The sequence below is a fragment of the Flavobacterium urumqiense genome, from assembly GCF_900108015.1.
GTDB lineage: Bacteria > Bacteroidota > Bacteroidia > Flavobacteriales > Flavobacteriaceae > Flavobacterium > Flavobacterium urumqiense.
In genome coordinates, this window is the sequence record NZ_FNVP01000001.1 from 346029 (window position 1) to 403699 (window position 57671).

Genomic DNA, 57671 nt, shown 5'->3' on the forward strand with positions numbered 1-57671 from the left:
CACCATCTGATAAGCAAGAAATAAATAGTATGGAAACTAATGGTAATAAAATAAATTTCATAATTTTAATTTAATTTGTAAGGTTGCAAATATATAAAATACACGTTACATAAATTGTATTTTCAATGGCTATATGACTAGTGTTAATTTTCGAAAACCTGCACATTATCCACTTGAAAAGCGCCATCCAAAGCCAGATTTTTTCCGGAACCTGTATATTTGAAAGCAATATTGATTTTACCTTTATATGAAGATAAATCTATTGCGCCACTTCCTATAAATTGATACCAGGGCGTGGCTTGTTTAGGTAATTTCGCCAAAACCGGAATCCAAGTCGCAGTCGCTACATTCAATCCGTCAAAATTTGTGGAAACATAAACTTCTAAAGAATTCAAAGGGGAATCAACATCCAAGTGATGCTGGGCAGCTCTAAAAGTCAAGACTTCATTAGTATGCTTGTCCATGTCTATTTTTGGAGAAATCAACCAAGCCACATTCGAAACTACCTTTGCGCCTGAAATATTAAATTCGGCATACCCGTTTCCGGAATACACTGTTCCCTTCCAGAAAAGCGCTCCCTTTTGGACAATATTTGCCCAACCCGGAATACTCAAATTTGATTTATTAATCACCGTTTCAAAATCTTCTGAGAAAAATGGAGCTGTTCTTGTTCCAGTTATCACAACATCTTTCTCCGACCGTGGTAATAATTGATAATCCGTCCCATATTTTGTTAAAATTCCTCTTACTTTTCCACTTCCATTTGGAACTAAACTACTCGAAAAATCAGCAAAACTACTGGTTCTAAAATACAGTTGATTCCCTAATTTATCCATCAAACCCCAGTTGGTTGCGCCACCCACATTATTCGTTTCCTCAAAATAATGACGACCAATAGCATCAGCCGTAAACTGGACATCAGATAATTCAACCAAAGTATTCAAATTAGAATCACTCAATAGTTCTTGCATGGAAATTGTCTTTATCAGAAGCTCCTCCTTTACATTTGTACAAGAAGCATTCAACACATTTTTATAGTCATTTTGGGAAAGTCGCCCCACTCCACCTTCATTATAAGAATTGACAAAAATACTTCCTATTCGCATGCCTCCAAACGAAATATCAGTGTATTGATCTTTTAGTTTTATATACACTTTATTGCCCAGTCTATAATCAATATACAAATTACTGGCATCCACAGGAACACTAAAACCTATTGCTGGTGTTGTGGCTGTTGCCAAAGTTTGAAAGGAAATAGACTTGAAAAAATTACCCGATTCATCGCTGGAAACAACGTAAGCTTCTATGATATCGTCATACTGATATTGGGTTACAATTGCATTAGCATTTTCCCTCACTTCCGCAACGGTTCGGTTTACAGTTAAATCCGATTGGGTACAAGTTAGTCTAGGAACATCAACTGCATCGTTTACACAACTTGTAAAAAGGATGACGATTGTAATAGAAAAAAATAGGAAATTGAAAATTGGTTTCATAAATGACTATTTATTGTTAAAAATGATTTTTCTGAAATCTATTATTCACATGAGCTTACATTTCTTCTATAATTCACACATCCCAGTCGTTTTTTTGAACCATATAAGAAGTATAACTCGGTACAAATTTTAGAATATATTAATTGTTTGCGTCCATAACGTAATCCGTTTGTGTTTATAAATTGATAGACAAATTGATGAAATAGGTTCTTCCGTAGCCGTAAAAATATTTGTTGCCAAAAGAGGGTGTTCCACTGGAAGCATCCTGATTGCGTTGCCTGAAATTGGCATTTCTGGCTTGCTCGTAACCACCCGTTTTGTAAGCCGCATTGAGCACATTATTGATGCTCGCAAAAAGCCCAACATTCTTCCCATATATTCTCCATGATTTCCCACCCGTGAGATTTAACAAAGTCGTAGGATCAAATTTTTCCTGTTGCAAAAGTTCTCTGGCTCTTTCTTCGGTCGCTTCAGGAAAATTGAAACCACTTGCTGGGTTGGTGTAAAAATGATTCGTTCTTGCAATTGGAGAAACATCAATATAACTGTTTGCTAAATAATTTATATTAGCTCCAATCCACCAATATTTTGGGTCACGATATTCAATTCCTAAAGCATATGCCTGCTGTGGCATTCCTGCTTGTTTGTAATTTTTCAATAGCGCTGTTCCAAAATTAAAAACTGGATTCGTATTTTCTATTGAAGCTTCGGCATCATTTGTTACGGTTACATTTGGGTTGCTATCATAGCTGAATTTACCAAAAGCCACCGAAAAAGTGGTTTTTAAAGTTGGATTCATCTGATATTCCAAACTTAACTCCGCGCCTAAATTCTTCTTGTTCAAATGCGTCAGTGTTTGACTCACAAATGCGCTGGTGTTGTTATACCCAGCACCGTCATCAAAAATTCCTTCGGCATAAAAGAAAGAAGTTTGAGTTGCATTTTTTATCAGTGTGTAATAAGCAGTAATGCGTGCTTTGAAAGTGGGAGAATGAAAAATATAACTAGCATCTAAACTGCTAATGTTTTCACTTTCCAGTCCGTTTATGATTGAGTTATTCAATCTTGAATTAGGAAAAGTATTTCTGATTGTTGGGGCTTTTGTCAGATGCGCTCCATTAAAAACCAATAATTTTTTCCCTGATATTTTAAAGGTAATTCCTCCTTTGAATCCAAAATTTTCAAACAGCACTTTTTCACTTTTACCCAGAGAATTGGTTCCGTAAATTCCATTTTTATACAAGCCCTCTCTTTGATAAATAGTGCTGGAGAAATTTTGTGTCAGGTAAAATTCTACCTTGTTATACGAAAATTTAAATTGCGTAAAGGCATCTACTATATTGGCCGCATAATTGTAGTTATAACCATATTTATCCCCTACAACCACTTGCCTATTTGGATTATTTAAATCAGACTGGGATTGATTTCCAGTATAAAACCCATCGATATCGTCAAAATACAAACCTCCTAATAAATCCAAAACTTTTTGGTAATTGTGTGATTTCAAATTTCTAAAAGATGCTCCTGCATTCAGGAAAATAGTCTCATTCAATTGTGTGTTAAATATCGAAGTCGCAACAATAGTTTTATCATCAGTTCGGTCTTCGTACAAAACATATTTGCTTCTGGCGGGTTCGTATCCTGAAATTATTCCATTTGTATCTACAATCGGGTTTTGATTGGCTCGGTACATCGCATTCCAATCGATTTGTTGATTCGCTAAAAACAACACTTTACTTTTCTCCGCATTCTCAAAATCAGGTGTAAATCCACCTGAAAACTCACCATTATCTTTTGCATATAACGAACTGTAATAACTCGGCATTTTTCTATAGTATGTTGGATCCGGACTATTGGCATTTTGATAATCGAGGTTAGAATTTCCTATTTTCCCAAATTGATACATTAAACTGGAATTCAAATTGGTGTGATCATTTATTTTAAAATAATGGTTTAGCATCACAATCGGTTCTTCGATAGTTTTCATTCTCGCATTTCTCTTTTTGCCGTCTTGGAGACCCCAATAAGAATTGTATTTTTCGCTTGTTAATTGAGAAACTTCATGCGTATTTGGAGCGTTTTTCCCTCTTGAATTTGGTGTGTAAAAAGCAGTTATATTTAGGGAATGGAAATCGTTTATTTTTTTTTCGACACTTAAAAAAAGAGAATTCGCATCGTAATTTGTTCCTTCAAAATAGCCCTCGGTCGCCAGTCGCTTTCCTGCGGAAATAGCAAATGCCCAACCTTTATCATTCATTCCCGAAGCATAAGTTCCCATCATGCGCCAACTGTAATTGGTATTCGTTCCGGAAAATGAAATACGGGAACCTGGCCTGTAAATGGAAGCGCGTGTATTGATTTCCTGGGTACCTAAAATCCCTCCAAAAGTATAATCAGATGGTGAAGTTCCCACGGAAAATTCCTGATTTCGGGTAACATCGTTGAGCCCGCCCCAATCGCCCCACTGCGGTCTTCCATCATATAATTTATTCATCACAACACCATTAATCATCATCGTAGAATGTTCGCTGTCTAGTCCCCGAATCCGGAATCGGGCTTGTCCCCAATTGAAGGCCGCAGCCTGTTGAAAAGCATCTTTAGAAGATTGCAAAAGCCCTGATGTATTTTCGGAACCGCTATTGTCATCACTAAAATCACTTTCAGTAAGCGCAATCAAACTCCCTTGTTGTTCTATAGATTGGTCTTCCTCTAAAGCTATTGTTCCCAGGTCCAACATTTGCCCTTCAAGTATATCTATCGGATACAAAGCATCTTTAAAACCTTGGCTATGAATGAGGATTAAAAAATTGCCAGCAGGTACTGTTTCAAATTTGAAAATACCTGCCGTATTGGTGAGTTCCATCAAATTGGTGTTTTGAATAGTAACAACAACTAAAGCTAACGGGTTTTGGGTTTTAATATCGATAATCTTACCTAAAATTCCCTTTTCCTGCTGTGCAAAAGCAAATTTAAACTGTATTATCAAGAAAAGCGTGAGGTAAAATTTATTCATAAATAGTCGCTGGTTATATAAATACGTTTGAAAGTAATTGTTTAAATAAAATAGTTTTTGGATTCAATTAAAACCATTGCAATGGTTTTCCAAATAGGTAAAATAGTTTGGAAATTAAAGGGAAATGTTTTTTGGAAAAGTGTGGTATTTAAAATCCTAAACAAAATTAAAAAACTGCATTTTTGGATTTCTGCCAATAAAAATAAGAAAAAAATTGTAAAACAATTCGTTTTAGTAAAATAATTCTCATAAAAAAATCCGAATCGGTTTACAAACGATTCGGATTTTTTAAAATAAATTCTAAAAAATAAATTTAATTTATTGAATGGCTTTGATTCTGGAAACCATAAATGCAATCAGAATTCCAAAAACACCGATAAAAGCAAATGAAAATCGCAGACCAAATAATTCGGCAATATATCCAATTACTGGCGGCCCCATCAAAAAGCCAAGAAAACTTACGCTTGAAACTATTGTTAATGCTTCACCGGGAGGAACTGTTGGGTTTTTTCCCGCAATACTGTAAATAGTAGGAACAATAGTGGAAACTCCCAATCCAACAAACATAAATGCAATTGTGGACGGAATTAAATACGGGAAAAATACGGCCGTAAAAAGACCTGCTGAAATTATAACTCCGCTGATTTGCATTACTAATTTTCTTCCAAATTTATGAATCAAACCATCTCCAAAAAATCTTCCTCCCGCCATCATAATCATGAACGATGTATATCCTAAAATCACTAATGGTCCAGGCGCTTTGATAACATCTTTAAAATAAACGCCACTCCAATCGAACATCACGCCTTCACTTGCCATACAACAAAAACCAATTATGCCCAACCAAATTAAAGCACTGTCTGGTTTTGTAAATAATTTTTTCTTTTCGCTTTTAATTTTTTCCTTGGCTTTTATCAAAAATTTATAATTGAAAACTAACAATAAAAGAACAATTCCGCCAACAATCGTAAAATGAATCAGGGGAGTAAGTTTTAATGCCAGCATCCCTAAACCTACTAAAGCGCCTATGAAACCCGCTAAACTCCACATGCCGTGAAACGAAGACATTATTGTTTTTTTAAAAAGTTCTTCGGTGTAAACACCTTGTGTATTTACGGCAATATTAGACAAGTTACCGAAAATTCCAAATAATAATAATCCAAAGGAAAGTTGCCAAGAAGCGGTAGCCAATCCTAAATTTGCTAAACTAAAAACATAAAATATCAGGGAAAATACAAGGATGCGATGACTCCCAAAACGGGTCACTAATTTTCCAGAAAAAGGCATAATAATCAGTTGTCCCATAGGAATTGCAAACAGAATAGTTCCTAATTCTGCTGATCCTAAATGCAATTCGGTTTTAATATCGGGAATTCTGCTGGCCCAAGTGGCAAAACACAATCCCATACCAAAATAAAACATGGATACAGCCCAACGAATTCTTTTCAAATAAGAAAGTTTCGCGTTTTTATACGTTTTCTTGTATTTTGCTTTGGTTTTAAACCGAGATATAAAATTTAAATCAATCAAGTGACGTCCGTTTTGAAATTAATTTTTCAAAATTACAAAAAGTAACCGTTCCTCGTGTCTAAACAAAATAATTGTCCATAATTACATCGTTATTGTTTATAAAAATTACAAATTCTGGTTAAAAAAGTAATCATCGTAAATTCGACAATTGAACAAGTATTAAAAAAAATTAGCGAATTCGCGGTTAATTTTATAAGTTAATCACTTTCTTCTGGGCGTTACTATGAATTGCGGCTTCAATAATTTGCATGACATGAACGCCATCCTGAGCTGTTACAGGTTCTGGCTGATCATTAAAAATGGAATTATAAACCTCATCAAAAAAATAGTAGTAGTTCCCCTTAAGTGTTGTTACATTTTCCAGTAACATATTAGTCTGAAACTCGGTATGGAGAAGCCCTTCTTTACTCTTAGGTTCTGTTCCCCAATCCTCTAAATTAGGTTTTCTTCCCAATTTCAAATCGTCTTCCTGCACATCGCCACGCGGTTTCAGGAAAGATCCTTTTTTGCCGTGAATCACATAAGCAGGATTGGCTTCTCTAACAAAAAACCCCGCTTTCAACCGGACGCGAAAATCAGGATAATATAATAAAATATCAATGTAATCATCTACTAAAGAATGTTCTCTAGTGATTCGGATATCTGCAAAAACAGCTTGTGGCAAACCAAACAAACACAGTGCCTGATCAATTAAATGAGGACCTAAATCCTTCAGAATTCCAGCTCCGGAATTAGCGGTTTCTTTATGTTGTTTCGGACTTAAAAGTGGATTATATCTGTCAAAATGAAATTCGGCTTCCACGATTTCGCCAAGCACTTTGTCCGAAATAATTTTTTGAACGGTTTTAAAATCACTATCCCATCTCCTGTTTTGGAAAACGGCCAATTTCACTCCCCTTTCTTTTGCCAATGCTGCTAATTCCATCGCTTCGGCAACGGTTGTGGTAAATGCTTTTTCTACAATGGCATGTTTTCCGGCAAGCAATACTTTTTTGGCATATTCATAATGCGTTTCTACCGGTGTATTTACGATTACCAAATCGACATCGTCTTCGAGAAGAGCCTCAATTGCAAAATAACTTTTAACCGATGGGTAATCCTCTCGTATCAGTTTTTTACTTCTTTCCCAGGAACCTATCAGTTCAAATCCGGGGTGAAATGATATAAATGGAGCATGGAATACTTTTCCGGACATTCCATAGGAAAGCAAAGCCGTTCTTATTTTTTGCATGGTATCATTTTTCAAATTAGTGGCGTTTATTTTTAAAACATATAAGTCATATAAGAAATCTTAGAAAAAACTTATATGACTTATATGTTTTAAAAATCAGAGTCTTACTTTTTAGCTCTTTCATATTGTTTTGGCCACGACACATCGGCATGAAGTGCTGAAGCAAATGTCAACCCTAAATTCGGATTTCTTAACGATTCTCTGGCAAACAAGACCAAGTCTGCCTTACCTGAGGCAATAATTTCTTCTGCTTGAGTGGCTTCGGTTATCAAGCCCACGGCGCCAGTTCTAATTACAACTTCCCTTTTAATTTGTTCAGCAAAAGGTACTTGGTAATTTGGAGCCAATTGAATTTGTTGAAACGACACCGCTCCACCCGAAGAAACATCTATTAAATCCACACCTTTTTCCTTTAGTATTTTCGAAAGCTGTACTGATTCTTCAATATTCCATCCGCCTTCAGCCCAGTCAGTTGCTGATATTCTGATAAATAAAGGCAACTCTTTTTTCCATTCGGATTTTACGGCTTCCACCACTTCCAGAGTCAATCGGATTCGATTTTCGAAACTTCCTCCGTATTCATCGGTTCTAAAATTGGACAAAGGCGAAAGAAACTGATGTAATAAATAACCGTGTGCAGCATGAATTTCAATTACTTGAAAACCTGCTTGGACCGCTCTTTTCGTAGCAGATGCAAAGTCAGAAACGACTTTTTGAATTCCGGATTTATCAAGCGCTATTGGTACTTCTTCGTTTTCGTGGTATCCTACAGCAGTTGGAGCCACGGTTTCCCATCCCCCAAGAGCTACATCTATTTTTCTACCGCCTTCCCATGGAGATGCAGAACTGGCTTTTCTTCCGGCATGCGCCAATTGTATTCCGGGAACTGCATTTTGACTGAGAATAAATTGATTTATAATTTTCATCTTGTCCATCTGCTCGTCTTTCCAAAGTCCTAAATCTCCCGGAGAAATTCGGCCTTCGGGAGAAACTGAAGTGGCTTCCTGAATAATCAATCCCGCTCCACCGCTGGCACGACTGCCTAAATGTACGAGATGCCAATCATTGGCAAAACCATCTGTTGCTGAATATTGGCACATTGGAGAAATAACAATTCTATTTTTAAACGTAATACTTTTTATTTGAAGAGGAGAAAATAATTTTGAAGACATAAAGTTGATTTTAAAGTGAAGATAACGAGAAATATCGTTTCAAAAAAGTAAAGTTAAGGGACATTGATGAAAGTAAAAATTGAAATTCTATTAATTAACAAACTTTTAAACGGTATGGAACAATTATTGTAAATTAAATAAATAGAAAACCTTACTTTTGTAAGTTGTAAAAGAACTAAAATTAAAAAATGGACATATTTATAAAGCTTTCTCAATTTTTATTGAGCTTATCATTACTTATTATACTTCACGAATTAGGACACTTTATTCCTGCTAAATTATTCAAAACCAGAGTCGAAAAATTTTACTTGTTTTTTGATGTTAAATATTCCCTTCTTAAAAAGAAAATTGGCGAAACCGAATACGGTATTGGTTGGTTGCCTTTAGGCGGTTACGTAAAAATATCCGGAATGATCGACGAAAGCATGGATAAAGAACAAATGGCTTTACCTCCGCAACCATGGGAATTTCGTTCCAAACCAGCATGGCAACGTTTGATTATTATGCTTGGCGGTGTTACTGTGAATTTCATTTTGGCATTTATTATTTATATAGGAATGGCATTTGCTTATGGCGATACTTATATTGCTAATTCAGACTTGAAAGACGGCCTTTTGATCGAGAATAAAGCGATGCAAAATGCAGGTTTCAAGACGGGAGATAAAATCTTGGCAGTTGATGGTGAAAAAATAGCCAAATTCGACAATGATATTAATGCAAAAATTGTAATGGGCAAACAGGTCCTTGTTGAAAGAAACGGAATCCAACAAGAAATCAAAATACCGAATGATTTTGTAAATCAATTGTCAAAAGTTGAAAAAGCACCAATCGTAGGAATTAGAATACCCTTTGTTATTGGAGCTGTTGAATCCGAATCTAAAAATATAACATTACAGCCAAAGGATATTTTTCTTTCCCTAAACGGTGAAAAAACAAAATATCTTGATGAGGCAAAAGTTGTTTTAGAAAAAAACAAAAATAAAACTATTCCTGCTACCATTATAAGAAATCAAAAGGAAGAACGTATTAACGTTGTCGTTTCCAGAGAAGGTACGCTAGGAGTGCAATTAGGTGGATTAGGAATGGCTTCACTAGAAAAATTAGGTTACTACAAAGTGAGCAAACAAGAATTTAGTTTATTGGAGTCTATTCCATTTGGAATTACAAAAGGTAAAAACCAATTGGTAGGATACGGAAAACAATTAAAAATGATTTTTAGTCCAAGTACTGGCGCTTACAAACAAGTAGGTGGTTTTAAAGCCATATTTGATATTTTTCCTAGTAACTGGAGTTGGGAAACCTTTTGGTCAATTACGGCAATCTTATCAATAATGCTTGGAGTAATGAACTTATTGCCGATTCCTGCACTTGATGGGGGTCATGTAATGTTTTTATTATATGAAATCGTCAGCGGCAAAAAACCAAGTGACAAATTCCTAGAGAATGCGCAAATGGTTGGTTTCGTATTACTTATAACACTGTTACTATTTGCTAACGGAAATGACATTTACAAGGCAATTGTAGGGAAGTAAAAAAAAATAAAAAAAGTTTACAATTTGCTTGCAGAAATCAAATTTACCCCTATCTTTGCACCGCTTTACAAGTGAAACATTCATCATAATAAAGCAGCAAAAAACGTTCATTCCTTATCAGAATAAAAATATACAGTTTCCTTCTTAGCTCAGTTGGTTAGAGCATCTGACTGTTAATCAGAGGGTCCTTGGTTCGAGCCCAAGAGAGGGAGCTTTTTAAAAAGACTTTACAGCAATGTAAGGTCTTTTTTGTTTTAAAGCGTTAGTGAAATCGGGACTTCACGGCGATTCAGTAGAGAATAGAGATTTTTTGACTTCTGCCAACTTGCCAACTTATTTTGCAAAAAAAGGCAACATATTAGGAAACACCTCTTTTTCTAAAAGGCAACACTTTTTTTATCGTAACCATTTGCATGTCTGACTTAAACTAAAAGTTATGACATCAGAAAATTTCAAAATTCTATTTATTCAAGGAAAGAATAGAACAAACAAGAAGAATCAATCTCCATTGTATTGCAGATTAACCTTAAATGGGAACAGGAAACAGCTCAGTACAGGTATTCATATTGAAACTGAGCATTGGGCTCTAAAAACCAAGTAATTCTAAAATCCCATAAATCTGCAATTCTATACAACTCTGAACTTGACAAAATAAAATCTAAGGTCATTAGCATCTACATGATTTTAAGATTACAGGAAAATCCTTATTCTGTTGAAGACATTCATGACAAATACTTAGGCAAAGAACTAAAAAAAAGTGAATTTGTTCTTTCCTACTACAAACAGTATCTCTCCAAAATTAAAAAACTGGTAGGTTTAGAAATCAAAGACAACACCTATAACAAATTCGTTTATGTAGGCAACCATTTAGAAGCATTCCTAAAATGTAAATACAAGAAAGCAGATTACCCACTACAAGATTTAAGTTTACAGTTTTTAAATGATTTTGACTACTATTTAAAGACTGAGAAGAAGCAAGAACAAATTACAATTAACAAAACCATTCAAAGGCTTAGAACACCTATAAAACAAGCAATTTCGGAGGGTTATTTAGACAGAGATTCATTCATACTTCATAAGTCAAAAACAGTCCGTAAAACCGTTATATTCCTTACTACAGAAGAACTCAAAACCCTTGAAGAAGCTGTATTGCAACAAAAAAGATTAAGCACAATTCAAGACTTATTTATTTTTTGCTGTTACACAGATTTAGCATACAATGAAATGACAAATCTTGAAAAACAGAATATTCAATTAGGTTTCGATGGAATTAATTGGATACAGATGAAACGTGAGAAAACACAACGTCAAATCTCCATTCCAATCCTTCCAAAAGCACAAGAAATCATTGATAAGTATTCAAATAATGATAATCTCGTGTTCCCATCTATAAGCAATCAGAAATTTAACTCGTATCTCAAGGAGATTGCTAACATAACAGGGATTGAGAAAAGGTTGACACACCATATCGCCAGAAAAACATTTGCTTCTACAGTTTTGCTGTTCAACGATGTTCCAATGGAAATCGTATCAGAACTATTAGGTAATAAAAATATGGTGATTACACAAGAAAGTTACGGGAAGGTGGTGCAAAAGAAAGTTAGTGAAGAAATGAAGAAATTAAAATTAAGAATTGATGCAAATCTATAGATGTAAATATCACTAAAAGTGGATATTATGTAGATTAACTAATAAACGTTGATTTGTTAAATATGTCAAACTTTTTAAAACTATTTGTCTAAAAATGAGGAAAGCCGTAAAGAAGTGATTTTTAAATACAATTACTTTGTGTTAATTATATGAAATTTAAAATATATCTTTAAACGGATATTGTTGGCTAAGAAAATTAGTCCTTACTGTTACCATTAATATTAGATTTTTAACCTTAAAGTTGTTTAAAATTATGAAAAACACAATTCTGACTGTTTTTTTACTACTTACCTTCTTCAGTTACGCTCAAAGTATTTCAAAGGCTGTGATTGGTATGGCAGGTAAAACCCAAACAAATGGAGGTATTTCTGTTTCTTGGACAGCAGGGGAGCCTATAGTTGGGTTAATGAGTGCTGGCGGGAATCAATTAGGGAATGGGTATTATCCTTCGTTGGATGTTAAAGCCTTATCAAAACAAGATTTCACAATGGAAGTAGCCATTAGGGTTTATCCAAATCCGACCTCTAACTATTTGTATGCAGAACAAAAAGACCAGCACCAATTAGCAATAAATTTAGTAGATATTAACGGAAGGGTCTTGTTAGAAAACAAAATCAACTCTGGAGGACAGATTGATATTACTAATTTTTCAAAAGGAATCTACATCATACAAGTCCAAGATTTGCAAACCAAAAAGAAAAATACGTACAAAATCATTAAAAAATAGCCTTAAAATAAAACTGTCTAGATTATGAAAAAACTTTTACTCCTTTTATTATTAATTCAAAGTACAATATTAATAGCACAAGCTCCACAGGGATTTAATTATCAAGCCACAGTAAGAAATGGTTCAGGTGGATTAATTACAAACCAAAACGTTAATTTCAAATTTAACGTGATGCAAAACACACCAACAAGTGTTCCTGTCTTTTCAGAAACTCATTTTGCACCCACCGATGATTTAGGCGCTGTCAATTTAGTTATAGGGAAAGGCACAGCAACTACAGGAACATTTCCTAACATTGATTGGGGGAATGGGAATTACTATTTAGGGATTGAACTTAATACAGGAAGTGGTTATGTAGCTATGGGAACAACACAGTTACTGAGCGTTCCTTATGCATTATATGCTAAAAGTTCTGGGACAAATGCAACCGTAGGAGCAATTAGCGCTATTTCTACAGTCAATGGAGCATCAATTACATCTGGAGAATTAAACTTATCTCCTGCAGATGCAACTAACGGAGGGATAATCACTACAGGTATACAAACCATAGCTGGTGCTAAAACATTTAGTTCGGATTTGAATGTTAATGGTGCTACAGTTGGTAAAGGAACTGGAAACAATATCTACAACACGGCTATTGGTACAAATTCTCTTGCGTCTAATACAACTGGACAATGGAATACTGCAAATGGCTATACTGCTCTTAAAGCGAATACCACAGGAAGTAGTAATACTGCTATAGGGCTTCAGGCACTCTTGAAAAATACCATTGGAAATGATAACAATGCAATTGGGGACAATGCTCTTTATAACAATACTACTGGAAATGATAATATTGCTATTGGAGTTTCCTCGCTTCAATCCAACACTACGGGAGATACCAATATTGCTATTGGAACCACTTCGCTTACTAAAAACACCACTGGATTTCAAAACATTGCAAATGGAGGATTTTCACTCAATAACAATACCACAGGATCAAACAATATTGCAAACGGAGTTAGTTCCCTTTCTAAAAATACCACGGGAAGTAACAACACGGCTATTGGTGCGCAAGCGCTTAGCGCTAACATCTTGGGAAATGGCAACACAGCTATTGGTTATTGGGCTAATACCATAGGGGATTTAACCAATGCAACCGCAATAGGGAATGGTGCGAAAGTTTCCACAAGTAACACCATACAATTAGGAGACACAAATGTAACTTCGGTGAGTACCAGCGGTAATTATACTGGTAAGGCATTTGTTAAAACTGGAGGTACTGCCTCACAATATTTAATGGCTGATGGGAGTGTGTCTGATACAGGTGCAGTCAGCCAAAACAAGGGAAAACCATCTATAATGATTAGTGGAAAGATTACCGATGCACAAGCAGCTGCTCAAATAGCAGCAGAATTTGGTCCTCATACTGAAAATATATTCATCAATAACACAACAGGATTAACTTATATTGATTTGAGTATGATTGTGAAATTAATAGAATTAAGAATATCAAACAATATGAATCTGACAAGGATAAATCTAAAATATCTCTCTGAAACTTATGGGACTTGTCTAGTTGGAACAAATCCTTTGCTTTCCACTATTGACTTACCTGCTTTAACTTCTATCGGTAGCGGTTCAGAGTTTATCTTTAGTAATAATGCCTTACCAAGTTCATTTATAAATACCTTTTTAAATAGATTGTTAAACGTAACACCAACTTCCGGAAAATACATAATTCTAAACCAACAAAATCCTCCTGCGCCACCCACAGGTCAAGGTATAATAGACTTAGCAACCTTGAAGAGTGCTGGAAATTCTGTTTACACAGATTAATTTTTTTAAATTACTTCATTGCAACTTGATAAATTTATTTTAGATATATAACCAAAAGAAATGTAATAGATATAATCTTAAGTTGATCTAAAGCCGTGAATAATTTTAATGTAAATTTTAAATAAACACATTTAGATAAACAAACTTTACTTAATAAATTTCTGATAAAGTAGTATTTACTAAATATGCTCTGCTCAGAAGACTGCCTTAATTTAAAGATGGGACAATTCAAAAATTATATATGTTTAACGAGAGAAGTAAGAATGCAATTCTTAAAAGATAGTATTGCAGAACTTTATCCATTTATAGATGATGATATTGAATTTTACAATGACAAGTTGGATTTTAACATCCTTTCATACAATTCAAAAATCAAATGGAATTATCCCTTAACGGAAAAATACAGAGACAATTGGGATTGGAATTCCATAGAGCAGAACGACTCAATAAGCAAAAATTTTAATTTGGCTTTACTTTCCCTGATAAGGTTACTTGTCCATTATCAAAATGTGACTGTTTTAGAAATTTAGATTTTTGAGAAAACTTAGATGACAACTGCGAAAAATTTGAAAAACCTGTAGCAATTGTTCCTCGGGTAATAATCAAGAATTTATATGTTTACAGGCTTATATACTATTTAATAAATGAAAAAACTATAAATGATGAAGCTCTATTAATGTTATATTTTCTTACTAGAGAATTAGATTTTATAGACAAAGAAGAGGACTAAAAAATTAAAAAGCTCTTTAATATTTACCTCTAAGGTACCCATCTAAAATCTCGAGGCGCCCATTTTAAATTCCGAATTGTTATGCCAATTGTTTAACTCAAAATCAATTGGAAACATCAACCAAGAAAAAATCACAATTTTGTTTGTAATCAGTCCGACTAAAATCAATGAAAAGGGATTATGCTCTCTTAGATAATTCACTTCAGTAAATCAATTCTGTTTTTAGAAATATGAAGAAACGCTAAATATCCATATTACCTCGCTTATTCTAATTTAATAGAGATGGGAATCTTGTGCATTCAGGAGAATCCATTTTTTATCACTGTTCAGTTTAAAGGTGCCAATATGTTCCTTATTCCATTCATCAGGTCCTATTAAAGAAAGAAAATTTACGCCTGTGGCATCTCTGTACAAATGATAAATTTCACCAATGACGGGTTCAAATGAAAATTTAGCGCTGTACACTAATTCATTCCATTCGTATTCTTGCATCAACTTTTGATATTGCAGCTTCAGTTCGTTAAACTTATTTCCAAGCTCTTTATTCACATTGTCAATCCCTCTACTTTTCCAAGAAACCACATCATCAACCCTAATTACCGGGGCTCCAACATTTGTAGCGTAAGGCAATACATTCGCATTAAAACCTTTTTCAACTGAATATACGACATTATCTGGTTTTTTATTTTTCATCAAATTTTAATTTATTTTTTTCAATTAATTCCGAAGAATCAATCAGTAACATTTCATCTATAATTTTTAAAATGAGTTTAAAATGGTTGTTTGTACAATACTTTTTTATTTCTACCAAAATTCTCTTGAAAGCAAAAATGGATTTACAAATTTCAAAACGTACATTTTAAAAGCTATTTTGTTTAATAATATTGATGCAAAGTTAAACAAATAATTCAAATCGGCAGTAAAAATAAAGCTTAGAAGGGCAATATTAATTTTGTTTCAACTTCTTATTCCAAAATTAATAAAATATTTATTTTCAATGTGTCGTAAAAAATAATTTTATATTCAGATTTAGAAGACTATAAAAAGCTATTTGAATTCTGACAGCAAAAACAGGACTTCAATAATTATGTTTTGTTAATTCTAAGCAAAAATATACACCTTTTTAAATTTTTAAATCCTCTTTTACTATCTTTAAAAGATTTATTTTTTTTTAAAATGCCCAAAAATAAAACTCATGAAAAAAATCAAATTAGTTTCACTTACAATTATATCATTCCTTTCTTTCAGTTGCGATGCGCAAGTCAAATCCAATGACATTCCCCTTAAAGACGAAGTAAAAAACTATACGCTCGAAACCGTAGCTTCAGATATTGCTATTCCGTGGGGAATGACTTGGTTGCCAGACGGCAGCATGTTAGTTACTGAAAAAAGCGGTATTTTATATCAAGTCAAAAACGGTACAAAAAAGGAAATCAAAAATGTTCCTAAAGTATATTCTCGTGGACAAGGCGGATTGTTAGACATCGTACTGCATCCTGATTATGCTAAAAATGGCTGGATTTATATGACGTATGCTTCCGATGAAGGGGAAGGAACTGGCGGTCACACAAAACTCATTCGAGCAAAATTATTGGACGGAAGTCTGACACAAATTGAATCGCTTTACAAAGCCACTCCGAATACCACAAAAGGACAGCATTTTGGTTCCCGAATTATATTTGATAATGATGGCTATTTATATTTCTCTATTGGAGAGCGCGGCGAACATTTTGTAAATCCGCAAGATATTAAACGCGACGGTGGAAAAATATATCGATTAAATGATGACGGAAGCATTCCTAAAGACAATCCATTTGTAGGCCAGACTGGAGCAAAAGAAGCAATTTACACTTATGGGAATCGCAATCCTCAGGGAATGGCAAAAAACCCTGTAACAGGCGCAATTTGGGCACATGAACACGGTCCTCAAGGTGGAGATGAAATCAACATAATAAAAAAAGGAGTAAATTATGGATGGCCTGTGGTCACTTATGGTATTGATTACGATGGAACAACTATCAGTAAAGAAAATGAAAAACCAGGCATTGAAAAACCTATTTATTATTGGTTGCCTTCTATCGCCCCAAGCGGAATGACTTTTGTTACCAGTGATAAATATCCGGACTGGAAAGGACATTTGTTGGTAGGCTCTTTGAAATTTCAATATCTTGAATTGCTAAAGTTGAAAGGCAATGAAGTTATCGGCAGACAAAAAATCGCAACCGATATTGGTCGTGTACGTAATGTGGCACAAGGTCCAGATGGCTATATTTATATGGGCGTAGAAGGAAAAGGAATTATTAAAATCATACCTAATTAGACTATGTTTACAACGAAATTATTTTTAGGATTTGGACTATTTGTATTGGGAAGCTTCTCAATTGCAAACCCATTTTCTCCAGACAACTATATTGACTTGAATACTGAAATCGCAGTCGTTTCAAAATTTCAGTCACCCGGAAAAGAAATTTATGCTGATTTTTGTATGCAATGCCATGGCGCAAATGGAAAAGGAGATGGTAAGAACTTCCCACCTCTTGCCGGTTCTGATTGGTTAAAAACTAAGAGAAATCAAAGTATCGCTGCCGTAAAATTTGGACAAAGTGGCGAAATTGTTGTCAATAAAATCAAGTACAACAGCAGCATGCCAGCCATGGGACTTACGAATCAGGAAGTTGCCGATGTGATGAATTACATCATGACTTCTTGGAGTAATAAACAAACCAAAATCGTTACCGAGAAAGAAGTCGCAGCCATTAAAAAATAAAATTCGGACTTAGGATTGGTCTCTAAAAAACATAAGACACCGAAAAACCTCCATAAAAATTGACAGGATTTCCCGGATAAAAATAGCGTGGGGCGGCAGTCCCAAAACCTACAGCATTCGGTAGAATGTTCGCTGCGTATTTAGTGTCCAATGCATTATTAACTCCAGCATTCATCTCTATTCTTAAGATTTTAAGATTCGTAAAAACATACGTCGTTTTGATGTCAAGCAACGAATACCGCTCACTGTATTTTGTATTGGAATCGTTTAACGGAATTTTACCCATCGTTCGAAAAGAAGTGTTAACACTAAATCCCTTTTTTGTATTTAAATCCACACCAAAATTGAATTGTTTTTCGGGAACTCCAGTAAGTTGGTTTCCCGAATAATTCGCGTCACCATCCAAAAATTCTTTAAATTTAAAAGTATTCACCGCTCCTGAAAAATAAGGTGTAATTTGAAGTTGGGTCAATTCCAAAAATTTATAATTAATCAAGAATTCCAACCCTGTATGGGAACTGCTACCCGCATTAATGCCTACAAATTGATCATCAGCGGTGCGACGTGCCACCAATAAATTTTTAATTTGTGTGGTATAAAACGTTACTTCCGTATATATTTTATTTGTAATCCAATTTCCTTTGAAACCCAGTTCGTAATTCCAACCTATTTCGGGTTTTAAATTGGTGTTTATTTGACCTTCAGGAGTCAATGTCTCCGCAACTGAAGGCACCGAAAATCCTTTGCTAACCGACGTAAATATATTTTTCCCTTTGCTTATTTTGTACGAAAAGCCAACTCTTGGCGACCAAACGTTTCCAAAAGTAAAAGGCATCTTTTGACCTCCAGAATTATTTTCGAAAACATCTTCTACCGAATATTTGGTTGTGTTTAACGCTACTCCGGTTTCCAGATGCAGTTTTTCTGAAATCCAAAATTCCATTTCTAAAAAGTAGTTGGTGTAATTCCGGTTTTGTTTGATGGCACTAAATTCGTCACCTTTTATACTGCCTTGACCCGGTTGCGATTTGTACAAATTTTTAAAAAGAGAATACTCGTACTTTTCAGTTAATAATTCGGTGCCAAAACTCAGTTCAAATGGCAAGGAAAACATTTGGTCTTTATAATTTACATTGGAACGAAAACCCGCAGCATTTGTTTTTTCATCCAAAATATCAAAAGGTCTGGGTTCGTACGCGTCTTTGAAATTAGAAAAAACACTGGTTTGTATAGACCACTTCTCAGAAAATTGATGGTCGTATCCTAATCCGAACATAAATTTGTCATACGACTCAAAACCTTGCGCGGCTGCCCAAGTTGCGGCTGCTTTCTCAGGATTATTTTTTAAATCAGTCTCATTGATAGAACTTGGAATAAAAGCTTTCAGTCGGGTGAACGTTCCTAAAAATGACAAAGTGCCGGCGGAACCAATTTTTTGTTTACCATGCAGGTTCAATGATTTTCTGTTGTAGGAGCTGTTTGCTCTGAATCCGTCGCTTTGTAAATCCGTAAAGCTTGTAAATACATTTGTTTGGGAATCGCTGTATCCTGCCGAAAGACGTTGTTGCAACAACCCAAAACTTCCAAAGGTAATCGTTGATTTCCCGAATGATTCCAACAAAGGCGTTTCTCGTGAAAACAATTGGATTACACCGCCCAAACCGGAACCAAAACTAGTGGAATTTGGCCCTTTTATAATTTCAATTTTTTCGATCGATGCTAAATCAATATCATCAATCGTAGTTTCACCTTCACCGGAAGTCAATGGAATCCCATCAAAATAGGCTTTTATCTTATTGGTTCCGTATTGAGATCGGGCGCCAATACCACGAATCGTAATCCTATTGGTATTCAAAGCGCCTTGTTGCATCGTAACGCCCGGGATTTTGTTTAAAATTGGAGTCAGTATAATTCCGTCACTTTTATTGATGTCGGCAATAGTAATTACTGAAATGGAAGAAGCCGTATTTTGAAGTATGTTTTTGATTGGCGAACCCATCAATGTGATTTCTGAAAGTGCAATCGTATCTTTTTTTATTTGTCCAAAAACAGCAGTCGCACTACATAAAAAAAGGAGGAAAGAAACGGATTTTTTGAACAATTGTTAAGTATTTAGATGAGTAAAAACTTTTATAAAGTTAGCATTTTCTTTTATCTTATAAAAGAGCTTACAGGTTGAAATTTGGTTTATCGTGAAGATCCAGTACGATTTATTGCTATTCAATTACTAAACGATAATTCTATGATACTCCTGATTATTATTTAATTTAAAAAAAAATCAACCGTTTACGGGAAACCGTAAAATAGCTACAATATAGATAATTATGTTTGTAAAGCAAAAAACCCAATAATCCAGAAAACAAAAATTTAAACCTTTGGAAATAGCATGCTGATATAGGGAAGTTTCAATACCGTATCCATTTGTAATTTGTTCTTGACTGAAACACTTTGCTAATCGAGACTTTAAGAAGTTTCCCTCCAAAGTTTGTTTTTAAAATATTGTATTGCTTTGCGACTTCCATGTTATAATGGGGTTTTGGTTAATCAGTGTTGTGAAGTGAAAAGAAGACTGTCTGTAAGGATAGTCTTTTTTGTTTACAACGATTGGAAAAGGCAAAAAAGGAAGTGGAACCGATAGAAAATAATAGAATTCTTAACAAAAAGAATTATATTTGAGAAATATCACTAAAAGTGGGTATTGCATAAATAAAATATTACTCGTTTTTTTGTATAAATTATATAAGGTAACAACTATAAATTTAAATGTTATGATAAAAATTCTATACTTATTGATTGTTGGTATGGTTTGCTTTTTATTCAAAATAATACAATAAGCCTATCTTTTGACGGCAATAGTTTTCGGCAACTATTATTTTAAAGACAGTGTACTAATTTGAAAAGGCTTCCAAAAAGGAGGCCTTTTCAAATTAGTACGATTAGTAGCGTTAACCGGAGCTGGCTATTAATCAGGACATAAAAAGCTCGCCATTAAATATAACGTTAAAGCCGCAGTTATCTGTGAATTATATAAAAAATTCTACCTTGGAACACTATTCTAATGGACCAGCCGTTCTTAAAATACTTTATATTTGCATTGAAAAATAATTAGACTTAATTTATGAAAAAGCCACTTTTTGCATTCCTAATCCTTCCAATAGTGTTTTTAGTATCCAGTTGCAATCGTGGAAAAGCGGCTGACATAGAAACCGGAAAAGAAAAAACTACAAACGTTCAGACTGATTCAGTAAAAGAACCAATAGTTCAAACCATCGACACGGTTGATTACAACAAGAGAATGGTGGCTTTGAGCAATAACGATACCACGGGAAGATGGCCTGTAAAAGCACCTTACCCTTTGGCCGGAGCATTATTGCCATACAACAGAATAATTGCTTATTACGGAAATCTATATTCTAAAAGAATGGGGATTTTAGGAGAAATACCAAGAGTTGAGATGGTTAAAAAATTACAAGGAGAAGTGGCTAAATGGCAAGCTGCAGATCCATCTGTGAAAGCTATTCCAGCGTTACATTATATTGCTACTACAGCCCAAGGCGCACCTGGTAAAGACAATAAGCACCGCATGCGAATGCCATTTAAACAAATAGATACTATTTTAAGCTGGGCAAAACCTATTAATGCTTTAGTATTTTTAGATATTCAAGTGGGTCACAGTAATGTGAAAGATGAAGTTACTACGCTTGTAAAATACCTTTCAATGCCTAATGTTCATTTGGGAATTGATCCTGAATTTTCATTGAAAAATGGAGAGATTCCTGGTTCTAAAATTGGAACTTTTACTGCTGATGACATCAATGATGCTATTGATATTTTAGCCGACGTTGTACGTAAAAACAAACTAACTCCAAAAATACTTGTTGTTCACCGTTTTACACAAGGCATGGTGAAAAATTATAAAAATATTAAAAAGGTGCCAGAAGTTCAGATAGTAATGGACATGGATGGTTTTGGTGATAAAGTTCTAAAAAAGGATTCTTATGTGAGTTATATTTATAAAGAACCAGTTCAATTTACCGGGTTTAAATTATTTTATAAAAATGATATTAGAAAAAATTGGGTGATGTACACTCCGGAAGAATTGGTGAAATTTACACCTAAACCTAGCTACATTCAATACCAATAATTCCTTTAAATAAATTTTCGATTTATGAAAAATAGTGCTTTTTTAGTTTTTGCAGGTCTTTTTTTACTAGTAGGTTGTCACTCTGAAACCGGTAAAACCAAAAATGGGATCGTTCTATCTGTTGCGCCTATTATTAAAAAAATAGCACCAAAAAAAACAATGGCTGACGCGGCAACAATTCTTTCCAAAAAAGAAGTGCCTATATTATGCTATCACAATATTAAAGAACTTAAAGCGGGTGATGGCGAAATGACAAAAACATATACTGTTTCACTAGCAAATTTTGCGCAGCAAATGAAAGCCTTGTCAGATGCCGGCTATCACAGTATTTTACCAAATCAACTGTATGACTATCTCGTATATGACGCTCCATTACCTTCAAATCCGGTAATGATCACATTTGACGATACTCGGGAAGAACAATTTAGCATTGGTGCTGCAGAAATGAAAAAATACGGGTTTAAAGGAGTATTCTTTGTAATGACCGTTTCGATTGGTCGTCCTAACTATTTAAGTAAAGAGCAAATCAAAAGTTTATCTGATAGTGGAAATGTCGTTGCAGCACATACTTGGGACCATCACATGGTAACAAAATATGCTGGTGAGGACTGGAATACACAATTGGTAAAACCCAAAACTAAATTGGAAGAAATCATTGGCAAGCCGGTGACTTATTTTGCTTATCCATTCGGATTGTGGAATAAAGCAGCTATTCCTGAGTTAAAAAAGAGCGAATACCAAATGGCTTATATTTTAGCAACAAAAAGAGATTCTGTTGATCCATTGTATACAATCAGACGTATTATTGTTGCTGGTCAATGGTCTACTCCAAGTACAATGAAAGCTATAAAATCTTCTTTCAATTAGCAATTGTAAAAAGTACAGAAGTTAGTTATTCTAGTCTATAAAATAGAAACACCCTATTCTTGTGTTGAGAATAGGGTGTTTTTTTGTCTTAACTTTTAAAATGAAAACTAGTAATCACTAATAAAAGTGAATGTTTATGGGTACAAAAAAACAGCATCCTGAATTGTATATTTCGGAGATGCTGTTTGTTTATTATTTGGAAATAAAAAAGAAAATGGAATCAATAAATTCACTTCCTATCTTTTTATTAAACTGATTACCTTGGTGACAACCAACTCTGCGGGTTGTTGTAGGTAGTATTTTGAAGGATTAAAAATTTGATGATTGTTTTTCCTGTTTCATTATTGGTTCTCACCCTACCTAAGCTTTGCTTGATACTTACCTTATCTCCTTTACTTACAGAAACCGAACTTAAGTTTTGGTAAACGGTAAAGAAATCTCCATGCTGAATCATTACGGCTTTATTTAAAGGAGATAAAACTATAACGCTTGTTACTTCGCCGCCAAATACTGCTCTGGCATTAGAACCCTGCTCCGTCGTGATTTCCACACCACTGTTATGAATAGTCAACGTACTAAATACAGGATGCGGCTGATCTCCGTAACCCAATGAAATAAATCCTTTTTCTACTGGATAAGGCAATCTTCCTCTATTGGCTCTGAAGTTATCCGCAATTAATTTTGATTCCGGGGTCAATTCTATTTTTGATGAGGACACTGCTACTTTAGAAACTGGCGCACTTGGATTCGCTTTGGCTCTTTCTAACGCTGCTTTTCTATTGGCAGCAGCAATGGCTTCACGAACTATTCTATTAATTTGTTTGTCGATAGAACGGGACTCTTGTTGTTTTTTTCTAATTTCCGATTGAATTTTATTCTTGTCTTTTTTAATAGTACTGACTAATCTTTCTTGCACTTGTTTCTCTTTTTCCAAAGACGAACGCTCTTTTTCTTTTTCGACGATCAGTTTTTGTTTGGCCGTTTTTTGCACATTTAATCTACCGTTGTAATCAAGGAGTTGGTTTGATTTTGAACTTATTTCCTCGCCTTGCATTTTTCGATAATTGGTATACTGCTTCATGTATTGCGCTCTTTTATAAGCCTGCAAAAAATTCTCCGAAGACAATAAGAACATGGCTCTACTCTCCTCAGAACGGCTTTTGTAGGATTTCACAATCATCTCAGCATAATCTGCTTTGAGGATTTCCAATTCTTTTTTAAGCTTATTGATTTTTACTTGATTAACATACATGTCATTTCCCAAAAGCTTGGTTTGCTTTTCGGTGGTGTTTATTAATTTTTCTTTTAGCTTTATTTTATTGCTTTGGATAACAATTACATTGATCGCACTTTTTTCTTTTTTCTTTACGCTCTGCAAAAGTTTTTCGTTTTCGCGTATTTCTTTTTGGATTTGAGCTTTTCGTGCTTCTAATTTTTCTTGTTGTGATTCTTGGCTCCACATCAGTGAAGTCGTACATATAAAAATTAGGCTAAGGAGAAATTTTGGCATATTAAAAAAATATTTTTTACAAATTTACTTAATTATAATTCTTTTATACCCATTAGGCACACTATAAGGAAAAGAAAGTTCTTCATTGAAGGATACGGTGTTATAATCTAAATTTATTTCGGTTTTACCTTTTGTCTGTAAAGTGTTTATTAAAACATTAGAAGGCAACGTAGCCTCATTATATACTTTACTGTCTGAATACGCTACTTTTATCGTTCTGTTTTCAGCGATTTGTGTTATTTCCTGTCTTTTTATCAAAAATTTATCGGCATCAAAGAAAAACGATTTTTTCGTATTGTTATTCGAAAAGTCGTCTAATCTGTAAGTTTGTTCTGTTAGTGACTCCGTATATTTTCCTTTATTCAAATCATCCATTGCATCTCCTAACAGCATGTTTTGGATTTTATTAAAATCTAAATCAGTTCCTAACCATTTACTCAATCCTCTAAAATCTCCTTCAAAATAACTGCCATTGATTTTCTCATAATAGTTTACTGATGTTGGCGTAATTAATGCTTTTGCCATTGTAATTCCAAGAAAACGAATGCTTATCAAAATCTGTTCGTCTTTCTTGATTTTTATTTCTGCCGTAACATTTTGTATCTGCTTGTCATCGACATATCGCGCATTTGACTTAATATATAATGTAGAAAAATTGTTTTTATTGTTATAATGATTTTCTATAATTTTATCTGCGGTCAAACGGGTTGCTTTTACACTTGCCTCAGCCACAACCGATTTCGATTTACACGACATCATTAAAACGACCACTGCTAGTATTGCTATTTTTTTCATTATTTTTTTTCTTTTAATAATTGATTCGCTTTGGAAAAATATATTTCTTTTTTCTTGTCATCTCCCAAACCATTATATGCTTCTCCAAGTTGGATATTAAAATTTATCTCCATTGTTTTGTCGTCTACCAAATAATCTAAACCCATTTCCAGTATATCCTTCGCTTTTTTAAATTGGTGTAATTGGTTGTTTGCCAAACCCGAATAATAATAAAATTGAGGTTGCGATGGAAAAGACTCTATCATTGTCATGGCTTTTTTACCTACCAATTCAAATTGTTTCACTTCAGTATACGCTTGAAGCAAAAGCAAATTAGTTTCGATCTCTTCGGAATCTCCGTTTTTTAGCGCCCGTTCATAAAATTTAATTGCTTTATCCCATTGTTTTTTATTATGGTAAAACTTCCCTACCTCCTTGGCTACGTTAACTTCTTTGTCCGAATCAAAATAAGCGATTGCTTTTTCTAAATCAGCGGAATACTGCGGGTTTTTATCGGTAAAAATTAAAAACTCATTTAGCATTCGGTGCTGTATTTTCGAATCTATTTTGGCACTTGCCAAAGAAATATTCATAGCGTTTATTGCTTTTTGAGCCTCATTATTCTCCAAATAATTTTTAAATAAACTCACTTGTGCCCATTCCGATGTTGGGATCGCTTCCGCTAATTTTTTGGCGGTTTCAAATGCTTTTTCCTCTTCGTTATTTCTCGTATACAAATTTATTAAGGCAATGTAATTAGACTCTTCTTTTGGGTCTTTGTCAATTTGGGTTATCAAATTTGATATTTCCGTGTTTTGATATTTTCCTTCAGACAAAATCTGTATTTTGTATAATTCCCGTCTTTCCGTTTTTCCAGAGGTCACATTTAATTCATTGATGAGATCCAACGCTTTGTCAAATTGATTTGTAGCCATGTAAAGTGACGTCAAATCTTCTTTATATTTAGTATCGAATGTGATCAATTTATTAATTACCACTATCGCTTGACTGAAATTCTTGGTTTCATAACTCACATCATACATGCCAACCCAGAACCATTCATTAGTTGGGTCGATTTGAGTGGCGCGTTCAAATGAACTGTAGGCATTTTTATAGTCTTTTGATGCTAAATAATTTTTTCCCAATTCAAAATAGACCGTCGCATTGTTAGGTTGTAACTTTAAACATTTATCTAAAGAAACGATCGCCTTATCATGGTTTTCAATTCCTTTTTGAAGCAAAGACTCATAAAAAGAGTCTTCAAACTGATTTGCATCCTGTTTAATTTCTTCGGGTTCCGTTTGTGCCCATAACAAAGTAGAATTGCATTGCAAAACAAAAAGTATAAATAAAAATGAAAATTTTTTCATTAGTTTTTATTTTCTCCACTTTAGGAAGGTTGAGTGAAATCTATTCCAGCACCGAGTAATCGCCGATGCTAATGCTGGTAAAATTACCATCGAAACTGGCGTGATTCCCTATCATAGCATTATCCAGATTGGCGTTTTTTATATGCGAATGGGTTTGCACCAAACTATTTTTTATGGTACTGTTAACAACATGACATCCATTTCCTAATGACACATTGGGTCCAACGGTTGCATTTATTAATACTACATCTTCTCCAATATAACATGGCGGAATGATAGTTGAATTTTCTAACTTAATATCAAAGTCCACTAAATGCGTTCCATCATTATGTAAAAAACCTAACATTCTAGAATTTGTTTCTACCGTTACATTCTTATTTCCGCAATCCATCCATTCGTCGACTTTACCGGGAACAAATACCATGCCTTTTGCCATCATTTGTTTTATTCCATCATTTATTTGATATTCTCCACCGTGAATGATATTATTATCCAATACTAATTGAAGTTCGTTTTTTAAGACGGAAACATCTTTAAAATAGTAAATTCCGATAACGGCAAGGTCTGAAACAAATTCCTTCGGTTTTTCAACCAGTTCGATGATCTCATTCGCTTCGTTTAAATTGATCACACCAAAAGCTTCTGGATAATCTACTTGTTTCACCCAAATAACACTATCGGCATTTTGATCTAAATCGAAATCGGCACGAATTAAAGTATCGGCGTACGCTATAACAGCTGGTCCACTCAAAGAATCTTTGGCACACATAATAGCATGACCGGTTCCTAAAGCTTCATTTTGATAATAAATAGTTCCTTTGGCGCCTAATTTTTGTGCGATAGCGATTAATTCCTCTTCTACTTTTTTACCAAAACTTTCGTGAATAATAAAGGCTACTTCTTCAATATCTTGATTCAACACGCCCGCAATATCTTCTACCAGTCGGTGAACGATTGGTTTTCCAGCGATAGGAATTAACGGTTTAGGAATAGTTAACGTATGTGGACGAAGGCGTGATCCACGACCAGCCATAGGGACAATTATTTTCATGTTCTTTTTTATTAAAAGATTGAAAAATTAAAAGATTGAGAAATTACAATCAAAAATCTTTCAATTATTAAATCTTTAAATTATTAAATTAATCTATTTCACTCCTGTGCTTCCAAAACCACCTTCACCTCTCGAAGTTTCCGTTAATTCCCGAACTTCTACCCATTCGGCACGTTCGTGTTTGGCGATGATGAGTTGTGCTATGCGTTCTCCGTTTTCGACCACAAATGCTTGGTTGGATAAATTTACTAAAATTACTCCTATTTCACCACGATAATCGGCATCAATAGTTCCGGGAGCATTAAGGACGGTAATTCCGTTTTTGGCAGCCAGTCCACTTCTTGGGCGCACTTGCGCTTCGTACCCTATAGGTAATTCAATAAAAAGGCCTGTTTTTACGATGGCTCTTTCCAGTGGTTTCAGTATAATAGAATCAGTCAAATTGGCTCTTAAGTCCATTCCTGCCGAAGCTTTGGTTTCATAGTTTGGTAAACTATGATGTGATTTATTGATGATGTTTATTGTCATTGATTTGTTTTTTAGCCCTGATAGCAGTGAAAATCCTTTCTAGTCCTGAACTTTTTCAGGACTAGAAAGATTGTAACGAATAGCAGGAAATAGCTCCTAAAATTCATTACAATAAAATTAATTCTTTTTGGTGTTTAAAATTCTAGATAATGTTTCTTTTTCGTTGAAATATATGAAATACATGAATGCAAGTAATAATGAAATCCCAACATAATAATTTTCGCGAAAACCGTAGAAAGAAATGGCTGAAAACAGGATAGATAATCCCAAATAAGCACCTATTTTCTCCATATCATAGGGAATTGGGTAATATTTGTTTCCGAGAATGTATGAAATAATCATCATACTTCCGTAAGCGGCAATGGTTGCAATTGCCGAGCCATAATAACTGTATTTTGGAATTAAAACATAGTTTAAAACTAAAGTCAGTATTGCACCAACAATAGAAATATAAGCGCCAATTTTAGTTTTATCCGTGAGTTTATACCAAACCGAAAGATTGTTATAAATTCCCAGAAAAAAATTAGCCAAAATAATTAAGGGCACCACTTTCATCGCTTCCCAATACGCTTTATTGTCGAGCAACAAAAACTTTAAAACATCAGCAAAAACAATAACGCTAAGAAGAATTAAAGAGCCCATAATCACAAAATATTTAGTGATGACAGCATAAGTTTTAGGTGCGTTTTCATTTCCAGAATGACTAAAAAAGAAAGGTTCGATTCCTAATCGGAAGGCGGTGGCAAACAAAACCATAAACAATCCGAGTTTGTAACAGGCAGAATAGGCTCCAACTTCGGATTTTGCAATATTTTCTGGAAGCAAATAGCCCAATAATATTTTATCAAAATGCTCGTTGACCGCAAAAGCGATTCCTGCTACAAGAATTGGCAAGCCGTATTTCATCATTTTTTTCCAAAGTTCTTTGTCGAATTTTCGATTCAAATGGAAGTAATTTGGCGAAAGCACGATCAAAGTCAATAAACTTGCTAATAAATTGGCCACGAAAATATACCCTATTTCATAGTGTTCGATGTATAAGTTATCAATAAACGAATTAGGATGTGAAGCGGCCAATTTTGGTAAAAACAACAAAAAGAAAATGTTAAGAATCAAGTTGACCATCACGTTTCCGATCTTGATGACAGCATACATTATGGGACGTTGATTGGCGCGAAGTTTTGAAAACGGAACTATTACCAAAGCATCAAGTGCCAAAATCCAAATGGAATAGGTAATGTATTGCACATCGACATTGGCCCAAGCGGCCAAAGAATTCCTGAAAATCAAGGCTCCAAAAAGGAAGAAAATTGAGGACCAAAATATGGAAATTGTAGTTGTCGCGATTACGTTTTGTTTGTCTTTTTCGGAATTATAAAAACGAAAAAAAGCGGTTTCCATTCCGTAAGACAAAATCACATTGAAAAAAACCATCCAAGACAGCAGAATGGAAACTTCGCCATATTCGGCAGTGGGCAATATTCCTGTGTATAATCGTACCAATAAGAAACTCAACATTCTCGGCAAAACCGTTGCGAGTCCGTAAATGGCAGTTTGTTTAAAAAGATTTTTGTATAAACTCAAAATATATGGGCTTGAAAATTATAATTTGTATGAAACAAAAATAACTATTTCTTTGGTTTAATCACACTAGGATACGCAATCATTGGCTTTTATTTGAGGTTATTTATTTTGAAAAAGTAGCTTTTACCGTTACTTTTATATTCCAATACTGCTTCAGTAGGTTTCAAAACAAATTTAGGTTTCGTTATAATTGGCGCCCGGTTACCATATTCTTTACGGCTATCTTTATGCAAAATTAAATCTGGATTTGAATGTATTGGAGCCAAATGAGCAACAAAAGTGTTTTTTGTTGCCTGTTCAAAATTGCCTTCCTGATTTTTAAAATAGATTTTCTGCAATTGAATGTCTTTAGAAAGCGGTGCTTCAAATTCAATATAAAAAAGAGTTACCCTTCCTTTAGGTTCTTTTCCTTCAATCCATTTCTGAAAATAAACTGATTTTATCTTTTGCGGGAAGCTGGTTTTTATGCCTTCTTTTGGAGCACAATAACCAAGAATGATTACAATTAATAACAAGAATAAAATTTGTAGTGAAGTCTTCATCTTTCTGCGATTTAACTTAATCCCTCTTCGTTTAATATTTTTAAGAAATGAAATCCTTTTGGAACATACCCTTGATTGTAATAAAAACGGTGTGCAGTGAAGTTTCCTGTAAATGCGTCCAAAACAATCATTGTACAGCCCGTTTCTTTAGCCAAGGCGTCAACATAATCTGTCATCATCTTACCCAAACCTTTAGAACGATGATCCGGATGCACAATAAAGTTGTCTATCTCGATATATTTTCCCGACCAAAGTTTTGTTCCTGACCAGAATCCTGAAACGGCAACACAAATCTCATTTTCAAATACGGCAACCTGCTTGTAATTATGCGGAATCATTTCAATCAGATAGGATTTATATTTTTCTAGAGTGAATGTAGGATACAAATATTTCATTACTTCAATATTAGCAAGCATTTCATCTATTGTGGTCAGTTCTTTAAGTATTAAAGGCATTATTTCTTTTGTTTTTTTAAAGTATAAAATTACTAAAAAAAAGAGCCACGCAATAGCGTGGCTCTTTAAAATATATAGAATAAATATTCTTATCCATTCAAAGCTTCAGCTCCACCGACGATCTCTAGGATCTCATTAGTAATAGAAGCCTGACGTGCTTTATTGTACGTCAATTTCAATTGATTTCTCAATTCGGTTGCATTATCAGTTGCTTTGTGCATGGCAGTCATACGAGCGCCGTGCTCAGATGCAAATGAATCACGAATACCTTTATACAATTGTGTTTTCAATGATTTTGGAATCAAAGTCATCACGATTTCTTCTTTTGAAGGTTCAAAAATATAATCTCCTGTTGAAACTGGTTTATCCGATTTAATAGGTGCAAGTGGCAAAAATTGTTCTGTTTGTACAATTTGTGTCGCTGCATTTTTAAATTGATTGTAAATCAATTCGATTTTATCATATTCACCTGAAACAAATTTCTGAGTTAATAAATCCGAAATTAAAGCCACATTATCAAAAGTCAAATCATCAAAAATAGCGCTTTGATTGTCAACTACTGAAAGTGTTTTGCTTAAAACATCGTTTCCTTTTTTTCCTATTGCAAAAATATCAACTTGTTTGTCCGCATAAAATGCAGCACGGTTTTTAGCTTCTTTAATTGCATTAGTATTAAAAGCCCCTGCCAAACCTCTATTTGAAGTTACAACAACGATTAACACTTTCTTTACTTCACGTTGTGTGGTAAATTCTCCTCCTATATCACCATCAAGTGTAGCAGAAAGATTTTGCAATAATTCCGTTAATTTTTCGGCATAAGGGCGCATCGCTGTGATTGCATCTTGTGCTTTCTTTAGCTTTGCTGCAGAAACCATTTTCATTGCCGATGTAATTTGCATCGTAGATGAAACGGAAGTAATTCTATTACGGATTTCCTTTAAATTTGCCATTTTATTGTGGGTATTGGGTTGTGAATTTTGGGTGTTGGGTTTAGAAAAATCTAAAACCTAACACCCAAAACCTATAAACCTAATTAGTTATATTTTGCTGATAATTCTTTTGCTACAGTTTCGATTACATCTGTAATTTCGTCTGTTAATTTTCCTGCTTTCAAAGCATCAAGTGTCGCTCTGTGTTTGTTGTTCAAGAATTCCAAGAAATCTTTCTCAAATTCTCTTACTTTGTTCACAGGAACATTTCTCAATAAGTTTTTAGAACCAGCATAGATAATCGCAACTTGATCTTCAACAGTATAAGGATCGTTCAAACCTTGTTTCAAGATCTCAACGTTTCTTTTTCCTTTTTCAATTACATTTAAAGTAACGGCATCTAAATCAGAACCAAATTTAGCAAACGCTTCCAATTCACGGAATTGTGCTTGATCTAGTTTTAATGTACCTGCTACTTTTTTCATTGATTTAATTTGTGCGTTTCCTCCAACACGAGATACCGAAATACCTACGTTAATCGCCGGACGAACCCCAGAGTTAAACAAATCTCCATCTAGGAAAATTTGACCATCTGTAATCGAAATTACGTTTGTTGGGATATAAGCAGAAACGTCACCAGCTTGAGTTTCAATAATTGGTAGCGCCGTCAAAGAACCACCACCTTTTACGATTGATTTCAATGAATCTGGTAAATCGTTCATGTCTTTAGCAATTCCGTCATCTGCAATTACTTTACAAGCACGTTCTAATAATCTACTGTGAAGGTAGAAAACGTCTCCAGGATATGCTTCACGTCCCGGTGGTCTTCTCAATAAAAGAGAAACCTCACGGTATGCAACCGCTTGTTTAGATAAATCATCATAAACAATTAAAGCCGGACGACCTGAATCTCTAAAATATTCTCCAATTGCAGCACCTGCGAAAGGAGCATAAACTTGCATCGGAGCTGGATCAGAAGCATTAGCAGCAACAATAATGGTATACGCCATTGCTCCTTTTTCTTCTAACATTTTAGCAATTCCTGCTACAGTTGACGCTTTTTGTCCAATTGCAACATATATACAAAATACAGGTTTTCCTGCATCGTAAAATTCTTTTTGATTTAAGATAGTGTCGATACAAACAGTTGATTTACCTGTCTGACGGTCACCAATAACTAGCTCACGTTGTCCACGACCAACTGGAATCATAGCATCTACTGCTTTAATACCCGTTTGTAATGGCTCAGTAACTGGTTGACGGAAGATAACTCCAGGAGCTTTTCTTTCCAAAGGCATCTCATATAAGTCTCCGCCAATTGGTCCTTTTCCATCAATTGGAAAACCAAGTGTGTTTACTACACGACCTACCATTTGTTCTCCTACTTTAAGAGAAGCAATACGTTGTGTTCTTTTAGCAGTTGAACCTTCTTTGATTCCTGTTGATGGTCCTAAAAGTACCACACCAACATTGTCTTCTTCAAGATTCAAAACAATAGCTTCTAATCCATTGTCAAATTCAACTAATTCTCCGTATTGAACATTAGAAAGCCCGTAAACACGAGCAATACCATCTCCAACTTGAAGTACTGTTCCTACTTCTTCTAATGTAGCACCAGATTCAAAACCTTCTACTTGCTTTCTTAATATTGCTGAAATTTCAGCAGGTTTGATTTCCGCCATCTTAATTTATAATTTAGACACTTAAATGTGTAATAAAACTAATTACTTAACTCTCTTTTTAATACTTGTAATCTGTTGGCTACTGACGCATTGTACTGCTTGTCGCCTATTCTTAGAATAAATCCTCCAATGATTGAAGCATCTACTATATTTTCTATTGTAATTTTTTTATCTGAAAGGGTTGCGATTTTAGCCAAAACTTTAGCTTCTAATGCCGCATCCATAGGAATAGCTGTAATCACTTTGGCTACTTCAACACCATTCATAATATCAGATAATTTACTGTATTCTGTAGCAATTGCTTCAAGAATTTCGAATCTTTTGTTTTCAAATAACAAATGAAATAACCCTTGAGTAACGACATCAATACCTGCAAAAACTTCTAAAAGTGCTTTCTCTTTTACCTCAACTTTTAACGTTGGGTTTTGAATAAAAGTACTTAATTCCAAGTTTCCGTTGATTGTTGAAGCAATCAATTTCATATCGTTATTCACAACTTCAGCAACACCTTTTGAGGTTGCTAAATCTAAAATTGCTTTTGCATAACGAATTGCTGCTCTTGTACTTGCCATAATTAGTTCAATTTTACGTCACCTAACATTTTCTCAACTAATTTAGTTTGAGCTTCTTTGTTAGACAATTCGTCTTTCAATAATTTTTCTGCAATACTCAATGATAAAGTAGAAACTTGTAATTTCAATTCAGCCATTGCTGCATTTTTTTCACCTTCGATTGCTGCTTTCGCTTGTTCGATCATTTTCAGACCTTGAGCTTGAGCTTCGTTTTTAGCATCCGCAACCATTTTCTCTTTCATTTCACGAGCATCTTTAAGCATATTGTCACGCTCTAATCTTGCTTCTTGTAAAATACGTTGGTTATCTGCCTGAAGATTTTGCATTTCTTTTCTAGCATTTTCAGCAGAAAGTAATGCATTTTTGATTCCTTCTTCTCTATCATTAACTGCATCAAGAATTGGTTTCCAAGCGAATTTTTTTAATAAGAATATTAATCCAACAAATATTAAAACTTGCCAAATAAACAAACCAAACGAAAAATCATTTATTAACTTATCCATTATATATAATTATAAATTTTTTATGTTTTAATTTTAAAAACAATAGTCACAACCAACCGTTGCAACTATTGCTTTTTTAGTTTTAATTAAGATGCGAATAACGCAGCGAAACCAATACCTTCAATAAGTGCAGCTGCAATAAGCATAGCTGTTTGGATTTTTCCAGAAGCTTCTGGTTGACGAGCAATAGCGTCCATTGCTGAACCTCCAATTCTACCAATACCTAAACCTGCTCCGATTACAATTAACCCTGCTCCTACAATAGTTGGAATTTGCATAATATATATATTAAAAATTAAACATTCTTATTAATAGTCTAAAGTTCTAAAGTCGAATGTCATAAAGTCAAGGTGACTTTTAAACTTTCAACGTTTGACTTTCGACTTAATGGTGAGCTTCGTCGTGATGATGCTCTTCATTTCCTGCTCCAAAATAAAGTGCAGATAACATTGTGAAAATATACGCTTGTAAAAAAGCAACCAATATTTCAAGGATAGAAAGCGCAAATGCTAATCCAAAAGATAATGTACTTCCAATCCAGCTTTTAAAGATAAACATTAAACCAATAATACTCATCAAAACTACGTGACCTGCTAACATATTAGCGTACAAACGTATCATCAACGAAAATGGTTTAATGATTGTTCCTAGCAATTCTATCGGCGCCAAGATAAATTTCATTGGAGTTGGCACACCTGGCATCCAGAAAATGTGTCCCCAATAATTTTTATTAGCTGTTAAAGTTGTAATGATATACGTTAAAATTGCTAATGATACTGTAATAGCGATATTTCCAGTTACATTAAATCCAAGTGGCATCAATCCTAAAATATTAAGAAAAAGAATAAAGAAAAATATAGTAAGCAGGTAGCTCATGTATTTTTTATAGTTTTTTTCTCCAATATTTGGAATTGCAATTTCGTCCCGTACATACAAAACTAAAGGTTCAAAAACACGTCCTACTCCTGAAGCGATTCCGTTGTTCTTAGAATACGATTTTGCCAAACTACCAAACAACAAAAACATAAATAAGGAAACCAGCATTATACCAATAACACTTTTAGTGATAGAGAAATCTATGGGTCTAACATTTGTCGGAAAACCGTTTTCTCCTTCTGTTAATTCTCCATCCGCCTGAGTTTTGTATATTTTTTCATGGTGTAACACATAGTAATTACCATTGTGTTCCGCTATTTCTTCACCATGATGAAATTTTGAAGATAAAAATACTTGCAAACCATTATCCCAAAGAATAATTGGTAAGGAAACACCGTAATGCTCTCCTGTTTCTTCATTTACAGATAGTGTAAAATCATGCGAATCCAAAAGGTGATGATTAATAAATTCCTTGATTTTAGATTTTACATCTGTTGGTTCAGCATGAGCCGCTTCCGCAGATTCATGTGCAACTTCGGTTTTTACTTTTACAGAATCCATTTCCGGATTTGCAAAACTAATTAATGGAAGGCACGCTACTAATGTCGCTATTATAAATCTAAGTGGTTTGTTTGAAATCACCATAACAGTTAAATATCTTAATTTATTACGTTTCTAAAATTTGGTGCAAATGTACATTTTTTATTAATATTCAAAAGCATATAAAAAATTTATTTTTCGGGCATTCCGCGTATAAAACTCCTTATTTATTGATTTTTGTTTAATATTCGTATCGTAAGTATGGTTTCCATTGCTAAAAAGAGAATAAACATCGCGAAAAAATTCCTTTTTTCTATGCTGCTATTCTGCCCTGACGCTTGTAATACTGGCCTTAGAATCAAATAACAAACAACCATTTTAATACTTGTGCTCAATAGAAAGGACATTCCAATATTGTCAAAACTTTGTTCCTTTACTTTCAACAAAACAGCAAGGACTATTACAGACAAAACTGAAAATAATAAATAAAGTACTTCTATCGAATAATGAAACGCTGTATCATCTATATTAAAACTGTAAAAAATAATTTTATGTAGTATATAAGCTACTGCTACCAGCAATGCTAAATTTATAAGCGGTTTGTAATTTTTTAAATTCATCAGATTGTCTTTTACCGAAAGTCAAAAGAACTCCCGATATTTTCTAGGTTTTAGTTTTGTTTTTATTGGAATTTATTCTGATTTGTTGATTTCCTTTACTTGTCGTATAACATTGTATAAGGCTAATGCGACTCCAACCATCACTAAAACCTTATTGTAATATACTTTGGGGTTGGGATGATTTTCGTCTAACCAGTTTCCAAGATAGGAAAACAGAAAGATTATCGCCCCCATTTGAATTGGGATATTAATCAGAGCAAGCCATTTACTAGCTTGTTTTTTGTTGGGTTTGTTGTCCATCATTTGGCATTAGATTCTTCATATTGGTTTTCATAGTGCATGAAGCACTAAAATCAGCACCTGGCTCTACTGCTAATTTTCCACAGATGACTTCTCCATGAATACTTGATTTTGATTTTACATTCAGGATTTCTGTAACTTGAATCTTACCCTCAAATTTCCCTTCAATATCTGCATTTCTGCATATAATATCACCGGTAACACTTCCTGCAGGTCCAATAACAATTTTCCCGCTGGATTGGAAATTACCAATTAATTCTCCATCCAGTCTAAAATCCGCCTGAGAAATAATATCTCCTTTTATAGCAGTCCCTTCAACAATTCTGTTGGTTTTCCCTAGAAGGTCTGTATATGATTTTGGCTTTTTATCAAACATGGTTATTGATTTTTCGGTGCTAAATATACATCAAGATTCTTCTTAATCTGAATTACTTTGTAATTTTCATTTGAAAGTACAATAGTAGGTTCCTCGATTTTATATTTTTTATCTTCTTTTAATGCTTTAACAATAGCGTTTGCATAAACTTCTGAAGTAACGCCGTGAATGGTTATAAAATTTTCTTTGTCCGTGTAAACATCATTAGAAAAAGTTAAATTTTGATGATTTTCAACGGTAATGAATCGTTTAATTTTCTCTTCAATTGCTTTTGCGTTTTTATCTTCTCGACTTCCAACTTTATAAAGAATTTTCCAGTTTTTAGTGTCAATAGTATTAAAATTCATTTGTTCTAAAAATGGAATCTGAGTAGTTACTATTTCTTGTGCATTCTTCCCTTCTTCGCTATTTGGATAATTATCTGCAACATATTGCAAAGCGGTTTTATAAGCTGCTAAGCCTCTTAATTTTCCAATTGCGTTTGCTTTTAGCAGTTCAAATTTAGACACAATTTCATCTCCGGAAAACTGATTAATCAAAGCATCTGATTTTTCTAACACAATCAAAAATTGCTCTTCTTTATAGAGTTTATACCATTTATTATATTCACTTTCAGGAGTTTCATTGGCCAAAGCCTCGTTCGGATTTGTATTGTTTATTATTTGCGTATAACGAGAATCCGGGAATTGAGCAGAAATTCTTCTTCTCATCTCTTCTGCTTTGCTTACATCTGTAATTTGGTAAATTTTAAACAAGTTGTACATCGCAGGAGGAACTAGTTTTTCTTCCGGATTATTCTTCAGTAATTGTTCTAGTTTATTGCTGGCCAAATCGTATTCCTTGAATTTTTCTTTGTACGCTACTCCAAGTTGGTAATAAACGAAATTACGCTCTTTAACGATGCTGTCCATTGCCGTTTGCGATACCGGAAGTTGTTTCAAATAATAATCAGTTGTATATTCTTGTATTATTTTTTCTTGCACCAATGCATTTTCAGCAGTTTGTGTTTTTCCATTTATAGTATCGTTCTCTTTTAAATCAGTTTTGCCCGTTGATAATCTCCAATTCCCCCCTAAGGAACGTGCTCCCCATGTTTTTTTAAATTCTACTTTTCCAAAAGCGACTGTAGTAGGATTATAAAAATAAAAAACGCTTACTTGATTCATACTCGCATCTGCCATCGAAGGAGGTGCCAATGATGCTTTTTTGGGTTTCGGTAAATCCGGTCCGGAAACAACGGGATCAATACTGGTTGGTTTAGCATTTCTCGCTATCGTTTCCAGTTTCTCTTTTTCTTTTTCTGCTAAAATTTTCTTGGTTTCGTCTGATTTTTTTAATTTATCAATGTAATTTTCAAAATATAAAACTCTGTCCGTTTCCGACAAAGAAGCGACATGAATAATGCTGTCATTTTTTTTGGCGATACCTTCATATTGTATAACCTCATCTAGATTTTTTCTGTTTTTTTGAATCGAAAGAAACTCTCTGGTTTTAGTATCCAGTTGTACAAGTGTACTGTCATAATATTTTGCCGCGATTGGATATTCTGCATTTTTAAAATACATAATCCCTAAATTTCGGTAATTAGAGGCAATTAAATATTGGTCTGTAGTTGCTTTTTTAAGAGAAGAATTGTAATATTTTAAGGCTTGTTTCTGGTTGTTATTTTTATCGTGAAACACTCCCATTTGATAGTAAATTACATCTAAAAATGGTCGATTTTCTCGATCAGCAATAAGCGTTTTAACTGTTTTTAAGAAAGCCGTTGTATCTCCTTTTTCATAATCAAATAATTGCGCTTTTTTGGCTTGCGCTTGAATAACATACGCTCTTGCCGCTTTTCTTTTCATGTCAATAACGGACTTATAACTGTAAATTGCACTGTCTTTCTTTCCTAATTCTTCGTACAATTGTCCCAGTATAAAACGATATCTGGCTTTTTCAACTTTAATTTTAGTGTATTCTTCGGCGATTTTTAATTTTGCCACAGCACTGTCTTTTTCCTCCAGATTCAGGAAAGCTTCTGATAAAAGCGCATTCGCATTAGCGACAACCTGATTGCTAAGTTTTTGTTCGTCTAAAAGTTTGGATATATTTTTAACTACCAAAGCATCGTTTCCTAAACGCATATTGGTTTTTTCGCGCCAAATTTTGGCTTCATAAATAGTACTGCTATTGGGATATTTGTATAAAATGTAATTGAAAGCATCTAATGCGGGAACAAATCTATGGTCGTAATATCGAGATTTTCCAAGCAATAAATAAGCTTCGTCAATCTGGCTGTTTTTTTCTCTTCCGCCAATGTTCATGGAATGTTTCTGAATTGCCTTTGTAGCTTTGGTTTCCGCTAATTCAAAATCAGCATTTTTGGGTTTTTCACCTACAACAAAATCCTCCTTAATTTGCATTTTTTCGATAGGCAACCGCTTCCAAAAATCATCCTTGCTATTTGCTTTTATGCCCACTACACCTTTCTCTAAACCTATTTGACCGTTGTATAAAATATTGTATTTCGTGCTTAAAGCATGAGATTTTCTAGCCAAAAAAGTATCCTTCTTGGTAGAACATGCTATCAAAAATAACAAAAATCCTATAGAAATTAGTTGCCTAAATGTGTTGGTTTTCAATGGTAAACGTTTTTATCAATTAACTTTTAAAAATACTTTTTAGTATAATGACTTGTAAAAATACGTTTCTTTTTGATATCGTGGAAATTATTAGGTTTCTTTTTGATTCGCGGTTTTGCGTGAGATTTGAGATTAAGAGGAGAACAGCCAGTGGCTATTAGGTAATTATCATTGCTGTTTTAAACAAGGACTCCTCATTACATTTTATTTGAAACAAAAGCCCGACCCGGAATTTTTCTTTTCCGGGTCACGCCCAATTTAAATTTAAACTGCAAAGAACAGTTCTAACTCTTGAAGTGTCTCTCTGGATGTTTGAATATCTTTTACAATTTCGCCTTTATTCAATGCTACAATTCTATCACAAACCTCAACAGTATGCATTAAATCATGGCTTGAAACCAACACAGTAATATCAGGATTTTCGGCAAGTTCTTTGATAATCCTTTTTAATCTGCTAACCGTTGTCGGATCTAAATTTGCAAAGGGTTCGTCTAAGATTATCACCTCCGGATTTCCAATCAGTGTGGCAATAATTCCCACTTTCTTTTGGTTTCCTTTGGATAAATCGCGTAAATATTTTTTGTTTTTAAGGATTTCTCCATTAAAAAAATCTTCGTGTTTAGTTAACAGTGCATCAATATCGGCTTTGTTTTGACCGCGTAAATCACCTATGAAATAAAAGTATTCTTCGGGTGTTAAGTAACCAATTAAAAAACTTTCATCAAGAAAAGATGCGGTGAAAGGTTTCCAATTTTCGCTGGTATTTACCTGAACATCATTATTAATAATATTTCCCGTTGAAGGTTGGATTAAATCCAATAACAAGCTGAAAAAAGTAGTTTTTCCTGCTCCGTTATTACCCACTAATCCAAAACTTTGTCCTTTTGGAATCTCAAGCGTTTCAATGTTTAGAACTGTAGTTCCGTTATATGTTTTTGAAAGTTTGTTTACTTGTATCATTTTTTTAAAGTTTAATCAGTTATTTATGATTTGGTTAATCGTTTATAAAATCGACTATTAACCCTTTTGCTTGTAAGCATCAATGGTTTTATATTTTTCGGTTTTATAAACCTTTTCAATTAAAGAAAAAACTTTATCTCTCAAAGCAAAACCTATTAGTCCGGCAACAGCTACCATAATTAATCCTAAATTGGGATTCATTATTTTAGAACCAATCCAATAAAGTCCTAAAGGCAATAACAATTTTGGGAGCGAAATCAGCATGGTATTCATATTAAATGCTTTTTTATCTCCAAAAGCTCCTTTGCTGGAATCTAAATCTATTGGCGTTTTTGTGTAAGCGCCGGCAAGAAGTACCAAATGCGAATTAACTCCAATATTATAAATCGCGCCCACAACAATAGTAAGGTACACTTGCCATCCAAAATACAAATAAAACGAAGCCAATAGAGTCGAAATAACTGTTGCTATTACAATTAGCCACCATTTTGAACTCAAATATCCTTTGTAAGGAATGTTTTGTGTCATCATTAATTGGTAATAAGAGCTGTCCCAACTGGGTACAAATTGACCGAAAGTGAATAAAAAACCTCCTGAAACAAAAATTCCTGCGAAAATGTGCATTATGGGATTATTGTAAACTTCGATTTTATTGGTAAAGAATAGAAAACCATAAAATAAAAACACCACACTCATGATAACAGTGGTTTTTGAACGTTTGTTTCTTTTGATTAATTTGATATCATTTTTTAAAAATGTTCCTAAAGTCCCAAATTGGTTTAACCAAGTCAAATCCTCGGTTTTGGCGATTTTATTTTTGGTCGAAAGACCCGCATCTAGGTATAAATTGTTTTTGAAATAATGAAATGTTACATAATACAATCCTATTAAAGCCATAACTGGAAAAAGAAACATCCATTTTGTATGAAATAATCCGTCAAAGAATAAAGTAGTATAATTCGTAATATCAAAAAACTTATAATATTGACAACCTCCTAGAACAAGCACTATTCCAACGAAAATGGCAAACAAGTTGTCTTTGTTGTTCAATAAAATATTCAAAAAATTATTGATGTAAATCAACGAAACCATTGCCAAATGCCAAAGTATTACGCTTACCAAATCATATCCTTCTATAATCAAAACAACCGAAAACGGAATAAAGAAAAAAGCATGGACAAAATTGAAAAAGGACAAGACCGTTTTCCCTAAAGAAAAATGTACAATTGTTGGTTTTTTTATGGGCAAAGTCAGTAGTGGCCTGATGTTCATCACTGGAATAGCCTGTAATAAAAGTCGAATTATCAGATCCATCAAGAAGTAATAAATCAGAAATTTATCTACAGTTACCAACGGATCAAGATGCATTTTTTTAAGAATATAAAATGCTCCAATTCCTAAGGCCAGAAAAGCAACAGAGAAATAAGCAATAAGAAAGAGCATTAAAATCTTTAATCCCAAATTAGTTGCGAAAGAGGCTGATCTTGTAAAAGCCTTCCATTCGAGATAAATAAAACGTTTAAACATAATATGGTGGTTTGGTTTTAGAGTAAGTAGAAGAAACAGGAAAAAAGTTACATTATTTCTAATTTATATTCTGGATAAGTAGCCACCAAGTAATCTTCCGCCTTAGATGGGATAATTTTGAAAATGATGAAAATCATTAGGACAAGAAGGACTAAAAATAAAAGGATATCCTATAACCAAAGCCGACCAATAAAACACTCATTACAATTTTAGGAGATTTTAAATACTCGCTTTCCATTTTACATTGGCTTCGCTTAAATTTTTTATGTAAAATTATTCTTCTTTCTTTTTCAACTTTCTTAAAATAGTTCCTGCCAAAAGTTTGTTCCGCTCTATATTTCACTTGATGAAAAGTAAGTTCAGGTTCTTTCTCCCAAATTTACTCCATAATCGAAACAAAATGATCTGTCAATTCTACTTGACGCTCAAACTATTTAATATCAAAGGATTTGACATAATGGAATATATATTCAATTTGTTCCGTTGTTAATTTCATCTCAATTATTTTAATTGGTATTGTTTTTTGATATTGGAAGCGACTTTGTTAGTTAAGTGTTTTCCTGTAATTACAAGCAAAAAACCCAAAACCCAAAAAAAACAAAAAGGAAGAAAAAACAAATGATTTTCGCGCAGGTTTTTTATAAAATTTTTTGCTAAAAATATACCCCAGTAAGAAAACCATATTGAACCAATATTGACACTGAATGCTGTTTCCAGTGCCAAGAATCTTTTGCCATTTATTTTCCTATATAGAAACCAATTAAAGATTGATACAACTGATGTGACTAACAAAATTCCAAATAAAATTTTGATGTATAATAAAATATCCTCAAAATAAAAGGATATTCTATAAACAAAAACGACCAACAAAATACTCATTACAATTTTAGGAAATTTCAAATACTCGACTACCATTTTCCATTGGCTTCGGTTAAATTCCTTGTGCAAAATTATTCTTCGTTCTTTTTCAACTTTCTTAAATCCATTTCGACCAAAACGATTTTCAGCATACTGTTTCACTTGATGAAACGTAAGTTCAGGTTCTTTCTCCCAAATTTCCTCCATACTAGTTACCATGTGATCTGTAAGCTCCACTTGCAATTCATACCATTTGATATTAAAGGATTTGATATAATTGGATACATATTCTATTTGTTCGGTGGTTAGTTTCATCTTCAAAAAATTAAAATTCTAATTTAGGATTTACTAAACTCTGCATGTTTCGGATAAAATCTTCCAATTCTGAAAGTCTATTTACCGTTTCAGTAGTTCCTTTCTCCGTCAGTTTATAATATTTTCGCATACGGTTATCCACTTTTTCTATCTCTACATCCAACAAACCTTCAGCTTCCAGTTTATGCAAGGCCGGATACAAAGCGCCTTCGGTGATATTGAGTTCACCTTGAGTAATCGCCTTTACTTTCTGAGTAATTTCATAACCGTACATCTTGCCGTTTTCCTCCAGCAATTTCATGATTATGGTATTTAAACTTCCTTTATATAATTGTGAATTTTTCATTTGCATTTGCATTTTGAATAACAAATATACATAAGATTCTTATACATAACTTAATTAGGTATTAAAATTTCAAAATTTATCACTTTTAGAAAACATATCGGTTTACTATCTTTGTAAAAAAATAATCACATGTCTTCATTCCTGAAACTCATTATAAAAGAAGTAAAACACGAAACTGCAACAGCGGTTTCAATACTTTTCAACGTTCCCGAAGAATTAAAACCCAACTATGCATTTATTGCAGGTCAATACGTAAATTTAAGATTAACACTTGACGGAAAAGAAATTCGTCGTGCCTATTCTATATGTTCATCTCCAGAAAGCGGGGAATTACGAATTGCCGTTAAAGCGGTAAAAAATGGTGCTTTTTCTCAATTTGCCAATACAAAACTAAAAGCAGGCGACGTTCTGGAAGTAGGAAAACCAGAAGGGAAATTCACTTTTGATCCTCAAGCGGACCGACAAAAAAACTATGTTGCTTTTGTAGCCGGAAGCGGGATTACACCTGTTTTATCCATTCTAAAATCGGTTTTGAAAAATGAACCTAAAAGCTCTTTTGTACTTGTTTACGGAAATAAATCTCCCGAAGAAACTATCTTTTACCAAGAATTACACGATTTGCAATTACAATATGTAGGTCGCTTTTTTGTGCATTATGTTTTTAGTCAAGCCAAAGCAGAAAATACTTTATTTGGCCGAATAGAAAAATCAGCGGTGAATTTTGTCTTAAACAACAAACACAAGGAACTGGAATTTGATAAGTTCTATTTGTGCGGTCCAGAAGAAATGATTAATCTGGTAAGTAACGTTTTAAAAGAAAAAAACGTAAAAGAATCGGCAATAAAATTTGAGCTGTTCACTACTTCTTCGCATGAAAATGTGATAAAAGAAAATCTGGAAGGACATTCAAAAATCACTGTTATGGTGGATGATGAAGAAACGACTTTCGAAATGTCACAAAAACAAACTATCCTTGAAGCAGCTTTAAAACAAGGTCTTGATGCTCCCTATTCTTGTCAAGGCGGAATATGCAGCAGCTGTCTGGCACGTGTTACCTCAGGAACTGTCGAAATGACTAAAAACTCCATTCTTACCGATAAAGAAATTGCCGACGGATTGATACTTACCTGTCAGGCACATCCAACTTCTGCCGCAGTTTATGTAGATTACGATGACGTTTAGAAAAATAGTCCAATTGATATCGAAAACTTCTCTGAAAAGGGAGGTTTTTTTATTTTAGCGAGGTTTTGATTTTTAATACATTAGCAGAATAATAGGACAATCGTAATCTATAAGATTATGGATAGGTTTGTGTGATCCAGTCATGTTTAAACGTCTAATTTTGGATAGCTTTGTATGACTCCATTATATATATAAAAACAAGTAGCCACAAGTTGAAAAATCGAACCCGAAAATCAATTACGAAATACCAAACGAAAGAATAAAAATTTGCAAAGATTGTTTTGATAAACAGTATTATGATTTTCATTCACAAGCTGAATTTGAAAAGTTTGAGGAAATTTTAGATTTAAAATGTAAGTCTGAAAAAATTAAATTATTGGAATCAAAAAACGAAATTGAAAGTGGATTAATAGATTTCAGAATGTATTATCAATGCAATACTTGCAAAGAAAAGTTTGTAATGTCAATACCAGATAATGCATGGAGAGGATATTTTTTGACAGAGTAGAATGCTATTGAATATCATGAAAAAATAAAAGTATCAGACAAAAAGAAAAAAAATGCTGTTTAGTCGTTATTTTTAATAATTATATTTACAATTTACTCAATAATAAAATAAAGCTTGTGGCTAACAGCAGCCTCAAAAAATTGGGGTTTAAGTCGTGAATCTAAATATTGTTGCGTACTTTCGAAATCTGGGATTATCCGTAAAGTTTATAAGTGTTTTACCCTAACTTATTGAAGAGCCGCGGGACGTTAAAAATTAATAAAAGATATATTGTACTAGTCATTACTTATCTGTTAAACGATAAACTGTGACTGAAAACTGAAAAATATTCTCACTTCAAATTATATAATAGTAATGAAAGTAATACTCGTTGCTTTACAAGTACCATCATCAATTGAATCGGCTAAGTTTTTTCTTATGGAGGGTAGTCAAAATCAAGTAAAATAAATTAGGAAGTGAAAAAGGTTAAAAATGCAGCCGTAAGCTGGACTATTTGTCCCGAATGTCAGGGACGCGGCAAAAAAAGTCGGGGGCTCAGCATGAAAGCGCGACGCCAATATAAGATAGCATTCGATCAATTTGAAAAAACGAAAGGCGAAGGAACGGCACCAGTTCATCCTAAAGGTCACCTATACACCTGCTTGAATTGTAACGGATCCGGATTACTTCCTTCTGCCAGTCATCCAATACCAGATAAAGAAAACTACCCACACGTTGCTATTATTGGTGGCGGTATAGGCGGAGTGGCTCTAGCTGTGGGTTGTTTACACCGCGGAATTCCTTTTACACTTTATGAGCGTGATAGCAACTTCGATGCCCGATCTCAGGGCTATGGACTCACTTTGCAGCAAGCCAGTAAAGCAATCGAAGGATTGGGTATTTTTTCGTTAGAAGAAGGGGTCATTTCAACAAGACATGTGGTTCATACCAAAGACGGAAAAGTGATTGGTGAATGGGGTGTCAGAAAATGGACGCAAACTGATGAAAAAACGTATCCAAAACGTACAAATGTGCATGTCGCACGGCAGTCTTTACGCTTAGCGCTAATTGAGCAACTCGGCGGACATGATGCGGTACAATGGGGGCATCAGTTAGTAGATTTTGCGGCATCTGAGAGTGAAGGTGTTGATCTGACTTTTGAAGTAAACGGGAAGATTCAGCATTCCAACGCGGATCTTGTGGTTGGAGCCGATGGTATTCGTAGTTCGGTTAGGAGGTTACTGATTGGTGATGATAATACCCCTTTACGTTACCTAGGTTGCATTGTGATATTGGGCATTTGTCCTTTGAGCGCTCTCGAAGGGCTTTATAGTTCTTTGTTGGACTCGGCAACCGTATTTCAAACCGCCAATGGCAATGAGCGAATCTACATAATGCCTTATACATCAGACTCGGTGATGTGGCAACTTAGTTTCCCAATGCCAGAAAAAGAGGCTAAGGCTTTAAGTGCTGAAGGACCTCAAGCACTCAAGGAAGAAGCATGTCGTAGAACGCAGTGGCACGATCCCATTCCTGCCATTTTAGCGGCGACTCTGGAAGCTCAGATTTCTGGATATCCCGTGTATGACCGCGAATTACTGCAATCAGAATTGTTGGAGAAAGGGGGAAAAGTGACTCTGATTGGAGATGCGGCGCACCCAATGAGTCCATTCAAAGGACAGGGGGCAAATCAAGCGTTGCTAGATGCACTCCTTTTAGCTCGGGGAATCTCAAAAGGATGTAACTCTTTATCTCAATGGAGAAAAGCTGGAATAAGAAAAAGTGTATTAACTGACTTTGAATCCGAAATGTTAGAACGCTCGGCTTCTAAAGTGAAAGATTCAGCAGAGGCAGCGCAATTCCTACATTCTGAAATTGTGCTTCATGAGGGTGATGAGCCGAGGGGACGCTGTCTAAAGAAAAAAGACGCATAAACATAACTTAAATAGGTGGTTTCAACTTGCCCCTACTTATCTTCTAAACGATAAGCTGCGACTCAATAGTAGAAACCACTTTCTCTGGTGAAATCCTTTGCATTGCCTAATCATGCACTGATAGCGCATTCTGTGCCCACAAACGAGAGCAGTAAACAAAAGCTACAACTGAAAAAAGTTTTGTTTCCGTAATGCTATTTTGTGAAACCAACTTTAAAACACGATTCTAAATTAAATTGTAAAGAATTATAAAAAAGCATCCCACAAAAAGATATTTTTTGTCTTTTGTTTTCTTCTTTATCCTCGCCATAGATGTAACAATCCTTTGTTTTTTATTCTATCAACGACTTTCCCCCCATTAAATCATAGGTTTTTTTGTTATTAAAATTTTAAAAATATTCTTATGAAAAAACCACAAAACTAGGAGAAATTAAAATTCTATATTAAGTATAAATCTTATTTTATTGTTTGCTGGCATTTAAAACTTTTATTATAGAGTCAACCGTAATCGTACGCATGGCATCTTCATATCCTTCTACTTTTTTATTTCCATACACCGAAGTAGGTAATTTTGGAAATAATTTTCTGTCGGAAACCAAAGCATTTTCTACTGGTTGATTGAAAGGTGAAAATCCTGCAAACGGATGTGTCGCTCCCCAAAGCGTAATGACTTTGACGCCTAACATCGCTGCAATATGAGCATTCCCGGAATCCATGGAAAGCATCACATCCAAATTATTGATGAGTTGCAGTTCTTGCTGAAATTTGAGTTGCCCCGCCATATTAATGACGTTTTCTTTATTGGCTGAAAGCGAATCCAAGATTTCAATTTCCTTTCTTCCACCGCCAAAAAGTAGTATTTTGTAATTCGTATTTTCAGCTAATTGATTGATAACTTCCTGCATTAAATCCAGCGGATATACTTTAGAATTATATTGTGCAAAAGGAGCAATTCCAATTAATTTTTTGTCGTTTTCTCCTAGAATAATTGAAATTTCTTTATCTAAAACTGCTTTTTTGGGAAATACTATATGAGACAAATCAACTGTGAAACCAAGTTCACTAAACACGTTGGTGTGTCTCTCGAACATGGTGGGTAGTTGATTGAAAACTTTATTTTCGGCTTGTGTCAAAGCCTTTTTTTCCGCTCTTCCTTTATTTACCGACGCTACTTTTTTCCCGCTTAAAGCAAAAAGACTTCTGACGATTTTAGAACGTAAAACGTTATGCAAATCGGCGAAAGCGTCAATATGCAATCCTTTTAAATCTTGGAACAAACGCAACAATCCTACCACCCCTTTATGCCTTTCCTTTTCATCGAAAGCAAAAAAAGAAATACTAGGAATTCCATCAAAAAAAGGTCTAAAAAAAGGTCTGGAAATTACGGTGATTTTAACCTCCGGATGTTGAACTGTAAAAGCCCGTAAAACAGGAACCGTCATGGCGACATCTCCCATTGCGGAAAGTCTCATGACGGCTATATGCTGGATTTTTTTGGACAATTTAAAATGCAGAATTATTTCTTGCTTTGGTACAAAACAGGATTCAATTCGTCATCATTGTACATTTTCATTTGTTTGTACACTTTCATGAATTTATCACCGTTTTCGATATCTTGTAACAAATCATCGATTGCAGTTGACAAATCTGATCTTTGTTCCAATAAAACATTCAATTTTTCCTGACATTTATCTCTATGCTCTTGGGAAGCCTCGGCACGATTGGCTTCTTCATTCATGTGGTAAATCTTCAAAGCTAAAATTGATAATCGGTCGAATGCCCAAGCAGGACTTTCAGAATTGATTTTAGCGTTTTCTTTTACAGCTATATGACTGTATTTTTGAAGAAAATAACTGTCTATATATTCCACCATATCGGTACGAACTTGATTGGAGGCATCTATTTTGCGTTTTAATGTCAATGCTTCAACCGGGTCAATATTTGGATCTCTAATAATATCCTCATAATGCCATTGCACGGTATCTACCCAATTTTTAGAATATAATAAATGTTCGAATTTATCCTTAGGAAAAGGGTTGTTTATTGGTTGTTCAACAGTATCAAACTGGTGATAATCTTTAATACTTTGCTCGAAAACGGAGTAACCTAACTTTGAAAACATATCTTTATATTTTATAACGCAAAGATACTTTTTTATACTTTTATAGATTAAAAAAACTTTTAGAAGTTTAATTCCAAAATTCAAATCATGCAAATTCATATTTTATCAGAAAACAATAGCGTCCTGAATCATTTTTTAGGACAAATCAGAAACATCAATGTTCATAATGACAGCATGCGTTTTAGAAGAAACATTGAGCGTATTGGTGAAATAATGGCCTATGAATTGAGTAAGGAATTACATTATTCCGATATCGAAATCCAAACTCCTCTTGGCATTAAAAAAACGACTCAAATTAAGGATCAATTAGTTTTATGTTCCATTTTGCGAGCGGGAATACCCTTGCATATGGGCTTCTTAAATTATTTTGACAGTGCCGAAAATGGTTTCGTCTCCGCCTGCAGACACCATCCAAACAACGATGCTTATTTCGATATTAAAGTTGAATATCAAGCAATCGCTGATATCAATGATAAAAATTTATTGTTGATAGATCCTATGCTTGCCACTGGACAATCTATCGTTGCTGTTTTCAACAGATTAATGGAAAGAGGCACACCAAGAGAAATTCACATTGCTGTAACTATTGCTGCACCAGAGGGAATTGCTTACCTGGAAAAACACTTGCCGCCTAATTGTCATCTATGGATAGCCGCACTAGACGAGAAACTGGATGAGAAAAGCTACATCGTACCAGGTCTGGGAGATGCGGGAGATTTAGCGTTTGGAAAAAAATTATAATTGGGAGAAAAAAGCAAAAAGACTGCATGCTATAAGTACAAACAACACCATTTCCTGTTTCAATTTCAGTTGCGCAACTTCTATGTGACTTGTAGCCATTATTGCCATAGGGGCAAAAGTGAATAGTAGTAAATCATTGCTTTTATTTGGCGAAACAACAAAGATTAACACTGCAATAAAAAAGGAAACAATTATTTTTTTGAAGGAGGTATGCAAAAGCAATGGCCTGTGTGATAGTGTTGCAAACATAGATATTACAAAAAATAACGCTACAGTTGCATAAATAGATAAAGCACCATTTTGATAATTATTAGTGAAATAATTAATCTCAAAATTAGCTGTTGCATTTTTATTTATAAATTCTATGATACTAACATTGAAAATCATTGCTAAAAGAATTGAAATAATTCCAATGATAAAAAAGGCTATGAAAGGCAACACCCAATTTTTAAACTCCCTTGCAACATGAAAAAGGATAGAAATAAATACCAATATGATAAAGAGAATACTCCAAAAATGAAATAAACTAGCTACAAAAATCCACAATGAAGCATCAAATATTTTTTCATTGGAAGCTTTGAGAGATTGTAAAGAGATTAATCGTCTTAATGCCAATAAAATAAAGAAATTCGATACAACCAAATTAATATTATCCAGTACAGACGGAAAAAAAAGTAGAAATAAAAAATAGAAAAAGATGGTGTAAGTGCTGTCTTTACTCAATCCGTTTTTTTTAGCAACGAAATTTGTAATTAAGACCGACGCTAATAAAACACTTAAAATTGCTGCTTTTTTTAAAATTAAAATACCTGAATTCATCCAAGAAATATCCTGAAATTGGTACATTAAAAAGAAAACCAGCATTAATATAACAACCAGAGAAAAATTTAATGGTGTAGATTTCTTAAAAACACTTGTTATCATAAGGATATTTTATACTTTTGTGATTGTAAATATAATACTTGTTTAAAAGGAACGGTTGTAAGTTCAAAATATTCTTTATAAATGAAGAAGTTCTGACTGGCAGATAATCTTTAAAACAATTAATAAAATTAATTTTATACATTATGAAAGCATTTTTCGAAGGAATACAATACTTATTTGTAAATATTTTATTTGCTCCCCTAGACTTTTTACGCTCTTTAGAGTTAAAATCCTGGTTTGTAGCTAACACAATCAACTGGATTTTCATGATTATTTGTGCATCTGCAATGGTGTATTGGATTATACAATTGAAACTTCACCAAGATAATGGTGAAGAAAATCAAGATACAACAGCTCACTCTTTCTTAAAATAATAATTTTAAAAAAAAGTGAACGGCAATTGGAACCTATTTTAAATCGTTTCCGATATCTTTTCTAAAATACATCTTATCAAAATTTAGCTTGTCTATGTTTTGGTAAGATTTTTTTATGGCCTCTTCAAAATCATTCCCATACGAAGTCACGGTTAAAACCCTTCCTCCATTCGAAACTACATTTCCGTTGTCCAATTTTGTTCCCGCATGAAAAACAATCGAATCCGTAATATTTTCTAATCCTGAAATCACTTTTCCTTTTTCAAAATCCTCCGGATATCCGCCAGAAACTACCATAATTGTAGTAGCACTTCTTTCGTCAACCTCCAGCGTAATTTCATCTAGTTTTTCATTGGCTACAGCCAAAAACAATTCAACTAAATCCGTTTTCAATCTTGGGATAACTACTTCTGTTTCCGGATCACCCATTCTCACGTTGTATTCAATTACGATTGGTTCATTATTCACATTTATCAATCCAATAAACACAAATCCTTTATACGGAATTCCGTCTTTCTGGAAACCATCAATGGTTGGTTTTACGATGCGCGTTTCGATCTTTTCCATCAAAACAGCGTCAACATAAGGAACTGGAGAAACCGCTCCCATTCCGCCTGTATTTAATCCTGTGTCGCCTTCGCCAATACGTTTGTAATCTTTGGCAGTTGGCAAAATTTTATAACTTTTTCCATCAGTAAGAACAAAACAACTTAATTCTATACCATCCAGAAATTCTTCGATAACTACTTTTGAACTGGCAGCACCAAATTTTTTATGCACCAACATGTTTCGTAATTCTTCTTTGGCTTCCGCCAAATCGTGAATAATCAAAACACCTTTTCCAGCTGCCAATCCATCCGCTTTTAAAACATAAGGCGGTTGTAATGTTTCCAGGAATTCACATCCTTTTTCAACTGTTACGGCAGTAAAACTGTCGTAAGCCGCAGTCGGAATATTATGTTTAATCAAAAATTCTTTGGCAAATTCTTTACTTCCTTCTAATTGAGCACCAATTTTCGACGGTCCAATAACAGGAATATGTTTTAATTCGGTATCATTTAAAAAGAAATCATAAATTCCTTTTACTAATGGATCTTCAGGTCCCACAACAACCATTTCTACTTTTTCCTGAATAACAAAAGCTTTTATAGCGTTAAAATCAGTTGGACTGATGTCGATATTGTTAGCTATTGAAGCTGTCCCGGCATTTCCCGGAGCTACAAAAAGTGTATCACAAAGCGGACTTTGAATCATTTTCCATGCAAATGCATGTTCTCTTCCGCCTGAACCTAGTAGTAAAATTGTCATGGTGTAGTTTTCTTTAGTTGTATTGCAAAAATAATTGCTTTTGAACGTAAAAAATAATTAATTTTCAAAAAGTTACCGGTTGTTGGCCATTACTTGCTGGTAAACATTATTTTTGATGAAATATACCCTTAAAATGATTCCTATTTTTGACTTAACGCTCCAAATAAATGGTTTTCCAATGAAGGAAGCTAAAGCCGAACTGCGAAAGATTGTCGCTTTTTCAGAAAAAGAACACAACCATTTTGTCGAAAATAAAAAACAAGAAATTGTTGATTTTCATTTGCAAAATAATCCTTTTTATAAAGAATTAGTCGGATCAAAAAATTATAAAAACTGGAATGATTTACCGGTTTTAAATAAACAAAATTTACAAAAACCATTACTGGAAAGACTTTCAAAAGGATATTCTACTAAAAATAGTTACGTCAATAAAACCTCCGGCTCCAGCGGTGATCCGTTTGTATTTGCCAAGGATAAATACTGTCATGCCTTGACTTGGGCTTCTAATATCTATCGTTTTGATTGGTACGGAATTAATTTTAATAGTTCTTATCAAGCCCGTTTCTATGGGATTCCAATGGATTTTATTGGCAATAAAAAAGAACGTTTTAAGGATTTATTGAGTAATCGCTTTCGTTTTTCTATTTTTGATTTATCGGATGATGTGTTGGAAGGTTTTTTACAAAATTTTCGAACCAAAAAATTCGATTATATAAACGGATATACGAGTTCAATTGTTATGTTTGCCAAATTTTTACAGAATAAAAATATCATATTATCCGCAATTTGCCCCAGTTTGAAGGTCTGCATGGTGACTTCCGAAATGCTTTTTGAGGACGATAAAATCCTGTTAGAGAAACAATTTGGAATTCCAATTGTTAACGAATACGGTGCTTCGGAATTGGATTTGATAGCTTTCCAAAACCCAAATGGCGAATGGCAGGTAAATTCCGAAACTTTGTTTGTCGAGATTTTGGATGACGATAATCAAGTTGTCCCAAATGGTACTTTTGGGCGGATTGTCATTACTTCCTTATTCAATAAAGCGCATCCATTTATTCGCTACGACATTGGTGATATTGGGATTTTGGATGAAAAAAGCACCTTGCAAAAACCCATTCTCAAGAAATTAATTGGTAGAACAAATGATGTTGCTATTTTACCAAGCGGAAAAAAATCTCCTGGATTGACCTTTTATTATGTGACCAAAAGCATCATTGAGGACGATGGAAACGTAAAGGAATTCATTATTAAACAAACAAAAATAGATTCTTTTGAAATTGAGTATGTATGTGAAACCGAATTAAATTTGGCACAAATTAAAAAAATTAAAAAGGCTATTGAATTATATCTGGAACCTGGTTTGAATTTTAAGTTTACCAGAAAAGAAACTTTAGAAAGAAGCAATCGCGGAAAATTAAAACAGTTTAAATCGATGCTTTAGTGTTTTTTATATAGCGTGGTTTAATTAGCAATTGAGTAAATAAAAAACCCGTCATGCAAAGTAAAGAAAATACTAAATTAAACCCGTGAAATCTTCTATAAACGGCAAAATTGTGCTTTAACAAATTAAGTTTAGAAGCTGATATGGAGTTTTCTCTAATTCTGTAAAAAGCTAAACTTTCAGGAATAGGCTGCACACTTTTTATCTTTTTTAGGATTGTAAGCCATAACATCCAGTCTTGACGTTTCCTGATCGAAGAAATAGTTATTTTCCCAAAATAATTTACATCATAAATACCCGTAAGATTCCCAACGTAATTGCAAAAAAACAATTGTCTGTAAGAAAGATTTCTGGGAGCCTCCACTCTTTTATTCAATTCCTTTCCTTGTTCATTAATGCAATCGTAAAAAGAAAAAGTAAAAGGCAAATTATTATTTTTAAGAAAATTAATTTGAATTTCCAATTTCTTTGGTTTCCACAAATCGTCTGCGTCTAAAAAAGAAATATACCGTCCCTTACATTTGGTTAACGCAGTATTTCGTGCTATTCCGGTACCTGAATTTTTTTCGGATTGAAAAAGTTTAATTCTATTATCCTGAAGTGCAATTTTTGTAACAATTGAAATCGTTGCATCGGAAGAATAATCATCCACAATAATCATTTCCCAATTTTTGTAGGTTTGATTCTGGACAGATTGAATCGTTTCAGTAATGAATTTTTCAGAATTAAAAGACGGTGTTATAATTGAAACTAGCGGTATTTCCATTTTAATATGCTTTTTCTTCGCCTCTTAAAACATTGACAACCGTTTGTGAAATTATTTTCAAATCTAAGATAAGCGACCAGTTTTCGATGTAAAAAATATCAAATTTAATTCGGTTAATCATGTCTTTTTCAGTTTCTATTTCACCTCGACACCCGCTAACTTGAGCTAAACCTGTAATGCCTGGTTTTACACAGTGTCGAACCATATATTTTTTTATTTTTTTTCCATATGATTTATTTTGAGACCAAAGATGCGGACGAGGACCAACAACTGACATATCGCCAAGTAAAACGTTCAAAAATTGTGGCATTTCATCTATACTAGTTTTTCTCATGAATTTTCCAATTCTAGTCACGCGTGGATCATTTTTTGAGGCCTCATTTTCCGTTGTCCTATTGATTCTCATGGAGCGAAATTTGTAACAAAAAAATTCATTTTCATCAATTCCTGGTCTTCCTTGTTTGAAAAAAATGGGTCCTTTTGATTCTAATTTTATTAAAACTGCTAATATCGGCATTAGCCAAGACAAAATAAACATCATCACAAATAATGAAAAAACAACATCAAAAGATCTTTTGAGGACTTTAATCACAGGCTCATGTAAAATCGTTTTCTTTAAGGACAGCACTGGGAAAAAATCGTAATAATCAATTTTTAAGTTTTTTGAAAAAATTTCTTTAGTATCAGGTATGAACTTAATTGTCTTATTATTTTCATCTGCAAAATCTATTAAATCTTTCAAATACGAATTGGAAATTTCATTCAATGAACAATAAATTTCATCAATACTATTTTGAAGTACAAAAGGTTTCAAATCAGCTAACTTTCCTCTTATATTTTGATTTGATTTCTTGTCTGAAAAATATCCAAAAAAACGATAGCCATAATCATTTCTTCTTTCAAAAAGATCTTTCAACCGAATTGCTTCAGGAGTATATCCAATAATTACCGCACTTCTATAATTACTTCCTGTTACTATTCTGTATTCCTTTAAACAATAAAACAGTAAAAATTTAGATAAAGAAATCAACATTACACTAGAAATCATAAAAAAAGCAATAGCAGAACCACTGAAAACAACTTGTTTTTCGAATGGAAAATAGGCAATAACGATTAATAGAAACAGAACAGACTGTTTAACTATTTTTGAAATAATTTCTATTGGGGTACTAAAGCGATACACTTCATAAAACTGTATAAAAATAGCTGCGCTGATCCATCCAATCGTTTGATAAACAAGATATAGTTCCGTGTTTAAATTAAGCCCTCTAAAGAAAGATACACTCATAACAGAAATAACTAATAGATCTATTGTAACACTTATTGGCCTAATGTATTTTGAATATCTTGCTGTTTGAGATGCAGTCATAATGAGCGCGTATAACCTATTGGGTTTTTTTTCTTTTATTTTTGTAAAATTTCTATTATCAATGTTTTGAAATTGCCACAGGTAATAGTCATTATTTACAATCGGTTCACTTTGACTTTCCAACATAAAATTTAATTTGTTTTGCAGGCGAACAGAACCACCAAAAATTACAATATGTAAATATGTTGCTATTTTTCTATTTTATGAAAGATACAACGTATAGTAAAACTATACAATCCCTTATAAACTTCAAATTAATTTCTAATGCACTAAATTATATCCTCTTTATCAAACAAATCTATAAAAAAAACTATTTATAGGTGCTGATCCTGCTATATAACCACAAAAGATACAAAGTACAATTTGTCTCAAAATAAATTTCTCTACTTTATATAACCCGAAAAATCCTTATGCTCTTCTTTAGAAAGTTCTTCTTTTGACAATGATTTAAAATAGTCATAGGTGATTTTCATTCCCTCAGCGCGATCTACCTTTGCCTCCCAACCTAGCAATTTTCTAGCTTTTGTAATATCCGGTTGTCTTTGCAATGGATCATTTATTGGTAAAGGAAAATAAACCACTCTTTGATTCGTCCCTGTCAGTTTTATAATTTCTTCAGCAAAATCTTTAATGGTAATTTCATCCGGATTACCAATATTTACGGGAAGAACATAATCAGAATGCAATAATCTAAAAATTCCTTCGACCTGATCATCAACATAACAAAAAGAACGCGTTTGCATTCCATCGCCAAAAATAGTCAAGTCTTCGCCGCGAAGCGCCTGACCTATAAATGCAGGAATAACTCTACCGTCATTGAGTCTCATTCTTGGACCGTATGTATTAAAAATTCGAACAATTCTAGTTTCTACTCCGTGAAAAGTATGGTAAGCCATTGTTATTGATTCCTGAAAACGTTTGGCTTCATCGTAAACACCTCTTGGCCCAATCGTGTTTACATTTCCATAATATTCTTCTGTTTGAGGATGAACTAATGGATCTCCGTAAACTTCAGAAGTAGATGCAATAAGAATTCTAGCTTTTTTTACTCGTGCCAAACCTAAAAGATTATGTGTCCCCAGTGAACCTACTTTCAAGGTTTGAATAGGAATTTTCAAATAATCAATTGGACTTGCCGGTGAAGCAAAATGCAATATATAATCCAATTGACCCGGAACGTGAACAAATTTGGTAATATCATGATGATAAAATTCAAAATTCTCCAGTTTGAACAAATGTTCTATGTTTTTTAAATCTCCAGTGATAAGATTATCCATTCCAATGACAAAATAACCTTCTTTTATAAAACGGTCACAAAGATGCGATCCTAAAAATCCTGCTGCTCCGGTGATAAGTATTCTTTTCATATAAACTTTTATTGTACGAAATAATTTATTAAAAAAGTAAACGGATTACTTCAAATAACATTGGACTCTTTTTCGTTAAAAAGAGATTGCTGTCAAAAATAACCTTATCCTTAGGATTGTGAAAGAAATAT

52 protein-coding genes and 1 tRNA gene (1 of these 53 only partly in view) are annotated in these 57671 nt (G+C 33.8%); 16 read left to right on the forward strand and 37 right to left on the reverse strand.

Annotated elements, in window-relative coordinates; translation table 11 throughout:
* The 6 genes from C4S35_RS01515 to C4S35_RS01545 all read right to left on the reverse strand — a co-directional run.
* A protein-coding gene (locus C4S35_RS01515; protein ID WP_103998466.1) for an FKBP-type peptidyl-prolyl cis-trans isomerase crosses the window boundary here: on the reverse strand, positions 1-61 show its 5' portion. It extends 401 nt beyond the left edge of the window; the window shows 61 of its 462 coding nt (coding positions 1-61); it begins with the start codon at positions 59-61; its stop codon lies beyond the left edge, outside the window.
* An 82-nt stretch (positions 62-143) separates the two neighbouring features.
* Positions 144-1496 carry a DUF5689 domain-containing protein gene (locus C4S35_RS01520; RefSeq protein ID WP_103998467.1) on the reverse strand — a complete coding sequence of 451 codons (1353 nt, stop codon included), beginning with the start codon at positions 1494-1496 and terminating at the stop codon, positions 144-146.
* A gap of 175 nt (positions 1497-1671) precedes the next feature.
* Positions 1672-4509 (reverse strand): carboxypeptidase-like regulatory domain-containing protein, encoded by a 2838-nt coding sequence (locus tag C4S35_RS01525; RefSeq protein ID WP_103998468.1) that lies wholly within the window; start codon positions 4507-4509, stop codon positions 1672-1674.
* Between the two features lie 318 nt (positions 4510-4827).
* Entirely contained in the window at positions 4828-6039 is a 1212-nt protein-coding gene (locus C4S35_RS01535; protein ID WP_103998470.1) for an MFS transporter, read from the reverse strand.
* A gap of 190 nt (positions 6040-6229) precedes the next feature.
* The gene (locus C4S35_RS01540) at positions 6230-7270 is read right to left on the reverse strand and encodes a Gfo/Idh/MocA family oxidoreductase (RefSeq protein WP_103998471.1); all 1041 of its coding nucleotides are present in this window, start codon (positions 7268-7270) and stop codon (positions 6230-6232) included.
* 104 nt (positions 7271-7374) lie between these two features.
* Positions 7375-8442: an NADH:flavin oxidoreductase/NADH oxidase gene (locus C4S35_RS01545; protein ID WP_103998472.1), complete on the reverse strand. Its 1068-nt coding sequence runs from the start codon at positions 8440-8442 to the stop codon at positions 7375-7377.
* Positions 8443-8630: 188 nt separating this feature from the next.
* On the opposite strand from C4S35_RS01545, the gene rseP reads away from it, so the two are divergent.
* The 7 genes from rseP (at position 8631) to C4S35_RS01575 (ending at position 14699) form a co-directional block, all read left to right on the forward strand.
* Complete coding sequence (gene rseP, locus C4S35_RS01550) at positions 8631-9974, forward strand: RIP metalloprotease RseP (RefSeq protein WP_103998473.1); 1344 nt, start codon at positions 8631-8633, stop codon at positions 9972-9974.
* A gap of 138 nt (positions 9975-10112) precedes the next feature.
* Positions 10113-10186, forward strand: a tRNA-Asn gene (locus C4S35_RS01555).
* 224 nt (positions 10187-10410) lie between these two features.
* Positions 10411-10575 (forward strand): Arm DNA-binding domain-containing protein, encoded by a 165-nt coding sequence (locus C4S35_RS15905; protein ID WP_244175170.1) that lies wholly within the window; start codon positions 10411-10413, stop codon positions 10573-10575.
* Between the two features lie 77 nt (positions 10576-10652).
* On the forward strand, positions 10653-11624 hold the full coding sequence (locus C4S35_RS01560; protein WP_244175171.1) for a site-specific integrase: 972 nt from the start codon (positions 10653-10655) through the stop codon (positions 11622-11624).
* 253 nt (positions 11625-11877) lie between these two features.
* Positions 11878-12351 carry a T9SS type A sorting domain-containing protein gene (locus tag C4S35_RS01565; protein WP_103998474.1) on the forward strand — a complete coding sequence of 158 codons (474 nt, stop codon included), beginning with the start codon at positions 11878-11880 and terminating at the stop codon, positions 12349-12351.
* Positions 12352-12375: 24 nt separating this feature from the next.
* Positions 12376-14169 carry a beta strand repeat-containing protein gene (locus C4S35_RS01570; protein ID WP_103998475.1) on the forward strand — a complete coding sequence of 598 codons (1794 nt, stop codon included), beginning with the start codon at positions 12376-12378 and terminating at the stop codon, positions 14167-14169.
* A gap of 218 nt (positions 14170-14387) precedes the next feature.
* Positions 14388-14699, forward strand: coding sequence for a hypothetical protein (locus tag C4S35_RS01575; RefSeq protein ID WP_103998476.1), 312 nt, complete (start codon positions 14388-14390; stop codon positions 14697-14699).
* A 473-nt stretch (positions 14700-15172) separates the two neighbouring features.
* Here C4S35_RS01575 and C4S35_RS01580 read toward each other — a convergent pair whose 3' ends face one another.
* On the reverse strand, positions 15173-15592 hold the full coding sequence (locus tag C4S35_RS01580; protein WP_091203393.1) for a DUF2452 domain-containing protein: 420 nt from the start codon (positions 15590-15592) through the stop codon (positions 15173-15175).
* A 502-nt stretch (positions 15593-16094) separates the two neighbouring features.
* Here C4S35_RS01580 and C4S35_RS01585 point away from each other — a divergent pair.
* Together C4S35_RS01585 and C4S35_RS01590 are read left to right on the forward strand one after the other, a co-directional pair.
* Positions 16095-17219: a PQQ-dependent sugar dehydrogenase gene (locus C4S35_RS01585; protein WP_103998477.1), complete on the forward strand. Its 1125-nt coding sequence runs from the start codon at positions 16095-16097 to the stop codon at positions 17217-17219.
* A 3-nt stretch (positions 17220-17222) separates the two neighbouring features.
* Positions 17223-17666 carry a c-type cytochrome gene (locus tag C4S35_RS01590; protein WP_103998478.1) on the forward strand — a complete coding sequence of 148 codons (444 nt, stop codon included), beginning with the start codon at positions 17223-17225 and terminating at the stop codon, positions 17664-17666.
* Positions 17667-17688: 22 nt separating this feature from the next.
* Here C4S35_RS01590 and C4S35_RS01595 read toward each other — a convergent pair whose 3' ends face one another.
* Positions 17689-19767: a TonB-dependent receptor family protein gene (locus C4S35_RS01595; protein WP_244175172.1), complete on the reverse strand. Its 2079-nt coding sequence runs from the start codon at positions 19765-19767 to the stop codon at positions 17689-17691.
* A 1017-nt stretch (positions 19768-20784) separates the two neighbouring features.
* Here C4S35_RS01595 and C4S35_RS01600 point away from each other — a divergent pair.
* Together C4S35_RS01600 and C4S35_RS01605 are read left to right on the forward strand one after the other, a co-directional pair.
* Positions 20785-21810 carry a hypothetical protein gene (locus tag C4S35_RS01600; RefSeq protein ID WP_103998479.1) on the forward strand — a complete coding sequence of 342 codons (1026 nt, stop codon included), beginning with the start codon at positions 20785-20787 and terminating at the stop codon, positions 21808-21810.
* A 24-nt stretch (positions 21811-21834) separates the two neighbouring features.
* Positions 21835-22677 carry a polysaccharide deacetylase family protein gene (locus tag C4S35_RS01605; RefSeq protein ID WP_103998480.1) on the forward strand — a complete coding sequence of 281 codons (843 nt, stop codon included), beginning with the start codon at positions 21835-21837 and terminating at the stop codon, positions 22675-22677.
* Positions 22678-22933: 256 nt separating this feature from the next.
* Here C4S35_RS01605 and C4S35_RS01610 read toward each other — a convergent pair whose 3' ends face one another.
* From C4S35_RS01610 to C4S35_RS01715, 22 genes are all read right to left on the reverse strand, one after another.
* On the reverse strand, positions 22934-24187 hold the full coding sequence (locus C4S35_RS01610; RefSeq protein WP_167386498.1) for a murein hydrolase activator EnvC family protein: 1254 nt from the start codon (positions 24185-24187) through the stop codon (positions 22934-22936).
* A 24-nt stretch (positions 24188-24211) separates the two neighbouring features.
* Positions 24212-24982 (reverse strand): lipoprotein insertase outer membrane protein LolB1, encoded by a 771-nt coding sequence (lolB1, locus tag C4S35_RS01615; protein ID WP_103998482.1) that lies wholly within the window; start codon positions 24980-24982, stop codon positions 24212-24214.
* Positions 24982-26331, reverse strand: a complete 1350-nt coding sequence (locus C4S35_RS01620) for a tetratricopeptide repeat protein (RefSeq protein WP_103998483.1) — start codon at positions 26329-26331, stop codon at positions 24982-24984. Before C4S35_RS01620 ends, lolB1 begins: the two co-directional genes overlap by 1 nt.
* 40 nt (positions 26332-26371) lie before the next feature.
* Positions 26372-27382 carry a sugar phosphate nucleotidyltransferase gene (locus tag C4S35_RS01625; protein ID WP_103998484.1) on the reverse strand — a complete coding sequence of 337 codons (1011 nt, stop codon included), beginning with the start codon at positions 27380-27382 and terminating at the stop codon, positions 26372-26374.
* A gap of 93 nt (positions 27383-27475) precedes the next feature.
* Positions 27476-27910, reverse strand: a complete 435-nt coding sequence (gene dut / locus C4S35_RS01630; protein ID WP_103998485.1) for a dUTP diphosphatase — start codon at positions 27908-27910, stop codon at positions 27476-27478.
* Positions 27911-28027: 117 nt separating this feature from the next.
* The gene (locus C4S35_RS01635; RefSeq protein ID WP_103998486.1) at positions 28028-29494 is read right to left on the reverse strand and encodes a lipopolysaccharide biosynthesis protein; all 1467 of its coding nucleotides are present in this window, start codon (positions 29492-29494) and stop codon (positions 28028-28030) included.
* Between the two features lie 89 nt (positions 29495-29583).
* Entirely contained in the window at positions 29584-30036 is a 453-nt protein-coding gene (locus C4S35_RS01640) for a hypothetical protein (protein WP_103998487.1), read from the reverse strand.
* 11 nt (positions 30037-30047) lie between these two features.
* Positions 30048-30491 (reverse strand): GNAT family N-acetyltransferase, encoded by a 444-nt coding sequence (locus C4S35_RS01645; protein WP_103998488.1) that lies wholly within the window; start codon positions 30489-30491, stop codon positions 30048-30050.
* 89 nt (positions 30492-30580) lie between these two features.
* Entirely contained in the window at positions 30581-31441 is an 861-nt protein-coding gene (atpG, locus tag C4S35_RS01650) for an ATP synthase F1 subunit gamma (RefSeq protein WP_103998489.1), read from the reverse strand.
* Between the two features lie 83 nt (positions 31442-31524).
* The gene (gene atpA, locus C4S35_RS01655) at positions 31525-33102 is read right to left on the reverse strand and encodes a F0F1 ATP synthase subunit alpha (RefSeq protein ID WP_035669021.1); all 1578 of its coding nucleotides are present in this window, start codon (positions 33100-33102) and stop codon (positions 31525-31527) included.
* Positions 33103-33140: 38 nt separating this feature from the next.
* Positions 33141-33674, reverse strand: a complete 534-nt coding sequence (gene atpH, locus C4S35_RS01660) for an ATP synthase F1 subunit delta (protein WP_103998490.1) — start codon at positions 33672-33674, stop codon at positions 33141-33143.
* Between the two features lie 2 nt (positions 33675-33676).
* Positions 33677-34177: a F0F1 ATP synthase subunit B gene (locus tag C4S35_RS01665; protein WP_103998491.1), complete on the reverse strand. Its 501-nt coding sequence runs from the start codon at positions 34175-34177 to the stop codon at positions 33677-33679.
* 86 nt (positions 34178-34263) lie between these two features.
* Positions 34264-34455, reverse strand: coding sequence for an ATP synthase F0 subunit C (gene atpE, locus C4S35_RS01670; RefSeq protein ID WP_007136870.1), 192 nt, complete (start codon positions 34453-34455; stop codon positions 34264-34266).
* A 106-nt stretch (positions 34456-34561) separates the two neighbouring features.
* A complete protein-coding gene (gene atpB, locus C4S35_RS01675; protein WP_103998492.1) occupies positions 34562-35698 on the reverse strand; it encodes a F0F1 ATP synthase subunit A in 1137 nt (378 codons plus the stop codon).
* 122 nt (positions 35699-35820) lie between these two features.
* Complete coding sequence (locus C4S35_RS01680; protein WP_103998493.1) at positions 35821-36213, reverse strand: hypothetical protein; 393 nt, start codon at positions 36211-36213, stop codon at positions 35821-35823.
* 72 nt (positions 36214-36285) lie between these two features.
* On the reverse strand, positions 36286-36513 hold the full coding sequence (locus tag C4S35_RS01685; protein WP_103998494.1) for an AtpZ/AtpI family protein: 228 nt from the start codon (positions 36511-36513) through the stop codon (positions 36286-36288).
* Positions 36482-36889, reverse strand: coding sequence for a bactofilin family protein (locus tag C4S35_RS01690; protein ID WP_103998495.1), 408 nt, complete (start codon positions 36887-36889; stop codon positions 36482-36484). The genes C4S35_RS01685 and C4S35_RS01690 overlap by 32 nt, the downstream gene beginning before the upstream one ends.
* 2 nt (positions 36890-36891) lie before the next feature.
* Positions 36892-39516: a type IX secretion system periplasmic lipoprotein PorW/SprE gene (gene porW, locus C4S35_RS01695; RefSeq protein ID WP_103998496.1), complete on the reverse strand. Its 2625-nt coding sequence runs from the start codon at positions 39514-39516 to the stop codon at positions 36892-36894.
* 264 nt (positions 39517-39780) lie between these two features.
* Positions 39781-40476: an ABC transporter ATP-binding protein gene (locus C4S35_RS01700; protein ID WP_103998497.1), complete on the reverse strand. Its 696-nt coding sequence runs from the start codon at positions 40474-40476 to the stop codon at positions 39781-39783.
* 57 nt (positions 40477-40533) lie between these two features.
* Positions 40534-42003, reverse strand: coding sequence for a DUF5687 family protein (locus C4S35_RS01705; protein ID WP_103998498.1), 1470 nt, complete (start codon positions 42001-42003; stop codon positions 40534-40536).
* A 501-nt stretch (positions 42004-42504) separates the two neighbouring features.
* Positions 42505-43176, reverse strand: coding sequence for a hypothetical protein (locus C4S35_RS01710; protein WP_167386499.1), 672 nt, complete (start codon positions 43174-43176; stop codon positions 42505-42507).
* A 10-nt stretch (positions 43177-43186) separates the two neighbouring features.
* Entirely contained in the window at positions 43187-43522 is a 336-nt protein-coding gene (locus C4S35_RS01715) for a PadR family transcriptional regulator (RefSeq protein WP_073209413.1), read from the reverse strand.
* A 129-nt stretch (positions 43523-43651) separates the two neighbouring features.
* On the opposite strand from C4S35_RS01715, the gene C4S35_RS01720 reads away from it, so the two are divergent.
* Complete coding sequence (locus C4S35_RS01720; RefSeq protein ID WP_103998500.1) at positions 43652-44704, forward strand: ferredoxin--NADP reductase; 1053 nt, start codon at positions 43652-43654, stop codon at positions 44702-44704.
* A gap of 1047 nt (positions 44705-45751) precedes the next feature.
* On the forward strand, positions 45752-47125 hold the full coding sequence (locus tag C4S35_RS01725; protein ID WP_425269129.1) for an FAD-dependent oxidoreductase: 1374 nt from the start codon (positions 45752-45754) through the stop codon (positions 47123-47125).
* Positions 47126-47586: 461 nt separating this feature from the next.
* Here the strand turns inward: C4S35_RS01725 and C4S35_RS01730 are convergent, their stop codons facing one another.
* Together C4S35_RS01730 and C4S35_RS01735 are read right to left on the reverse strand one after the other, a co-directional pair.
* The gene (locus tag C4S35_RS01730) at positions 47587-48597 is read right to left on the reverse strand and encodes a glycosyltransferase family 9 protein (protein ID WP_103998502.1); all 1011 of its coding nucleotides are present in this window, start codon (positions 48595-48597) and stop codon (positions 47587-47589) included.
* Between the two features lie 44 nt (positions 48598-48641).
* Positions 48642-49247 (reverse strand): DUF4254 domain-containing protein, encoded by a 606-nt coding sequence (locus C4S35_RS01735; RefSeq protein ID WP_103998777.1) that lies wholly within the window; start codon positions 49245-49247, stop codon positions 48642-48644.
* 87 nt (positions 49248-49334) lie between these two features.
* On the opposite strand from C4S35_RS01735, the gene upp reads away from it, so the two are divergent.
* Entirely contained in the window at positions 49335-49988 is a 654-nt protein-coding gene (gene upp / locus C4S35_RS01740) for a uracil phosphoribosyltransferase (RefSeq protein ID WP_103998503.1), read from the forward strand.
* On the opposite strand, the gene C4S35_RS01745 is transcribed toward upp, so the two are convergent.
* Positions 49983-50912: a DUF6427 family protein gene (locus tag C4S35_RS01745; RefSeq protein WP_103998504.1), complete on the reverse strand. Its 930-nt coding sequence runs from the start codon at positions 50910-50912 to the stop codon at positions 49983-49985. The two genes, upp and C4S35_RS01745, sit on opposite strands and share 6 nt — an antisense overlap.
* Positions 50913-51055: 143 nt before the next feature.
* Here C4S35_RS01745 and C4S35_RS01750 point away from each other — a divergent pair, with 143 nt between their 5' ends.
* A complete protein-coding gene (locus tag C4S35_RS01750; protein ID WP_103998505.1) occupies positions 51056-51286 on the forward strand; it encodes a DUF6341 family protein in 231 nt (76 codons plus the stop codon).
* Between the two features lie 33 nt (positions 51287-51319).
* Here the strand turns inward: C4S35_RS01750 and purD are convergent, their stop codons facing one another.
* Complete coding sequence (gene purD, locus C4S35_RS01755; protein WP_103998506.1) at positions 51320-52594, reverse strand: phosphoribosylamine--glycine ligase; 1275 nt, start codon at positions 52592-52594, stop codon at positions 51320-51322.
* Between the two features lie 133 nt (positions 52595-52727).
* Between purD and C4S35_RS01760 the strand changes: the two genes are divergently transcribed.
* Positions 52728-54038: a phenylacetate--CoA ligase family protein gene (locus C4S35_RS01760; RefSeq protein WP_103998507.1), complete on the forward strand. Its 1311-nt coding sequence runs from the start codon at positions 52728-52730 to the stop codon at positions 54036-54038.
* On the opposite strand, the gene C4S35_RS01765 is transcribed toward C4S35_RS01760, so the two are convergent.
* The 3 genes from C4S35_RS01765 to C4S35_RS01775 all read right to left on the reverse strand — a co-directional run bounded on the left by C4S35_RS01765 (position 54022) and on the right by C4S35_RS01775 (position 57540).
* Positions 54022-54804: a glycosyltransferase family 2 protein gene (locus C4S35_RS01765; protein WP_103998508.1), complete on the reverse strand. Its 783-nt coding sequence runs from the start codon at positions 54802-54804 to the stop codon at positions 54022-54024. The genes C4S35_RS01760 and C4S35_RS01765 overlap by 17 nt on opposite strands.
* Position 54805: 1 nt before the next feature.
* The gene (locus C4S35_RS01770) at positions 54806-56299 is read right to left on the reverse strand and encodes an undecaprenyl-phosphate glucose phosphotransferase (protein WP_244175173.1); all 1494 of its coding nucleotides are present in this window, start codon (positions 56297-56299) and stop codon (positions 54806-54808) included.
* 257 nt (positions 56300-56556) lie between these two features.
* Positions 56557-57540, reverse strand: a complete 984-nt coding sequence (locus C4S35_RS01775; RefSeq protein ID WP_103998509.1) for a UDP-glucuronic acid decarboxylase family protein — start codon at positions 57538-57540, stop codon at positions 56557-56559.
* Positions 57541-57671: the final 131 nt, after the last annotated feature.

Bases quoted from the DNA above. Each gene is read 5' to 3' on its own strand.
- C4S35_RS01520 (WP_103998467.1), bottom strand. From the start codon at position 1,496: ATGAAACCAATTTTCAATTTCCTATTTTTTTCTATTACAATCGTCATC.
- C4S35_RS01525 (WP_103998468.1), bottom strand. From the start codon at position 4,509: ATGAATAAATTTTACCTCACGCTTTTCTTGATAATACAGTTTAAATTT.
- C4S35_RS01540 (WP_103998471.1), bottom strand. From the start codon at position 7,270: ATGCAAAAAATAAGAACGGCTTTGCTTTCCTATGGAATGTCCGGAAAA.
- C4S35_RS01545 (WP_103998472.1), bottom strand. From the start codon at position 8,442: ATGTCTTCAAAATTATTTTCTCCTCTTCAAATAAAAAGTATTACGTTT.
- rseP (WP_103998473.1), top strand. From the start codon at position 8,631: ATGGACATATTTATAAAGCTTTCTCAATTTTTATTGAGCTTATCATTA.
- C4S35_RS15905 (WP_244175170.1), top strand. From the start codon at position 10,411: ATGACATCAGAAAATTTCAAAATTCTATTTATTCAAGGAAAGAATAGA.
- C4S35_RS01560 (WP_244175171.1), top strand. From the start codon at position 10,653: ATGATTTTAAGATTACAGGAAAATCCTTATTCTGTTGAAGACATTCAT.
- C4S35_RS01565 (WP_103998474.1), top strand. From the start codon at position 11,878: ATGAAAAACACAATTCTGACTGTTTTTTTACTACTTACCTTCTTCAGT.
- C4S35_RS01570 (WP_103998475.1), top strand. From the start codon at position 12,376: ATGAAAAAACTTTTACTCCTTTTATTATTAATTCAAAGTACAATATTA.
- C4S35_RS01575 (WP_103998476.1), top strand. From the start codon at position 14,388: ATGGGACAATTCAAAAATTATATATGTTTAACGAGAGAAGTAAGAATG.
- C4S35_RS01580 (WP_091203393.1), bottom strand. From the start codon at position 15,592: ATGAAAAATAAAAAACCAGATAATGTCGTATATTCAGTTGAAAAAGGT.
- C4S35_RS01585 (WP_103998477.1), top strand. From the start codon at position 16,095: ATGAAAAAAATCAAATTAGTTTCACTTACAATTATATCATTCCTTTCT.
- C4S35_RS01590 (WP_103998478.1), top strand. From the start codon at position 17,223: ATGTTTACAACGAAATTATTTTTAGGATTTGGACTATTTGTATTGGGA.
- C4S35_RS01600 (WP_103998479.1), top strand. From the start codon at position 20,785: ATGAAAAAGCCACTTTTTGCATTCCTAATCCTTCCAATAGTGTTTTTA.
- C4S35_RS01605 (WP_103998480.1), top strand. From the start codon at position 21,835: ATGAAAAATAGTGCTTTTTTAGTTTTTGCAGGTCTTTTTTTACTAGTA.
- C4S35_RS01610 (WP_167386498.1), bottom strand. From the start codon at position 24,187: ATGCCAAAATTTCTCCTTAGCCTAATTTTTATATGTACGACTTCACTG.
- lolB1 (WP_103998482.1), bottom strand. From the start codon at position 24,982: ATGAAAAAAATAGCAATACTAGCAGTGGTCGTTTTAATGATGTCGTGT.
- C4S35_RS01620 (WP_103998483.1), bottom strand. From the start codon at position 26,331: ATGAAAAAATTTTCATTTTTATTTATACTTTTTGTTTTGCAATGCAAT.
- C4S35_RS01625 (WP_103998484.1), bottom strand. From the start codon at position 27,382: ATGAAAATAATTGTCCCTATGGCTGGTCGTGGATCACGCCTTCGTCCA.
- dut (WP_103998485.1), bottom strand. From the start codon at position 27,910: ATGACAATAAACATCATCAATAAATCACATCATAGTTTACCAAACTAT.
- C4S35_RS01640 (WP_103998487.1), bottom strand. From the start codon at position 30,036: ATGAAGACTTCACTACAAATTTTATTCTTGTTATTAATTGTAATCATT.
- C4S35_RS01645 (WP_103998488.1), bottom strand. From the start codon at position 30,491: ATGCCTTTAATACTTAAAGAACTGACCACAATAGATGAAATGCTTGCT.
- atpG (WP_103998489.1), bottom strand. From the start codon at position 31,441: ATGGCAAATTTAAAGGAAATCCGTAATAGAATTACTTCCGTTTCATCT.
- atpA (WP_035669021.1), bottom strand. From the start codon at position 33,102: ATGGCGGAAATCAAACCTGCTGAAATTTCAGCAATATTAAGAAAGCAA.
- atpH (WP_103998490.1), bottom strand. From the start codon at position 33,674: ATGGCAAGTACAAGAGCAGCAATTCGTTATGCAAAAGCAATTTTAGAT.
- C4S35_RS01665 (WP_103998491.1), bottom strand. From the start codon at position 34,177: ATGGATAAGTTAATAAATGATTTTTCGTTTGGTTTGTTTATTTGGCAA.
- atpE (WP_007136870.1), bottom strand. From the start codon at position 34,455: ATGCAAATTCCAACTATTGTAGGAGCAGGGTTAATTGTAATCGGAGCA.
- atpB (WP_103998492.1), bottom strand. From the start codon at position 35,698: ATGGTGATTTCAAACAAACCACTTAGATTTATAATAGCGACATTAGTA.
- C4S35_RS01680 (WP_103998493.1), bottom strand. From the start codon at position 36,213: ATGAATTTAAAAAATTACAAACCGCTTATAAATTTAGCATTGCTGGTA.
- C4S35_RS01685 (WP_103998494.1), bottom strand. From the start codon at position 36,513: ATGGACAACAAACCCAACAAAAAACAAGCTAGTAAATGGCTTGCTCTG.
- C4S35_RS01690 (WP_103998495.1), bottom strand. From the start codon at position 36,889: ATGTTTGATAAAAAGCCAAAATCATATACAGACCTTCTAGGGAAAACC.
- C4S35_RS01700 (WP_103998497.1), bottom strand. From the start codon at position 40,476: ATGATACAAGTAAACAAACTTTCAAAAACATATAACGGAACTACAGTT.
- C4S35_RS01705 (WP_103998498.1), bottom strand. From the start codon at position 42,003: ATGTTTAAACGTTTTATTTATCTCGAATGGAAGGCTTTTACAAGATCA.
- C4S35_RS01710 (WP_167386499.1), bottom strand. From the start codon at position 43,176: ATGAAACTAACCACCGAACAAATAGAATATGTATCCAATTATATCAAA.
- C4S35_RS01715 (WP_073209413.1), bottom strand. From the start codon at position 43,522: ATGAAAAATTCACAATTATATAAAGGAAGTTTAAATACCATAATCATG.
- C4S35_RS01720 (WP_103998500.1), top strand. From the start codon at position 43,652: ATGTCTTCATTCCTGAAACTCATTATAAAAGAAGTAAAACACGAAACT.
- C4S35_RS01725 (WP_425269129.1), top strand. From the start codon at position 45,752: ATGAAAGCGCGACGCCAATATAAGATAGCATTCGATCAATTTGAAAAA.
- C4S35_RS01730 (WP_103998502.1), bottom strand. From the start codon at position 48,597: ATGAGACTTTCCGCAATGGGAGATGTCGCCATGACGGTTCCTGTTTTA.
- C4S35_RS01735 (WP_103998777.1), bottom strand. From the start codon at position 49,247: ATGTTTTCAAAGTTAGGTTACTCCGTTTTCGAGCAAAGTATTAAAGAT.
- upp (WP_103998503.1), top strand. From the start codon at position 49,335: ATGCAAATTCATATTTTATCAGAAAACAATAGCGTCCTGAATCATTTT.
- C4S35_RS01745 (WP_103998504.1), bottom strand. From the start codon at position 50,912: ATGATAACAAGTGTTTTTAAGAAATCTACACCATTAAATTTTTCTCTG.
- C4S35_RS01750 (WP_103998505.1), top strand. From the start codon at position 51,056: ATGAAAGCATTTTTCGAAGGAATACAATACTTATTTGTAAATATTTTA.
- purD (WP_103998506.1), bottom strand. From the start codon at position 52,594: ATGACAATTTTACTACTAGGTTCAGGCGGAAGAGAACATGCATTTGCA.
- C4S35_RS01760 (WP_103998507.1), top strand. From the start codon at position 52,728: ATGATTCCTATTTTTGACTTAACGCTCCAAATAAATGGTTTTCCAATG.
- C4S35_RS01765 (WP_103998508.1), bottom strand. From the start codon at position 54,804: ATGGAAATACCGCTAGTTTCAATTATAACACCGTCTTTTAATTCTGAA.
- C4S35_RS01770 (WP_244175173.1), bottom strand. From the start codon at position 56,299: ATGTTGGAAAGTCAAAGTGAACCGATTGTAAATAATGACTATTACCTG.
- C4S35_RS01775 (WP_103998509.1), bottom strand. From the start codon at position 57,540: ATGAAAAGAATACTTATCACCGGAGCAGCAGGATTTTTAGGATCGCAT.